Annotated in this window: 55 protein-coding genes and 2 riboswitches (1 of these 57 running past the window's edge); of the genes, 34 read left to right on the forward strand and 21 right to left on the reverse strand. The window is 67.4% G+C overall.

The window, feature by feature from the left end:
* Positions 1-294 precede the first annotated feature (294 nt).
* The 8 genes from AC3RCC_RS21795 to AC3RCC_RS21830 all read left to right on the forward strand — a co-directional run bounded on the left by AC3RCC_RS21795 (position 295) and on the right by AC3RCC_RS21830 (position 7824).
* Complete coding sequence (locus AC3RCC_RS21795) at positions 295-792, forward strand: DUF721 domain-containing protein (RefSeq protein WP_492256569.1); 498 nt, start codon at positions 295-297, stop codon at positions 790-792.
* An 88-nt stretch (positions 793-880) separates the two neighbouring features.
* Positions 881-1498 carry a DsbA family protein gene (locus AC3RCC_RS21800; protein WP_291638320.1) on the forward strand — a complete coding sequence of 206 codons (618 nt, stop codon included), beginning with the start codon at positions 881-883 and terminating at the stop codon, positions 1496-1498.
* 27 nt (positions 1499-1525) lie between these two features.
* Positions 1526-4981: a chromosome segregation SMC family protein gene (locus AC3RCC_RS21805; protein ID WP_492256570.1), complete on the forward strand. Its 3456-nt coding sequence runs from the start codon at positions 1526-1528 to the stop codon at positions 4979-4981.
* Between the two features lie 220 nt (positions 4982-5201).
* Positions 5202-5552, forward strand: coding sequence for an AtpZ/AtpI family protein (locus tag AC3RCC_RS21810; protein ID WP_291644979.1), 351 nt, complete (start codon positions 5202-5204; stop codon positions 5550-5552).
* 40 nt (positions 5553-5592) lie between these two features.
* On the forward strand, positions 5593-6354 hold the full coding sequence (locus tag AC3RCC_RS21815; protein WP_291638323.1) for a F0F1 ATP synthase subunit A: 762 nt from the start codon (positions 5593-5595) through the stop codon (positions 6352-6354).
* Positions 6355-6418: 64 nt separating this feature from the next.
* Positions 6419-6646 carry a F0F1 ATP synthase subunit C gene (locus tag AC3RCC_RS21820; protein WP_066468155.1) on the forward strand — a complete coding sequence of 76 codons (228 nt, stop codon included), beginning with the start codon at positions 6419-6421 and terminating at the stop codon, positions 6644-6646.
* 61 nt (positions 6647-6707) lie between these two features.
* Positions 6708-7337 carry a F0F1 ATP synthase subunit B family protein gene (locus AC3RCC_RS21825; RefSeq protein WP_291638324.1) on the forward strand — a complete coding sequence of 210 codons (630 nt, stop codon included), beginning with the start codon at positions 6708-6710 and terminating at the stop codon, positions 7335-7337.
* 10 nt (positions 7338-7347) lie between these two features.
* The gene (locus AC3RCC_RS21830; protein ID WP_291638325.1) at positions 7348-7824 is read left to right on the forward strand and encodes a F0F1 ATP synthase subunit B family protein; all 477 of its coding nucleotides are present in this window, start codon (positions 7348-7350) and stop codon (positions 7822-7824) included.
* Between the two features lie 395 nt (positions 7825-8219).
* Here AC3RCC_RS21830 and AC3RCC_RS21835 read toward each other — a convergent pair whose 3' ends face one another.
* A complete protein-coding gene (locus AC3RCC_RS21835) occupies positions 8220-9455 on the reverse strand; it encodes a L,D-transpeptidase family protein (RefSeq protein WP_492256571.1) in 1236 nt (411 codons plus the stop codon).
* 166 nt (positions 9456-9621) lie between these two features.
* Here AC3RCC_RS21835 and AC3RCC_RS21840 point away from each other — a divergent pair, with 166 nt between their 5' ends.
* Positions 9622-9885 (forward strand): type II toxin-antitoxin system Phd/YefM family antitoxin, encoded by a 264-nt coding sequence (locus tag AC3RCC_RS21840; RefSeq protein ID WP_492256572.1) that lies wholly within the window; start codon positions 9622-9624, stop codon positions 9883-9885.
* The gene (locus tag AC3RCC_RS21845; RefSeq protein WP_492256573.1) at positions 9882-10307 is read left to right on the forward strand and encodes a type II toxin-antitoxin system VapC family toxin; all 426 of its coding nucleotides are present in this window, start codon (positions 9882-9884) and stop codon (positions 10305-10307) included. The genes AC3RCC_RS21840 and AC3RCC_RS21845 overlap by 4 nt, the downstream gene beginning before the upstream one ends.
* A gap of 58 nt (positions 10308-10365) precedes the next feature.
* On the opposite strand, the gene gcvPB is transcribed toward AC3RCC_RS21845, so the two are convergent.
* From gcvPB to AC3RCC_RS21875, 6 genes are all read right to left on the reverse strand, one after another.
* Positions 10366-11940, reverse strand: coding sequence for an aminomethyl-transferring glycine dehydrogenase subunit GcvPB (gene gcvPB / locus AC3RCC_RS21850; protein ID WP_291638329.1), 1575 nt, complete (start codon positions 11938-11940; stop codon positions 10366-10368).
* Positions 11940-13280: an aminomethyl-transferring glycine dehydrogenase subunit GcvPA gene (gene gcvPA / locus AC3RCC_RS21855; RefSeq protein ID WP_492256574.1), complete on the reverse strand. Its 1341-nt coding sequence runs from the start codon at positions 13278-13280 to the stop codon at positions 11940-11942. Before gcvPA ends, gcvPB begins: the two co-directional genes overlap by 1 nt.
* A 160-nt stretch (positions 13281-13440) precedes the next feature.
* Complete coding sequence (gene gcvH, locus AC3RCC_RS21860) at positions 13441-13815, reverse strand: glycine cleavage system protein GcvH (protein ID WP_492256575.1); 375 nt, start codon at positions 13813-13815, stop codon at positions 13441-13443.
* A 28-nt stretch (positions 13816-13843) separates the two neighbouring features.
* Positions 13844-15007, reverse strand: a complete 1164-nt coding sequence (gene gcvT / locus AC3RCC_RS21865; protein WP_492256576.1) for a glycine cleavage system aminomethyltransferase GcvT — start codon at positions 15005-15007, stop codon at positions 13844-13846.
* Positions 15008-15064: 57 nt separating this feature from the next.
* Positions 15065-15160, reverse strand: a riboswitch (glycine riboswitch).
* Between the two features lie 4 nt (positions 15161-15164).
* A riboswitch (glycine riboswitch) is annotated at positions 15165-15264 on the reverse strand.
* A gap of 196 nt (positions 15265-15460) precedes the next feature.
* Positions 15461-16069 (reverse strand): hypothetical protein, encoded by a 609-nt coding sequence (locus tag AC3RCC_RS21870; protein WP_291638333.1) that lies wholly within the window; start codon positions 16067-16069, stop codon positions 15461-15463.
* Positions 16066-16575 (reverse strand): invasion associated locus B family protein, encoded by a 510-nt coding sequence (locus AC3RCC_RS21875; RefSeq protein ID WP_365877702.1) that lies wholly within the window; start codon positions 16573-16575, stop codon positions 16066-16068. Before AC3RCC_RS21875 ends, AC3RCC_RS21870 begins: the two co-directional genes overlap by 4 nt.
* Positions 16576-16936: 361 nt before the next feature.
* On the opposite strand from AC3RCC_RS21875, the gene coxB reads away from it, so the two are divergent.
* The 12 genes from coxB (at position 16937) to AC3RCC_RS21935 (ending at position 29952) form a co-directional block, all read left to right on the forward strand.
* A complete protein-coding gene (gene coxB / locus AC3RCC_RS21880; protein ID WP_465247144.1) occupies positions 16937-17818 on the forward strand; it encodes a cytochrome c oxidase subunit II in 882 nt (293 codons plus the stop codon).
* A 53-nt stretch (positions 17819-17871) separates the two neighbouring features.
* Entirely contained in the window at positions 17872-19506 is a 1635-nt protein-coding gene (gene ctaD, locus AC3RCC_RS21885; RefSeq protein WP_291638335.1) for a cytochrome c oxidase subunit I, read from the forward strand.
* A 154-nt stretch (positions 19507-19660) separates the two neighbouring features.
* Positions 19661-20617 (forward strand): heme o synthase, encoded by a 957-nt coding sequence (locus AC3RCC_RS21890; RefSeq protein WP_291638336.1) that lies wholly within the window; start codon positions 19661-19663, stop codon positions 20615-20617.
* Positions 20614-20805: a cytochrome c oxidase system small membrane protein gene (locus AC3RCC_RS21895; protein ID WP_291638337.1), complete on the forward strand. Its 192-nt coding sequence runs from the start codon at positions 20614-20616 to the stop codon at positions 20803-20805. Before AC3RCC_RS21890 ends, AC3RCC_RS21895 begins: the two co-directional genes overlap by 4 nt.
* Positions 20806-20809: 4 nt before the next feature.
* A complete protein-coding gene (locus tag AC3RCC_RS21900) occupies positions 20810-21391 on the forward strand; it encodes a cytochrome c oxidase assembly protein (RefSeq protein WP_291638338.1) in 582 nt (193 codons plus the stop codon).
* Between the two features lie 48 nt (positions 21392-21439).
* The gene (locus AC3RCC_RS21905; RefSeq protein WP_291638339.1) at positions 21440-22297 is read left to right on the forward strand and encodes a cytochrome c oxidase subunit 3; all 858 of its coding nucleotides are present in this window, start codon (positions 21440-21442) and stop codon (positions 22295-22297) included.
* Positions 22298-22369: 72 nt separating this feature from the next.
* The gene (locus AC3RCC_RS21910; RefSeq protein ID WP_291638340.1) at positions 22370-22744 is read left to right on the forward strand and encodes a DUF983 domain-containing protein; all 375 of its coding nucleotides are present in this window, start codon (positions 22370-22372) and stop codon (positions 22742-22744) included.
* Entirely contained in the window at positions 22741-23508 is a 768-nt protein-coding gene (locus tag AC3RCC_RS21915; RefSeq protein WP_492256577.1) for an SURF1 family protein, read from the forward strand. The genes AC3RCC_RS21910 and AC3RCC_RS21915 overlap by 4 nt, the downstream gene beginning before the upstream one ends.
* Positions 23509-23590: 82 nt before the next feature.
* The gene (thrC, locus tag AC3RCC_RS21920; protein ID WP_492256578.1) at positions 23591-25006 is read left to right on the forward strand and encodes a threonine synthase; all 1416 of its coding nucleotides are present in this window, start codon (positions 23591-23593) and stop codon (positions 25004-25006) included.
* 122 nt (positions 25007-25128) lie between these two features.
* Positions 25129-26349, forward strand: a complete 1221-nt coding sequence (locus AC3RCC_RS21925; RefSeq protein WP_492258814.1) for a M16 family metallopeptidase — start codon at positions 25129-25131, stop codon at positions 26347-26349.
* Between the two features lie 5 nt (positions 26350-26354).
* Positions 26355-26945: a GNAT family N-acetyltransferase gene (locus tag AC3RCC_RS21930; protein WP_291638344.1), complete on the forward strand. Its 591-nt coding sequence runs from the start codon at positions 26355-26357 to the stop codon at positions 26943-26945.
* A gap of 100 nt (positions 26946-27045) precedes the next feature.
* A complete protein-coding gene (locus AC3RCC_RS21935) occupies positions 27046-29952 on the forward strand; it encodes an EAL domain-containing protein (RefSeq protein ID WP_465247509.1) in 2907 nt (968 codons plus the stop codon).
* Between the two features lie 176 nt (positions 29953-30128).
* On the opposite strand, the gene AC3RCC_RS21940 is transcribed toward AC3RCC_RS21935, so the two are convergent.
* Complete coding sequence (locus AC3RCC_RS21940) at positions 30129-30740, reverse strand: YqgE/AlgH family protein (protein WP_291641248.1); 612 nt, start codon at positions 30738-30740, stop codon at positions 30129-30131.
* 162 nt (positions 30741-30902) lie between these two features.
* On the opposite strand from AC3RCC_RS21940, the gene AC3RCC_RS21945 reads away from it, so the two are divergent.
* The 3 genes from AC3RCC_RS21945 to AC3RCC_RS21955 all read left to right on the forward strand — a co-directional run bounded on the left by AC3RCC_RS21945 (position 30903) and on the right by AC3RCC_RS21955 (position 33068).
* Positions 30903-31754: a protein-disulfide reductase DsbD domain-containing protein gene (locus AC3RCC_RS21945; RefSeq protein WP_492256579.1), complete on the forward strand. Its 852-nt coding sequence runs from the start codon at positions 30903-30905 to the stop codon at positions 31752-31754.
* 158 nt (positions 31755-31912) lie between these two features.
* The gene (locus AC3RCC_RS21950; RefSeq protein WP_492258815.1) at positions 31913-32398 is read left to right on the forward strand and encodes a peroxiredoxin; all 486 of its coding nucleotides are present in this window, start codon (positions 31913-31915) and stop codon (positions 32396-32398) included.
* A gap of 220 nt (positions 32399-32618) precedes the next feature.
* Positions 32619-33068: a GNAT family N-acetyltransferase gene (locus AC3RCC_RS21955; protein ID WP_291641244.1), complete on the forward strand. Its 450-nt coding sequence runs from the start codon at positions 32619-32621 to the stop codon at positions 33066-33068.
* A 75-nt stretch (positions 33069-33143) separates the two neighbouring features.
* Here AC3RCC_RS21955 and AC3RCC_RS21960 read toward each other — a convergent pair whose 3' ends face one another.
* The gene (locus AC3RCC_RS21960; protein ID WP_492256580.1) at positions 33144-33590 is read right to left on the reverse strand and encodes a hypothetical protein; all 447 of its coding nucleotides are present in this window, start codon (positions 33588-33590) and stop codon (positions 33144-33146) included.
* Between the two features lie 97 nt (positions 33591-33687).
* Here AC3RCC_RS21960 and AC3RCC_RS21965 point away from each other — a divergent pair, with 97 nt between their 5' ends.
* The 3 genes from AC3RCC_RS21965 (at position 33688) to AC3RCC_RS21975 (ending at position 37442) form a co-directional block, all read left to right on the forward strand.
* Entirely contained in the window at positions 33688-34164 is a 477-nt protein-coding gene (locus AC3RCC_RS21965) for a MarR family winged helix-turn-helix transcriptional regulator (protein WP_492256581.1), read from the forward strand.
* A 294-nt stretch (positions 34165-34458) separates the two neighbouring features.
* Positions 34459-35481 (forward strand): LLM class flavin-dependent oxidoreductase, encoded by a 1023-nt coding sequence (locus tag AC3RCC_RS21970; protein WP_492256582.1) that lies wholly within the window; start codon positions 34459-34461, stop codon positions 35479-35481.
* A 251-nt stretch (positions 35482-35732) separates the two neighbouring features.
* Positions 35733-37442 (forward strand): MFS transporter, encoded by a 1710-nt coding sequence (locus AC3RCC_RS21975; RefSeq protein ID WP_291641234.1) that lies wholly within the window; start codon positions 35733-35735, stop codon positions 37440-37442.
* Positions 37443-37589: 147 nt separating this feature from the next.
* Here the strand turns inward: AC3RCC_RS21975 and rnhA are convergent, their stop codons facing one another.
* From rnhA to ispH, 3 genes are read right to left on the reverse strand one after another with little or no spacing between them, the layout of a single operon-like run.
* Positions 37590-38036, reverse strand: coding sequence for a ribonuclease HI (gene rnhA, locus AC3RCC_RS21980; RefSeq protein ID WP_492256583.1), 447 nt, complete (start codon positions 38034-38036; stop codon positions 37590-37592).
* Entirely contained in the window at positions 38033-38998 is a 966-nt protein-coding gene (locus AC3RCC_RS21985; RefSeq protein WP_492256584.1) for a homoserine kinase, read from the reverse strand. The genes rnhA and AC3RCC_RS21985 overlap by 4 nt, the downstream gene beginning before the upstream one ends.
* Positions 38999-39016: 18 nt before the next feature.
* A complete protein-coding gene (ispH, locus tag AC3RCC_RS21990) occupies positions 39017-39997 on the reverse strand; it encodes a 4-hydroxy-3-methylbut-2-enyl diphosphate reductase (protein ID WP_452116653.1) in 981 nt (326 codons plus the stop codon).
* Positions 39998-40188: 191 nt separating this feature from the next.
* On the opposite strand from ispH, the gene AC3RCC_RS21995 reads away from it, so the two are divergent.
* From AC3RCC_RS21995 to AC3RCC_RS22005, 3 genes are all read left to right on the forward strand, one after another.
* Positions 40189-42051, forward strand: coding sequence for a monovalent cation:proton antiporter-2 (CPA2) family protein (locus AC3RCC_RS21995; RefSeq protein ID WP_492256585.1), 1863 nt, complete (start codon positions 40189-40191; stop codon positions 42049-42051).
* A complete protein-coding gene (locus tag AC3RCC_RS22000) occupies positions 42048-43415 on the forward strand; it encodes an MATE family efflux transporter (RefSeq protein ID WP_291641224.1) in 1368 nt (455 codons plus the stop codon). Before AC3RCC_RS21995 ends, AC3RCC_RS22000 begins: the two co-directional genes overlap by 4 nt.
* Before the next feature lie 116 nt (positions 43416-43531).
* Positions 43532-44431: a DUF937 domain-containing protein gene (locus AC3RCC_RS22005; protein WP_492256586.1), complete on the forward strand. Its 900-nt coding sequence runs from the start codon at positions 43532-43534 to the stop codon at positions 44429-44431.
* A gap of 116 nt (positions 44432-44547) precedes the next feature.
* Here the strand turns inward: AC3RCC_RS22005 and AC3RCC_RS22010 are convergent, their stop codons facing one another.
* Positions 44548-44904 carry a DUF1127 domain-containing protein gene (locus AC3RCC_RS22010; protein WP_492256587.1) on the reverse strand — a complete coding sequence of 119 codons (357 nt, stop codon included), beginning with the start codon at positions 44902-44904 and terminating at the stop codon, positions 44548-44550.
* Positions 44905-45072: 168 nt separating this feature from the next.
* Between AC3RCC_RS22010 and AC3RCC_RS22015 the strand changes: the two genes are divergently transcribed.
* Positions 45073-45954: a LysR substrate-binding domain-containing protein gene (locus AC3RCC_RS22015; protein WP_291641219.1), complete on the forward strand. Its 882-nt coding sequence runs from the start codon at positions 45073-45075 to the stop codon at positions 45952-45954.
* 179 nt (positions 45955-46133) lie between these two features.
* Here the strand turns inward: AC3RCC_RS22015 and AC3RCC_RS22020 are convergent, their stop codons facing one another.
* The 7 genes from AC3RCC_RS22020 to AC3RCC_RS22050 all read right to left on the reverse strand — a co-directional run bounded on the left by AC3RCC_RS22020 (position 46134) and on the right by AC3RCC_RS22050 (position 52343).
* Positions 46134-46670 carry a TadE/TadG family type IV pilus assembly protein gene (locus AC3RCC_RS22020; protein ID WP_291641217.1) on the reverse strand — a complete coding sequence of 179 codons (537 nt, stop codon included), beginning with the start codon at positions 46668-46670 and terminating at the stop codon, positions 46134-46136.
* Positions 46667-47158, reverse strand: coding sequence for a TadE/TadG family type IV pilus assembly protein (locus tag AC3RCC_RS22025; protein WP_291641215.1), 492 nt, complete (start codon positions 47156-47158; stop codon positions 46667-46669). Before AC3RCC_RS22025 ends, AC3RCC_RS22020 begins: the two co-directional genes overlap by 4 nt.
* Before the next feature lie 16 nt (positions 47159-47174).
* Positions 47175-48230 carry a TadE/TadG family type IV pilus assembly protein gene (locus tag AC3RCC_RS22030; RefSeq protein ID WP_291641213.1) on the reverse strand — a complete coding sequence of 352 codons (1056 nt, stop codon included), beginning with the start codon at positions 48228-48230 and terminating at the stop codon, positions 47175-47177.
* Between the two features lie 251 nt (positions 48231-48481).
* Positions 48482-48658, reverse strand: coding sequence for a Flp family type IVb pilin (locus tag AC3RCC_RS22035; RefSeq protein ID WP_291644921.1), 177 nt, complete (start codon positions 48656-48658; stop codon positions 48482-48484).
* Positions 48659-48776: 118 nt separating this feature from the next.
* Positions 48777-50156, reverse strand: coding sequence for a glutamate--cysteine ligase (locus AC3RCC_RS22040; RefSeq protein WP_291641209.1), 1380 nt, complete (start codon positions 50154-50156; stop codon positions 48777-48779).
* Positions 50157-50273: 117 nt separating this feature from the next.
* Positions 50274-51440 carry a carboxylate-amine ligase gene (locus AC3RCC_RS22045; RefSeq protein ID WP_452116663.1) on the reverse strand — a complete coding sequence of 389 codons (1167 nt, stop codon included), beginning with the start codon at positions 51438-51440 and terminating at the stop codon, positions 50274-50276.
* A 162-nt stretch (positions 51441-51602) separates the two neighbouring features.
* Complete coding sequence (locus AC3RCC_RS22050) at positions 51603-52343, reverse strand: 16S rRNA (uracil(1498)-N(3))-methyltransferase (protein WP_291641206.1); 741 nt, start codon at positions 52341-52343, stop codon at positions 51603-51605.
* Positions 52344-52622: 279 nt separating this feature from the next.
* Between AC3RCC_RS22050 and AC3RCC_RS22055 the strand changes: the two genes are divergently transcribed.
* Complete coding sequence (locus AC3RCC_RS22055) at positions 52623-53090, forward strand: hypothetical protein (RefSeq protein ID WP_291641204.1); 468 nt, start codon at positions 52623-52625, stop codon at positions 53088-53090.
* Positions 53091-53108: 18 nt separating this feature from the next.
* Complete coding sequence (ubiA, locus tag AC3RCC_RS22060) at positions 53109-54059, forward strand: 4-hydroxybenzoate octaprenyltransferase (protein WP_492256588.1); 951 nt, start codon at positions 53109-53111, stop codon at positions 54057-54059.
* A 199-nt stretch (positions 54060-54258) separates the two neighbouring features.
* Here the strand turns inward: ubiA and AC3RCC_RS22065 are convergent, their stop codons facing one another.
* Positions 54259-54609: the 3' portion of a DUF6101 family protein gene (locus tag AC3RCC_RS22065; protein WP_452116665.1), read on the reverse strand. The gene runs 180 nt beyond the window's last position; only the last 351 of its 531 coding nucleotides appear in the window; its start codon lies beyond the right edge, outside the window; its stop codon occupies positions 54259-54261.

Here is a 54609-nt window from a genome sequence, read left to right on the forward strand (position 1 = left end):
GGCCATTTCCTAAGGACAACATCTGCAACAACGGTGAATGGCACGGGACGGAGGCGCGAAGGCGTCCGAAAGCACGGAGAAAAAACGAAGGGTCGGTAAATCCACCTTTAATGGCAGACGCTCCGGGGCCGCGGCCCTCTCCCGGCGCGCACCTGCCCGCTTCCGGGCAGCGGCCGTTGACGCATCTACCGGCATGCCCCTGCCCCCGACACTGCCATCCCGACCTGCCCGATGCTTGCGGGTGATCGACCGGATCGGCTTGCCATGCCCCCGGCTGCTCGCGCAAAATGGCGGATGGCCGCAAAACCCCTCGCCGAACTGATCGATGACTGCCTCGCCCCGGCGCTGGCCGCGCAGGGCTTCGCCGGGCGTTCGGTCGTGACCTTCTGGCCGGAGATCGTCGGCGAGCGCCTGGCCGAGCGGACGCGACCGCTCAAGATCGACTGGCCGCGCCGGCGCAACGCGCCCGGCGAGACCGCCGATCCGGCGACGCTGGTGGTGCGCGTCGAGAGCGCCTTCGCACTGGAGATGCAGCAACTCGGGCCGCTGGTGCTGGAGCGGGTCAACACCCATCTCGGCTGGCGCGCCGTCGGCAAGCTCGTGCTCAAGCAGGGCCCGGTCGCGCCGCCGCCCCGCCCCCTGCCTCCGGCCCCGCCGGACGCGGCCACACTCGCCCGGATCGCGGCCCAGGTGGCCCAGGTCGAGGATGCCGGCCTGCGCGATGCTCTGGCCCGGCTGGGACAGGGCATCGCCCAGCGGCGCCGGGACGCCCGCGACGACACGGCTTCGTGAGTGGCGCAGCAGTGACCCGAACCGATCTTGCCACAATCCTCGCGGCCATTATGGTCCGCAACCTGACATCGCCATCAAGGAACTGCCCATGACCAGCCGCCGCCAAGTGATGCTCGGCACCGCCGCCTTGGCCCTTTCTCCCCTTCTGTCCGTCCATAGCGCGCAGGCGCAGGACATCGGTGTCGCTGGCCCCCTCGGCGATGTCTGGCTCGGCAAGCCCGACGCCAAGGTCACGATCATCGAATACGCGTCGCTGACCTGCGGCCATTGCGCCACCTTCCATCGCGACACCTGGCCGGCCCTGAAGTCCAAATATATCGACACCGGCAAAGTGCGCTTCGTCCTGCGCGAATTCCCGCTCGATCCGCTCGCCACCGCCGGCTTCATGCTGGCGCGCTGCAACGGCAACGACAAATATTACCCGATGACCGATCTGCTGTTCGCCCAGCAGCGCAACTGGGCCTTCACCGACAAGCCGGTCGACGCGCTGTCGAACATGGTCAAGCAGGCCGGCTTCACCCAGGAATCGTTCGAGGCCTGCCTGAAGCGCCAGGACATTTACGAAGCCATCAATCAGGTGAAGGATGGCGGTGCCAAGGCCGGCGTCGACTCCACGCCGACCTTCTTCATCAACGGGCAGAAGCGTTCCGGTGCACTCAGCATCGCTGAATTCGAGAAGATCATCGAGCCGCTGCTCGGCAGCTGATCCCGCGGCAATGCCTGAGGCGCGCCGATGCATCTGACGCGCCTCAAGCTCGCCGGCTTCAAGACCTTCGTCGAGCCGACGGAATTCCCGATCGAGCCCGGGCTGACCGGCGTCGTCGGGCCCAATGGTTGCGGCAAGTCCAATCTCGTCGAAGCCCTGCGCTGGGTGATGGGCGAAAGCTCGTTCAAGAACATGCGCGGCTCGGGCATGGACGACGTGATCTTCGCCGGCTCCTCGGAGCGGCCGGCGCGGAACATGGCCGAGGTCGCCCTCACCCTCGACAACAGCGACCGCAAGGCCCCGGCTGCCTTCAACGATGCCGAGGTGCTGGAGGTGACGCGCCGGATCGAGCGCGAGGAAGGCTCGACCTATCGCGTCAACGGCAAGGAGGTCCGCGCCCGCGACGTCCAGCTGCTTTTCGCCGACGCCGCCACCGGCGCGCGCTCGCCGGCGCTGGTGCGCCAGGGCCAGATCAGCGAGATCATCGCCGCCAAGCCGCAATCGCGCCGGCGCATCCTGGAGGATGCCGCCGGCATCGCCGGCCTGCACAGCCGCCGGCACGAGGCTGAGCTGCGCCTGCGCGGCGCCGAGGACAATCTCACCCGGCTGGAGGACGTGCTCGCCGCGATCGACGGCCAAGTCGATGCGCTGCAGCGGCAGGCGCGACAGGCCTCGCGCTATCGCAGCCTCGCCGCCGACATCCGCAGGGCCGAGGCCGTGCTGGCGCTGATCGCCCATGGCGAAGCGCGCGAGCAGGATGCGCTCGCCGAACGCGCGCTGGAAACCGCCATCCGCGAGGTCGCCATGCGCACCGGCGCCCAGGCTGAAGCCTCGCGCCTTCAGGCGATCGCCGCCCATGCCCTGCCGCAACTGCGCGAGAACGAGGCGGCGGCGGCCGCTGCGCTGGTCCGGCTGAAACGCGGGCTCGACGAGCTCGAGGCCGAGAACCGGCGGGCCAGGCAACGCAGCGAGGAACTCGGCAGGCGCCTTACGGAATTGCAGGCCGATCTCGCCCGCCAGGAGAATCTCGGTCGGGATGCGAGCCAGTCGCTCGCCCGGCTGAGCGAAGAGGACGAGGCGCTGCGGCGCGAGACGGAAGCCGCGGCCACGGCCGGTCCGTCGGCAGCATCCGGTTTGGCTGCAGCCGAGATGCGGCTCAACGCGGCCGAGGCCGAGCATGCGGCCGTCCAGCAGCGCCTGTCGGAACTGACGGCCCGGCGCGGCGCCCTCGAACGGACGATCCGCGAAGCCCGCGAGCGCGAGGCCCGCCATGCCGCCGAACGCGACCGGCTGCTGCGCGACCGGGCGGCGCTCGATCAGGACGGCACCGCCGTAACTCTGGAAGGGCTACGCCGCGAGGTCGCCGCCGGCGAGACCGCGATGCGGGCTGCCGATCGCGCCGCCTCCACCGCCCGGGCCGCTTTGGCAGCCGCGCGCGACGAGGAAACCCGGCTGCGCACGCCGCTGGCCGAGGCCGACCGCGCGGCACAACGGCTCGATACCGAAACCCGGACCCTCCAGAAGCTGCTCGCACCGGCGAGCGGCGGCCGATGGCCGGCGATCCTCGACGTGATCACCGTGGCCAAGGGCTACGAGGCAGCCCTCGCCGCCGCGCTGGGCGACGACCTCGACGCCTCGGCCGACCCTACCGCACCGGCGCATTGGGACGATACCGGCGCCGGCGATTCCGATCCGCCCTTGCCCGAAGGGACAGAAAGTCTCGGCCGACATGTGCGCGGTCCCGCCGCCCTGCTGCGCCGGCTGCGCCAGATCGGGCTCGTCAGCCGTGGTGACGGCGCCCGGCTGCGCGCGTCGCTGCTGCCCGGCCAGCGCCTGGTGTCGCGCGAAGGCGATGTCTGGCGCTGGGACGGGCTGACCAGCGCGGCCGAAGCCCCCTCCCCGGCGGCGCGCCGGCTCAGCGAGAAGAATCGGCTCGGCGATCTCGAGATCGCGGCGCAGCGCGCCCGCGAAGCGGTCGAGCAGGCTCGCTCCGGGCTCGACAGGGCGACGGAACGGGCCCGCACAGCCAGCCAGGCGGAAACGAAGGCGCTCGAATCGGTGCGCGAAGCCAGGCGCCGGCTCGACCAGGCGCGCGAACGCGCCGCCGCGGCGGAACGCAAGGCGGGCGAGACGGCTTCGCGTCGCTCGGCCCTGACCGAAGCCATCGACCGGCTCGGCCAGAACATCGGCGATGTCGGTGCCCAGGCTGAAGCCGCCGCAAAGGACCTTGCCGCCCTGGCCCCGGCCGTGGAGCTGGAAAACACCCTGCTGACCGTCCGGGCCGAACTCGCCGAGCGCCGCGGCGCGGCCACCGAAGCGCGAGCCCTTGTACAGACGCAAGGCCGCGAGGCGGAGCTGCGCTCGCGTCGGCGCGAAGCGATCGCGCAGGACATCCGCGCCTGGCGCGAGCGGGCCGGCGCCAGCGAGCAGACGGCCGCCGAGACCAGGAGCCGGATCGCGACGACGACGGCCGAACGCCAGACCCTGCTCGATGCGCCCGACACCTTCCTGGTCGAGCGCCGGCGCCTGCTCGCCGGGATCGAATCGGCGGAGCAGGCGCGCAAAGCGGAGGCCGATGCGCTCGCCACCGGCGAATCGGCATTGGCCGAGGCCGACAGGCAGGCACGCGCGGCGCTGGAGGGCCTCGCTGGCGCGCGCGAGGGCCGGGCCAGCGCCGAGGCCAGGCAGGAAGCCGCCAGGCAACGCCTCGCCGGCCTTGTGCGCCAGATCGTCGAGAGCCTCGACACCGACATTGCCGGCCTCAGGGGGCTCGCCGGTCTCGCGCCCGGAGCGGCACTGCCCGAATCCGAGCCCACCGAGCGGCGACTTTCCGCGCTGAAAGCCGAGCGCGAGCGGCTCGGCGCCGTCAATCTGCGGGCCGAGGACGAGCTCTCGGAGGTCCAGGGCAAGCGCTCGGGCCTGGCGAGCGAACGGGACGACCTGACCGAGGCGATCAGGCGCCTGCGCCAGGCGATCGGCGCGCTGAACCGTGAAGGCCGGGAGCGGCTTCTTGCCGCATTCGAGGTGGTCAACGGCCATTTCCAGCAGCTTTTCGGCGTGCTGTTCGGCGGCGGCAAGGCCGAGCTTTCCCTGGTCGATTCGGAGGATCCGCTCGAAGCCGGGCTCGAGATCATCGCTCGGCCGCCGGGCAAGAAGCCGCAGGTCATGACCCTGCTCTCAGGTGGCGAGCAGGCGCTGACCGCGACCGCCCTGATCTTTGCGGTATTCCTGACGAATCCCTCGCCGATCTGCGTGCTCGACGAGGTCGATGCGCCGCTCGACGACGCCAATGTCGAGCGCTATTGCGACCTGCTCGACGAGATGGCGCGCAATACCGCGACGCGCTTCATTCTGATCACCCACAACCCGATCACCATGGCGCGGATGGACCGTTTGTTCGGCGTCACAATGGCTGAACGCGGCGTCAGCCAGATGGTCTCGGTCGACCTCGACACCGCCGAGCGCATCCGCGAGGCCGTCTGAATCGGGCAGAATCGGCGCGACAATGCAGCAAAAATGCCGCACCTCGGCAAAATATATAATTACTTCAATTAGTTGAATGCCAAACCCCTGCCTTGACAGCTTTATGGGCGGCCAATAAAGGAGGCCGTGCTGACGACGGCTCGGTGAACGGGCCGGGATGGGTGTGCGAAGGTTTTTGGCGTGACCGTGCCAATCTCACGGTCAAACGAAGAGGCCCGGCATGTCCGAACCGGACAAGACACCTAGTGATCCGGAGTTGCGCACGAGACTGGAATCGCTCTCCGCCGCCTTGCGGCAGACCGAAAAGGCCGAAGAGGCCAAGGTCGAGGCGGAGAACAGGGACAAGGTGCTTGCGGGCGCGATGTCCTCCGGCTTTCGTGCGGCGACGGATCTCATTGGCGGCGTCATCGCAGGTGGCCTGATCGGCTATCTGGGCGACCGGTGGCTGGGAACCTCGCCGTTCCTGCTGATTGCCTTCCTGGTGATCGGCACCATCGCCGGTTTCCGGTCAGTCTATCGACTGGGAGCGCGGCCGACCTCCGGACGGGCGCAGAACGCTCCCAAGGATTGAGTTTTTCGCGGCCCAGTGCCGCATTGAGAGGGTTGAGAGAATGGCGGCCGGCGGCGGTATCGATCCGATCCACCAATTCGAGATCAAGCCGATCGTCGGCCTGAAGCTCTTCGGACTCGATCTTTCCTTCACCAATTCGGCGCTGTTCATGGTGCTGACGGTCGCGGTCATCGCGCTGATCACGCTCTTCGGCTCGCGCCAGCGCGCCACGGTGCCCGGCCGGCTGCAATCGCTCGCCGAACTGTCCTATGAATTCGTCGCCTCGACGCTGACGGGCGTGATGGGCAAGGAAGGGATGCGCTTCTTCCCCTTCGTCTTCTCGCTCTTCATGTTCGTGCTGACCGCGAACCTGCTCGGCATGATCCCCGGCTCGTTCACCGTCACCAGCCATATCGTCGTCACCGCCGCCTTCGCCTTCCTGGTGATCGGCGTGGTGCTGGTCTATGGCATCGTCAAGCATGGCAGCCACTTCTTTGGCCTGTTCGTGCCGAAGGGCGCGCCGGGCTGGCTGCTGCCCTTCATGGTGCTGATCGAGGCCGTCTCCTTCGTTTCCCGCCCGATCTCGCTGAGCCTGCGTCTGTTCGGCAACATGCTGGCCGGCCACGTCGCGCTCAAGGTGTTCGGCGGCTTCGTGGTGATGCTGACCGGCACGATCGGCGTCGGCATGGTGCTCGCGCCGCTGCCCATGCTGCTGGCGATCGCGCTCACCGCATTCGAGTTCCTCGTCGCGTTCCTGCAGGCCTATGTCTTCACGATCCTGACCTGCGTCTATCTCAACGATGCGCTGCACCCCGGCCACTGAGGCCCGCAGACGTCGCGAGAGTTAAACACCCCCTACCCGCCCTAAGTTCACTCGGAGAAAGACCATGGATTTCACTGCGGCCAAGTACCTCGCTGCCGGTATCGCCTGTCTCGGCATGGGCCTCGCCGCCATCGGCGTCGGCAACATCTTCGGCCAGTTCCTGTCGGGCGCCCTGCGCAACCCGTCGGCCGCTGACGGCCAGTTCGGCCGCGCCTTCATCGGCGCCGCGCTCGCCGAAGGTCTGGGCATCTTCGCCTTCGTGGTGGCGCTGATCCTGCTCTTCGTGGTCTAAGGACGACGACTTCATCCGCTCCCGCAGGGCCCTCGCGCCCGGCGGGAGCGTGTCTAATCCGATGAGCCTGAAAGGCGTCGTGATGCAAATCGGCATTGCCACGAACCTCGTCCGGACGACGGCTGCGACCGCCCTGGTCGCTGCGGTCTTCATCCTGCCGGAGGTGGCGCTCGCGGCGAGCGATACCGGTGCTGCCAAGGGTGCCTTCCCGCCCTTCGACAGCAAGACCTATCCCGGCCAGCTCTTCTGGCTCGCGGTTTCCTTCGGCGCGCTCTACTGGCTGATGTCCAGGGTGGCGCTGCCGCGCATCGGCGGGATTCTCGCCGACCGTGCCGCGGCATTGTCGCGCGATCTCGACGAGGCCGCCGGCGCCCAGGCGAAGGCGGAAGCCAGCGCGAAGGCCTATGAACAGGCTCTGGCGCAGGCCCAATCGCGTGCGCAGGGCATCGCCCAGACCGCCCGGGAGACCAGCGCCAAGCAGTCGGACGAGCGCCGCAAGACGGTCGAAGCCGAGCTCTCGGCCAAGGCCAGCCAGGCGGAAGCTTCGATCGCCGCCGCCAAGGCGAAGGCGATGGAAAGCGTTCGCGATCTCGGCGCCGAGACGGCCGCCGCGATCGTCGAGAAGCTGACCGGCAAGGCACCGAGTGCCGCCGAGGCCGCCAAGGCCATCGACAGCGCTCTGGCGCGCTGAGGAGGAACAGATGGATACTTTCTGGGTAGGCATCGCGTTCTTCGTCTTCGTCGGCATCGTCGTCTATGTCGGCGGCCATAAGAAGATCCTCGCCGGGCTCGATGCGCGCGGCGAACTGGTCGCCAAGGAACTGGCCGAAGCGCGCCGGCTGCGGCACGAGGCCGAGCAGCTGCTCGCCGAGTACGAGGCCAAGCGCAAGGCCGCCGAGGCAGAGGCCGAGACCATCGTCGCCAACGCCAAGGAAGAGGCCGAGCGCCTCGCCCAGGACGCCGAGGCGAAGCTGGCGGAGTTCGTGACCCGGCGGACCAAATCGGCCGAGGACAAGATCGCCCAGGCCGAAAGCCAGGCGACCGCGGAAGTCCGCGCCGCCGCCGCCGAGGCCGCGACCCTGGCTGCCGAAGTCATCCTGCGCGGCCAGGTCGCCGGCAAGGCCGGCGCCGATCTGGTCGCCGCCGGCCTCAAGGACGTCAAGGCCAAGCTCAACTGAGCCGCCACGCGCAAGCGACTGAAACGAACGAAGACGCCGCGGTCCAACGACCGCGGCGTTTTCGTTTGGGGCAACCGCTTCTACTGATCAGGATCTCGCTCGCCATCCGCCGGCGAGCCCGCGAACCACTGCAAAGTCTTCAGCGAACGCCCGACCCCGCCTGTTCTCTTGCCGCGCTGGAGACGGAGCTTGGTTCGGACCGAGCCGCCGTTCCGGACAAACCGCAAAGCGGCGCAGCTCCAAAATCCATCCAAGGGCAGCGGAGCCTTACGATGGATTCCGGCATTCCGCTTCGCTCCAGCCGGAATGACGAAGTTCTAAGCTGGATTGGAATGCAGTTGGGCAAAGGAAACCCTGGGGGGCCTTCGCTTCGCGCCAGCCCCCTTCCCCGCCCCTTACTGAACCGCCAAGGCCGTCGGCAGGATCGGCCGCGCCGCCGGGATCGGCATCGCCGCCGGCTTGGGCTTCGGCCGGCGCGGCTGGATCGTCGAAGTGACGATCCCTTGCGGCGTATCGAGCCCGTAAATATCGTCGCGGAACTGCACCAGCCCCGCAGCGTCCTGCCAGCCGGTCATGTAGACCCAGGCGACCGGAACCGGCTTCTTCAGCACGATGTTCTTACGCTCGCCCTTGGCGATCTCGGCCTCGATCGCAGACAGGTTCCACTCGGTGCCCTCGAGCAGCCAGCTCGCGAGATCGCGCACGCCCTCGATGCGCGCGCAGCCCGAGGAGTTGAAGCGGACATCGTTGCGGAACAGAGTCTTCTTCGGCGTGTCGTGCATGTAGACCGCCTCGCCATTCGGCATGTCGATCTTCATCTGGCCAAGCGAGTTGGTCGGGCCAGGCTCCTGGCGGACGTAGAAATAGGGGTTGGTCAGGCTGGCCCAGTTGACGCTCGCAGGATCGATCTCGCGGTTCTCGGCGCCGAGCAGCTTCATGTTCGACTTGGCGATGAAGTTCGGATCCTTGCGCATATGCGGGATGATGTCGGCCTTCACGATCGACATCGGCACCGTCCAGTATGGGTTGAGGTTGACCGAGGTGATGCTGGTCTGGAGCACCGGCGAGGGCCGGTCCGGCCGCCCGACGATGGCGAGATGGCGGCGCTGGACGAGACCGTTCTCGACCGCCTCGGCGCTGGCGCCGGGAATGTTCACCACGACATAGCGCTCGGTGAAATTGAAGCCGTTGCCCTTCAACCGCTCCAGCGTCGCAGTAAGCTGGTTGAGGCGAACCTCGACCGGGACGTTGAGCGCCTTCAGGGTCAAGCGGCCGACCGTGCCGAGCTCCGAGAGGCCATGCCGCTTCTGGAAGCGCTTAACCGCCGTGACCACCGCCTCGTCATAGATGTCGCCCGGCAGCGAAGCCGGCGGCAAGTCGCCACTCAGCATCAGGCGCTGCTTGAGCAACGCGACATCCGGCCCTTGCACTCCCGGCTTCAGTGCGGTCGCGCCCGCGGGCACCTTGGGCCAGCCGCCGCGATTGGCGATGTCCTCATGCGCCACCAGCGCATCCAGCGTCCGGTCATAAGTCTTCGGGCCATAGCCCGGCTCCTCGGCCCGCGAAGCCGTCAGCATCGCCGCGAAGGCGACGACGGCGGCGAAAGAATGGCGAAGGCGAACGCACTGCATGAGCCGATTCCAGCGTGCGAGAATACGCACGGAACCAAGCATTCCTCGCACATGGTCAAGGAAGCCTTAAGGCAGGCCCAAGCAGGTTACGAAAGGGCAGCGGCGACTTGTCGGCAACCGAGAATGACCCATATAGTCATGATGGTCATCTCAAGCGGAGGCACGCATGACAGCAACATCGAAAACGAGCTGGAGCGTCGCCGATGCCAAGGCGCGCTTCTCGGAGCTCATCGACAAGGCAAAATCCGAAGGACCGCAGACGGTGACACGCAACGGCAAACCAACCGCGGTACTGGTTTCGGTGGAGGAGTGGGAGAAGAAGACGGCGCCGAAGGGCACATTGCTGGAGTTCCTGCAGAACTCGCCGTTGCGCGAGGCCGATCTCGACCTCAGGCGCCTCACCGATCAGCCGCGCGACATCGATCTGTGAAAATCCTGCTCGACACCAATGTCATCTCCGAGCCGCAGAAGCCGCAACCATCGGCGGCAGTCGAGGGCTTCCTCCGGGATGCGTGCGAGGAAAGTCTCTATCTCAGCGTCATCACGATCGCCGAACTCTATCGGGGAGTTGCCTTGATGGCGGAAGGGCGTCGACGCATCCGCCTGAGCGAATGGGTCGCGGCCGAATTGCCGGAGCGTTTCGGTGACCGGCTCCTCCCGATATCAACGCCGATCGGAGCGCTCTGGGGCGACGTGATGGCGCAATCACATCGCAATGGCCTGAACATATCCGTCAGGGACGGATTTCTCGCGGCGACCGCAGCCGGGCACGGCCTCGCCATCGCGACACGCAATGTCCGGCACTTTGCCGGCCTGGGCCTGACAATAATCGATCCCTGGAACGGGATCTAAGACAGCCTGATCCGATCGGGTCGATAGACCCGATCGGATGCACGTGCAAAAGTCGGTCCTACTCCGCCGCTTCCTTCACAGGCGCGGGCTTTTCCCATTTCAGCACCGGCTGGCGCGCGGCTCTGGTCTCGTCGAGACGACGGATCGGGGCGTGATGCGGGGCGGCGGTGAAACGGCTCTTGTCGTTGCCCTTGGTCGCGATGGCGAGATCGCGCAGGGTCGCGACGAAGAGATCGAGCGCCGCCTTCGACTCCGACTCGGTCGGCTCGATCAGCATGGCGCCGTGGACGACGAGCGGGAAATAGACCGTCATCGGATGGTAGCCTTCGTCGATCATCGCCTTGGCGAAATCGAGCGTCGAGACGCCGGTACCCTTCAGCCACTCATCGTCGAACAGCACCTCATGCATCGAGGGGTGGTCCGGGAAGGGCAGCGACATCAGGTCGGACAGGCTAGCGCGGATATAGTTGGCGTTCAGCACCGCATCTTCCGAGGCCTGCTTCATGCCGTCGGCGCCATGGCTCAGCATGTAGGCGAGCGCCCGGACATACATGCCCATCTGGCCGTGGAAGGCGGTCATCCGTCCGAACGGGTCGTTGCCCTCGGGAGCATCGCCCTTGTGCTCGACGAGACGCGACTTGCCGCCCTCGACATGGATGAAGGGCACGGGCGCGAAAGGCGCCAGCCGCTCCGACAGCACGACCGGGCCGGCGCCCGGGCCGCCACCGCCATGCGGGGTCGAGAAGGTCTTGTGCAGGTTGATGTGCATGGCGTCGACACCGAGATCGCCCGGCCGCGCCTTGCCGACGATCGCGTTGAAATTGGCGCCGTCGCAGTAGAAATAGGCGCCCGCCTCGTGCATCGCCGCGGCGATCTCGACGATCTCGGGCTCGAAGATGCCGCAGGTGTTCGGGTTGGTCAGCATGATCGCCGCGACCTCGGGGCCAAGCAGCGCCTTGACGTCCTCGACCGCGACCGTGCCGTCGGGACGGGCCGGGACCGCCTTGACCGAGAAGCCGATCAGGGCCGCCGTCGCCGGATTGGTACCATGCGCCGATTCCGGCACGAGCACGACATTGCGGGTCGCGCCCTCGCCCTTAGCGGCGATCGCGGCCTTGATGGCCATCATGCCGCAGGCCTCGCCATGGGCGCCGGCCTTGGGCGAGAGCGCCACCGCCGGCATGCCGGTCAGCGTCATCAGATAGCGGGCGAGCTCAAGCATCAGCTCGAGCGCGCCGGGCACGGTCGAGGTTGGCTGCAGCGGATGCACGTCCGAGAAGCCTGGCAGACGCGCCACCTTCTCGTTGAGGCGGGCATTGTGCTTCATCGTGCAGGAACCGAGCGGGAAGAGCCCGGTGTCGATGCCGTAATTCTTCTGGCTGAGGCGCACATAATGGCGCATCGCCTCGGGCTCGGAGAGACCGGGCAGGCCGATCTCGCCCTGACGGGCGTGCTTGCCGAGGCGGCTCTTGAACGGCGCCGGCTTCTCGATGTCGACGCCGGTCGATTCGCGATGGCCGATCTCGAAGATCAGCGGCTCGATCTGCTGCAGCGCGCGGTTGCCGGTGAAAGTCTCATGGCTGCGGCTCTCGGCCTCGCCGGCGGCAGTCGGGCGTCCCTGACGGTTCAGCATCACAGCACCTCCGCGAGCGCCGCCACGAAGGCCGCCCGGTCCTCATCCGTATTCACTTCTGTATTGGCGACGATCAGGAGATCGTCGAGCCCGGCGCCGGGCAGCAGGCGCGAGACCGGCACGCCGGCGAGCACGCCCTTCGCAGCCATCGCCTCGACCACCTCGGCGGCCGGCTTGGCGAGCTTCACGGTGAACTCGTTGAAGAAGCTCTCGTTCAGCACCTCGGCGCCCTTCACGCCGGAAAGCGCGTCGGCGAGCTTCACCGCATTGGCGTGGTTGACCTCGGCGAGCCGGGAGAGGCCGGCCTGGCCGAGCAGCGTCATGTGGATGGTGAAGGCCAGCACGCAGAGGCCGGAATTGGTGCAGATGTTCGAGGTCGCCTTGTCGCGGCGGATATGCTGCTCGCGGGTCGAGAGCGTCAGCACGAAGCCGCGGCGGCCATCGGCATCGACGGTCTCGCCGCAGAGCCGGCCCGGCATCTGGCGGATATATTTCGACTTGGCAGCGAAGAGGCCGACATAGGGGCCGCCGAAATTCAGGGCGTTGCCGATCGACTGGCCCTCGCCGACGACGATGTCGGCATCCTGCGCGCCTGGCGGTACCACCGCGCCGAGCGAGACGACCTCGGTGAAGACCGCGATCAGCAGCGCGCCATGGGCATGCGCCTTCTCGGCGATCGGCCTGAGGTCACGCAGATTGCCGAAGACGTCGGGCGACTGGACGACGACGCAAGAGACGCTGTCGTCGATCTGACTGAGAATGTCCTCGGTGGCGCGGACGTCGGCCTCGAGCGCAACGACCTCGTCGCTGGCCATTTCGGAGAGGGTCTCGACGACCTGGGTGTAGTGCGGGTGCAGGCCGCCGGAGAGCACCGCCTTGCGCCGGCGCGTGACGCGGTGCGCCATCAGCACCGCCTCGGCAGTGCCGGTCGAGCCGTCATACATCGAGGCGTTGGCGACCTCCATACCGGTCAGCGCCGCGATCTGGGTCTGGAACTCGAAGAGATATTGCAGCGTGCCCTGGGCGATCTCGGGCTGGTAGGGCGTATAGCTGGTCAGGAATTCCGAGCGCTGGATCAGATGGTCGACCGTCGCGGGGACATGATGCTTGTAGGCCCCCGCCCCGACGAAGAACGGCACTGCGCCGGCCGCCGTGTTCCTGGCCGACATCTTGCCAAGGATGCGCTCGACCTCGAGCTCGCCCTTGGCGCGCGGCAGGTCGAGCGGGTCCTTGAGCAGCTTGCCCTTCGGCACATCGGAGAAGAGCGCATCGACATCGGGCACGCCGATGCGCGCCAGCATGTCCTCACGGTCAGTATCGGTCAGGGGCAGATAGCGCATTCTGGAGCATCCTCGGGTCATTCCGGGGCCGAGCGCAGCGAGGCGCCCGGAACCCATGAACTCAGGTCGTTGAAAGCCAGTTCGACCTGCGCCGCCTCTTTCCGAAGCGTCGTGGTCATGGGTTCCGGGCTCGGCCTGCGGCCGCCCCGGAATGACGGTTTCAGAGCGTCTTGACGTATTCTTGGTATTCGGCCTCGCTGAGCAGGCCTTCGAGCTCGGCCGGGTCCTTGAGCTTGATCTTGACGAACCAGCCCTTGCCGGCCGGGTCCTCGTTGACCGTGCCGGGAGCCGCCTCGAGCTCGCTGTTGACGGCGACGATCTCGCCGGACACCGGGGCGTAGACCTCGGACGCGGCCTTGACGCTCTCGACGACCGCCGCTTCGGCGCCCTTCGCCAGCGCCTTGCCGATAGCCGGCAGCTCGACGAAGACGACGTCGCCGAGCTGGCCCTGGGCGAAGTCGGAGATGCCGACCGTGCCGGTATCGCCCTCGATGCGGATGTATTCGTGGTCCTTGGTGTAGCGGGTCTCAGCCATGGTTTCCTCCGGCGAAATAGGGTGAAGCTCAGCGCTTGTAGTTGTTGGGAACGAAAGGCATGGCGGCGATCGTCGCCGGCAGCGGCTTGCCGCGCACGATCAGGTCGAGCTTCGTACCGGGAGCCGCATGCTCCCTGGCGACATAGCCCATGGCACAGGGGCCGTTCAGGGTCGGGCCGAAACCGCCCGAGGTGACCTTGCCGACGATGGTGCCGTCGGCGAGCGCGATCTCGGCGCCCTCGCGGGCCGGCGCGCGCCCTTCCGGCAGCAGGCCGACACGGACGCGCACCGTGCCCTCGGCAAATTCGCGCTGAATGCGGGCCGCCCCCGGGAAGCCGCCCTCCTCGCGCCGGCGCTTCTGGATCGACCAGTTCAGCCCGGCCTCGACCGGCGAGGTCGCTGTGTCGATGTCATGGCCATAGAGGCACAAGCCGGCCTCGAGCCGCAGGGAATCGCGGGCCCCGAGACCGACCGGCTTGACCCGGCCATCCAGCAGAAGCGCATCCCAGATCTCGCCGATCCGCTCGGCGGCAGCAGAAATCTCGTAGCCGTCCTCGCCGGTATAGCCGCAGCGGGTGACGTTCGCCTTGACGCCGCCGAGCTTGAGCGTGCGCATCGTCATGAAGCCCATCTCGGCGACTTCAGGGTTGAGCGCCGCCAGCGCCTCCTGCGCCTTCGGCCCCTGCAGCGCGATCAGACCGCGATGCTCGGCCCGGACCAGCTTCACATTGGCCGGCAGGCGGGCTTCGATATGAGGATAATCGGTGAGCTTGCAGGCGGCGTTGACGACGAGAAGCAGCGCGCCGTCTTCGTCGGGATCGGCCGAGCGCGTCACCATCAGATCGTCGATGATGCCGCCATCCTCGTTCAGGAGCTGCGTATAGCGCTGCTTGCCGAGCTGGAGATTGACGATATCGGCGGGGACCAGCGCCTCGAGCGCGCGCGCCGTGGTCTCGTGATCGGGCCCGATCAGGAAGGCCTGGCCCATATGGGAGACGTCGAACAGCCCGGCATTCTCGCGCGTCCAGACATGCTCGGTCAGGATGCCGCTGGGATACTGCACCGGCATGTCGTAGCCCGCGAAAGGCACCATCCGGGCACCGAGCGTAACATGGCGGGCATGGAGCGGCGTCTTGAGCAGCGCCTCGGCGCTTGCGGAATTTCCGTCGGCCTCTCGGGCTTCGGCAGCCATGGCGTCCCTTCCAGAATCGAGCGCGAGCCCCGAACGGAATCGTCCGGAGCGCGCCCCCTCTGTCTCGGGACCTGAGAGATTTCCCCACCGGCCTCAGGCCGGAAGGTTACCCCCGTCGGTGGGCGAGCCTTTACGGCCCGCCGCTTTCCAGAGCGCCAATTCCCACGCGGTCCGTTTGCCTGAGCGTTTCCGGGGCGGTTGCGCCTTCGGCGCCGGGCCCGGACAAGTCCGATCCCGGTCTCTCCCGCGGGGATGATGCGGCAGGAGCAGCAATAGCTGAGAGCGGTCTTAAGTCAATCGAGCCGGCGCTCCGATGCCGCCCTGTCCACGGCCGCCTTCGCAGGCACGGCGACGACCACCAACAAATCGGGCCGGAAGTGGCTTTCCACCTCCGGCCCGATGCTTGAAAACTAAGGAAATCGCGATTTCGCGCCCAGCCGGACGCGCGGCGATCTAGCGGCGACGGCGACGCGCGGGATCGGCCCCGCCCGTGCCGAGCGAAACGACGATCTCGGTTTCACCAGAGCCCGCCGGCACGACGATATTGTCCTCGACATGCGTGAAGTCGGCGCCGGTCTGGCTGGAGGAGAGCGTCGCACCGACACGCGAGGCACGCCGGGCCAGGACCTGGCCATTGCGGATCACCTGCGTCGTCAAGGTGGCGCTGTGGCTGCCCGAACCGCCGGCCGGCCCGGCCAGCACACGCCCCTCGACCCCGACCTTGAGGGTGAAGCCGCCACCCGGCCCGGTGGCCTTGCATTCGCGAGCGACCGTCTGGATCGAGATCTGATGGCGCAGGCTCCCGCTGTCGGGCCCCGACTGGGCCCGGATCGCCGCCCCGCCTTCGGCGATGATCACGCTCGGGCAGATCAACTCTTCCTCGGGATCCTTGGGCAACTGGTCGACGGGCGGCGGCGTCGTCGACTGGAAAACGATGATGTTGCCGAATTTCTGCATCGCGCTCGGCCCGCCGGTGGAGCTCGACGAGCCGCAACCGGCGAGCGCGCCGGCGAGCACAGGCATAATGAGCCAGGCCTTGCGGCCGGTAAGCATATCAATCACGGCAAGGCCTCCACGCCGGGGCCGAATCCATTCAGCGAAACCGGAATGCCGACCCCTTCCTCCGGCGTCTGGAACACGATGAATGTCGCGCTCTTGCCGCCCTTGAGCTGGCCGAGCAGCGTATCGTCCATCACCACCTCGGCGACGCAGCCGGTGGTCAGGCACCGCACGAAGCCGGCGCGGCCGATATCCTTGTCATCGATCTTGAGGCCGAGGCCGGAGGGCAGCAGCACGCCGAGCGGCGCCACGACGCGCAGCAGACGGCTCTTCTGATCGGCCGTCTTGAGCACGATCGCCAGCAAGGTCAGATTCGGCCTGTCCTCGGCGGCGACGTTCTGAACCAGCGCGCATTGCTCGGTCTTGGCGCCGGGGGGCACCTCGCAACGCATCTGCCAATCGCCATGCGTGGAGCGCACCGCGCCCTGCGCCTGGGCCGGCTGCGCCGCGGCGCAGAGCCAGCCGGCGACCGCCAGGGCTGCTGCGGCGGGGCCAAAAAGATGGCGCATCCCTGTCATTCCTCTCTGTCGGGCGCCGCGCGCGAGCGGCGGCGGGGGCCGGGAGTTCTCTCCAGTCGAGACCTGCGTTGGGACCATGTGGCCCCTTTTCTGTCAAGACGAAGCATGCCCGCGGCCGACCTGCCGCATGGGCAACCATCGGCCAGGTGCGGCTCATGCCGCTCCTCCTCGCGTGCTTATGCCGCACGGCCCTTGCGCCAGCCTATCATTGCCCCACTGGCGCAAGCGTGATCTTTGATTTATCGCAATGCCGAAGAACGAAAGTCAGCCTGCGAGGGCTGGCTGGACGCGTGCAAGCCGACCCAGGCGGAACCGGGGGCCGGCGCGGCATCACAGGAGCTATGTCGGACCGATGCGATTTGTGACCTCGACCCTCAGGGACGCCGCCGCGGCTGCCGCCGCGACGTTGATCGCGTTCTTCCCGGCCGCCGCATCGGCCCAGAACGGCATGCCGCAGCCCTGGCAGATGAATCTTCAGCCCGCAGCGACCGAAGTCGCGACCTTCATCCACTGGTTCCACGACTGGATTAACATCCTGATCGTCGCCATTTCGGTCTTCGTCCTGGCGCTGATCGTCTATGTCGCCTACCGCTTCAACGAGCGCCGTAACCCGGTGCCGGCGAAGACCACGCACCACGCCCTGCTCGAGGTCGCCTGGACGATCATCCCCGTCCTGATCCTGGTCGTCGTCGCGATTCCCTCCTTCCGCCTGCTCAAGCTGCAGCTCGAAGTGCCGAAGGCCGACATCACCGTGAAGGTGACCGGCAAGCAGTGGTACTGGTCCTATGAGTATCCGCAGGAAGGCGGCGCCTTCGGCTTCGATTCGCTGATGCTCGACGAGAAGCAGCGCGCCGAGGCGATCAGCTCGAAGAAGATCGCCGCGGCCGAGGCTCCGCGCCTGCTCGCCGTCGACAACGAGGCGGTGGTTCCGGTCGGCAAGATCGTGCGCGTGCAGGTCACCGCCGCCGACGTCATCCACAAGTTCACGGTTCCCGCTTTCGGCGTGAAGATCGACGCCATCCCCGGCCGCCTCAACGAAACCTGGTTCCGGGCCGACCGCGAAGGTATCTTCTACGGCCAGTGCTCGTTCATCTGCGGGCAGAACCACGCCTATATGCCGATCGCCTTCCGGGTCGTCAGCGCCGAGCGCTATGCCGCGTGGCTCGCGGAATCGAAGCAGAAATTCGCCAATGCGGCCGATGCCGCCGGCAAGGTCGCTGAAGCGACCCGTTGAACCCGATTGACTTGAACTCACGCGAACCGACTTCGCAGGAGGAGACGAACCTCATGGCCACCTCGGCTCCCCACGCCCAGGGTTACGGGCACGACGACGCCCACGCACACGCCCATCCGACCGGATGGCGGCGCTGGCTGCTCTCGACCAACCACAAGGACATCGGCACGCTCTACCTGATCTTCTCGGTGATCGCGGGCCTGATCGGCGGCTTCCTGTCGATCATGATGCGCATCGAGTTGCAGGAGCCGGGGCTGCAGATCTTCGCCAACGGCCAGAGCTACAACGTCTTCGTCACGGGCCACGGCCTGATCATGATCTTCTTCATGGTCATGCCCGCGGTCATCGGCGGCTTCGGCAACTGGTTCGTGCCGCTGATGATCGGCGCGCCGGACATGGCCTTCCCGCGGATGAACAACATCTCCTTCTGGCTCACCGTCTCCGGCCTGGTGCTGCTGCTGATCTCGCTGTTCACCGAAGGCGCTCCCGGCTCCAAGGGCCCCGGCACGGGCTGGACGGTCTATCCGCCCTTCTCCTCGGCCGGCCATCCGGGCCCGGCCGTCGACTTCGCGATCCTGGCGCTCCACCTCGCCGGCGCGGCCTCGATCCTCGGCGCGATCAACTTCATCACCACGATCCTGAACATGCGCGCGCCCGGCATGACCATGCACAAGATGCCGCTGTTCGCCTGGGGCGTGCTGGTCACCGCCTTCCTGCTGCTGCTCTCGCTCCCGGTCCTCGCCGGCGCGATCACCATGCTGCTCACCGACCGCAATTTCGGCACGACCTTCTATGATCCGGCCGGCGGCGGCGACCCGGTGCTCTACCAGCACCTGTTCTGGTTCTTCGGCCATCCCGAAGTCTACATCATGATCCTGCCGGCCTTCGGCATCATCAGCCACATCATCTCGACCTTCTCGAAGAAGCCGATCTTCGGCTATCTCGGCATGGCCTACGCCATGGTCGCGATCGGCGTCGTCGGCTTCATCGTCTGGGCCCACCACATGTACACGGTCGGCCTGTCGCTCAACACGCAGCGCTATTTCGTCTTCGCGACGATGGTCATCGCGGTGCCGACGGGCGTGAAGATCTTCTCGTGGATCGCGACGATGTGGGGCGGCTCGCTGCGCTTCACCGCGCCGATGATCTGGGCGATCGGCTTCATCTTCCTGTTCACGGTCGGCGGCGTCACCGGCGTCGTGCTGGCCAATGCCGGCCTCGATCGCTCGCTGCACGCCACCTATTACGTCGTCGCGCACTTCCACTACGTGCTGTCGCTCGGCGCCGTGTTCGGCATCTTCGCGGGCTTCTACTACTGGTTCCCGAAGATGAGCGGCTATGTGATCCCCGACTGGATCGGCCGCCTGCACTTCTGGATCGCCTTCATCGGTGCGAACCTGCTGTTCTTCCCGCAGCACTTCCTCGGGATCGCCGGCATGCCGCGCCATTATGTCGACTATCCCGACGCCTTCGCCGGCTGGCATTTCTGGTCGTCGATCGGCTCCTACATCTTCGCCGCCGGCCTGCTGGTCTGGATCTACGGCGTGATCGTCGCCTTCACCAGGAAGGAACTGGCCGGCGACAATCCGTGGGGCGAAGGTGCGACGACGCTGGAGTGGACCCTGTCCTCGCCGCCTCCGTTCCACCAGTTCGAGACCCTGCCGCGCATCGCCGGCTCCGACCACTGAGAATAAAGCGGCGGCGGGGCCAGCCCCGCCGCCGCCCATCTCCCGAGAGCCTGGAAGCGGGCTTTCCGGAGGCGGGCGGCGCCCAGCCACCGGAGTTCATTATAAATCACGGCCCACTTCGGGCCCCTTTAGACGAGACGAAGACCAAGTACCGATGTCTGCTGCGTTCGATCAGATCGCCCCGCACCGTGACGGCGCCGTTCCGACCTCCACCGGGGAGGCCGGCGACTATTTCGCGCTGCTGAAGCCGCGCGTGATGTTCCTCGTCATCGTGACCGCGCTCGGCGGCATGGTGGCCGCTCCCGGCGCGATCAACCCGGTCATCGGCTTTGCCGCCCTGCTCGCGATCTCGGTCGGGGCCGGTGCTTCCGGCGCGCTCAACATGTGGTGGGACGCCGATATCGACGCGGTGATGACGCGCACCGCGCAGCGACCGATTCCGGCCGGGCGGATCCAGGCCAAGGAAGCGCTCGCCTTCGGCCTCGTGCTGTCGATCGGCTCGGTGCTGGTGCTCGGCCTCGTCGCCAACCTGCTCTCGGCGGCGATGCTCGCCTTCACGATCTTCTTTTACGCCGTCGTCTATTCGATGTGGCTGAAGCGGGCGACGCCGCAGAACATCGTCATCGGCGGTGCCGCCGGCGCCTTCCCGCCGATGATCGGCGAAGCCGTGGTGACCGGCGATTTCGGCCTGACCTCGATCGTGCTCTTCGCGATCATCTTCCTGTGGACGCCGCCGCATTTCTGGGCCCTGGCGCTGGTCAAGTCCGGCGACTATGCCCGCGCCGGCATCCCGATGCTGCCCAATGTCGCCGGCCCGGCCGCGACGCGGCGGCAGATCGTCGCCTACACCTTCGTGCTGGCCCCGGTCGCCGTGCTACCGGCGCTGATGGGCTTCGGTGGCGCGATCTATCTCCTGGTCTCGGTCGTGACCGGACTGATGATGATCGCGCTGTCTCTGCGCGTGCTGAAGGTCACCGAGGGCGAGGCGGCCTATAAGGCGGCCTACCAGCTCTTCGGCTTCTCGATCCTCTATCTCTTCCTGCTCTTCGCCGTGCTTCTGGCCGAGAACGGACTCGGCCTGATGTGGGCCCTGCCCAAGGTGCTGGGATGAGCGAGAACCCGCAGCGCCAGGACGCACCGCCCCAGCCCGCACCGCCGGCCGCCTTCTCGCCGGAGGACATGGCCCGGCGCAGGCGCCGTTCGATCGCGCTCGCCCTGGTCCTGGCGGGTCTGGTCCTGTTCTTCTTCGTGGTGACGCTGGCCAAGACCGGGCCGGCGATCCTCAACCGTCCGCTGTGACGCGATGACCGCCGCATCCGCCAAGAATCGCCGCATCGTGCTGATCTGCAGCACCGTCGCGCTCGGCATGACCGGGCTGTCCTTCGCCGCCGTGCCGCTCTACGACATGTTCTGCCGGGCGACGGGCTTCGGCGGCACGCCCCTGGTCGGCACGACCGGCGCCAGCCGCGTCATCGACCGCACGATCGCGGTGCGCTTCGACGCCAATGTCTCGCCGGCTCTGGGCTGGCGCTTCGAGGCCGAGCGGACCGAGATTACCGCCCGCATCGGCGAGACGCAGACGGTGTTCTACAAGATCACCAACACCTCCTCGCGGCCCGTCACCGGGATCGCGACCTATAATGTCCAGCCTTCCCAGGCTGCGGCGCATTTCGTCAAGATCCAGTGCTTCTGCTTCACGGAGAACACGCTGCAGCCCGGCGAGAGCATCGAGGCGCCGGTCGTGTTCTACATCGACCCTGAAATCGAGGGGAACCGCGAGCTCGCGAGCCTGAAATCAATCACCCTGTCGTACACCTACTTCCCGTCGAAATCCGGACAACCGGTCGCGGAAAGCAAGGGTGACGCAGCCAAATCAAGCCTATAAGCAGCAAGCCAGCGCGCTGCACTTCTATCGGACGCGGAGACGACCACGATGGCCGAGGCCCATACCAAGAACCACGACTACCACCTCGTCGATCCGAGCCCGTGGCCGCTGGTCGGCGCCACCTCCGCCACCATCATGGCGATCGGCGCCGTGATGTGGATGAAGCACATGCCGGTCGCCGGCATGCAGCTCGGCCCGCTGGTCTTCGGCGCCGGTGTTCTGGGCGTGCTCTACACCATGCTCGCCTGGTGGATGGACGTGGTCCGCGAGGCCGAGCATGAGGGCCACCATACCCGCGTCGTCCAGATCCATCACCGCTACGGCATGCTGATGTTCATCGCCTCCGAGGTGATGTTCTTCGTCGCCTGGTTCTGGGCCTTCTTCGACGCCAGCCTGTTCACCGGCGAGACCATCCAATACGCCCGCGCCGAGTTCACCGGCGGCCACTGGCCGCCGAAGGGCATCGAGACCTTCGATCCCTGGCATCTGCCGCTGCTCAACACGCTGATCCTCTTGACCTCGGGCACCACCGTGACCTGGGCGCATTATGCGCTGATCAAGAATGATCGCGCCGGGCTGAAGCAGGCGCTGTGGCTGACCCTGATCCTCGGCGGCATGTTCACGATCGTCCAGGCCTATGAGTACTCGCACGCCACCTTCGCGTTCAGCGGCCACATCTATGGCGCGACCTTCTACATGGCGACCGGCTTCCACGGCTTCCATGTGCTGATCGGCACGATCTTCCTGGCGATCTGCCTCTACCGGGTCTATCTCGGCCACTTCAAGCCGAACCAGCATCTCGGCTTCGAGTTCGCCGCCTGGTACTGGCACTTCGTCGACGTGGTCTGGCTGTTCCTGTTCGCCGCGATCTATGTCTGGGGCGCCGGCGCGCCGGCTGCCCACTGAAGCGGGACCGATCGCGGTCGCAGAATCGAGGGGCGGCCGCCAGGCCGCCCCTTTGCATTTGAGGAGAAGCGCATGACAACGCCGCCAGCCAGCCTGCCCTCGCCCTATTCGACCGGCCTCGGCGGCCGTTGCCCGCGCTGCGGCGAAGGCAAGCTCTTCGACGGCTATCTGAAGCTGCGCCCGCGCTGCGCCGCCTGCGGCCTCGATTACGCCTTCGCCGATTCAGCCGACGGGCCGGCCGTATTCATCATGCTGGTCGCCGGCTTCTTCGTGCTCGGCCTCGCGCTCTATGTCGAGATCGCCTACGAGCCGCCGATCTGGCTGCATCTCACGCTCTGGCTGCCGCTGGCGCTCATCACCTGTCTCGGCCTGCTGCGGCCGATGAAGGGGCTGGCGGTCGCACTGCAATATGTGAACCGGGCACAGGAAGGCAGGATAAGGAAGTGAACGCCGCGCCCCCTTCCACTCCAGCCCGCCCGAAACTCCTCCTGCCGGCCTTGCTGACCGTCATCGGTGTCGGGGTGCTCTGCACGCTCGGCACCTGGCAGCTCCAGCGCATGACCGAGAAACACGGCTTCATCGAGCGGCTCGAGACCCAGGCGAAGGGCCCTGCCTCCGCCCTGCCGCCCTCAAGCAAGTGGGCGAGCCTCGACCCAGCGCAGCTCGACCTGCAACGCGTCGAGGCCAGGGGCACCTACCTGGAAGACGGCATCGCCGGCGTGCGCACCACCATCGCAGCCGGCCCGCCGGGCACGCGCCAGCTCTCCGGCTTCGGCCGCTGGGTGTTCCAGGGCTTTCGCCTCGAGGACGGAGCGACCATCCTGGTCAATCGCGGTTTCGTGCCCGAGGCGCTCTACGGCGCCATGAAGCCGGCCAGCGGCCCTGTGACCGTCTCCGGCTTCCTGCGCGCACCGGAGGCCCGCAACAGCTTCACCCCCGCGGACCTGCCCGGCAAGCGCGAGTTCTACACCCGCGATCCCGAGGCGATCGCCGCCTCGCTCGGCCTGCCGGGCGCACCGTTCTATCTCGAGGCGGAACGCAGCGGCGACGGCATGACCCCACCCGCCGGCGTCGACGTCAGGGAACTGATCGCCCGCATACCCGACAACCACCTGCAATATGCGCTCACCTGGTTCGGGCTGGCGCTGACCCTGATCGGCGTGTTCGGCGCCTATGCCCTCCAGGCGAGGCGGATGCGCACCGACGCGTGAACCCAGCCGGACCTGTCCTTTGGTTTTGCCCTCCCCCGCCAACGGGCCTATAGGATCAGGACAAACTCGAAACGGAACCGCCGTGCTGCATATCTCTACCCGGGGCGATGCGCCCTCGCTCTCCTTCGCCGACGCGCTGCTCGCCGGGCTCGCCCGCGATGGCGGCCTGTACCTGCCGCAAGCCCTGCCGCAGCTCTCGACGACCGAGATTGCCGGCCTCGCCGGCAAACCCTATGCGGCGGTAGCCGAGCAGATCGTCGGCGCACTCGCCGATGGCGACATCGAGGGCGGCGCGCTGAAGACGATGATCGGCGAGGCCTATGCCAGCTTCCGGCACCCGGCCGTCTGCCCGCTGGTCCAGCTCGGCGACAACCTGTTCTCGCTCGAGCTCTTCCACGGCCCGACCCTCGCCTTCAAGGACGTGGCGATGCAGTTGCTCGGGCGGCTGATGGACCATGTCCTCGCCCAGCGCGGCGAGCGCGCCACCATTGTCGGCGCCACCTCCGGCGACACCGGCGGCGCCGCGATCGACGCCTTCAAGGGGCTGGAACGGGTCGACATCTTCATTCTCTACCCCGAGGGCCGCGTCTCGGACGTGCAGCGCCGGCAGATGACCACTGTCGAGGCCGGAAACGTCCACGCCATCGCGGTCGAGGGCACCTTCGACGACTGCCAGAACCTGGTGAAGGCGCTGTTCAACCATCACCGTTTCCGCGACGAGCTGCGCCTCTCCGGCGTCAACTCGATCAACTGGGCCCGGATAGCCGCGCAGGTGGTCTACTATTTCACGGCGGCGAGCGCGCTCGGCAGCCCGCACCGGCCGGTCTCCTTCGCAGTGCCGACCGGCAATTTCGGCGACATCCTCGCCGGCTGGATCGCCAAGCGCATGGGCCTGCCGATCGGGCGGCTGGCGATCGGCACCAACAGCAACGACATCCTGGCGCGCACGCTCGAAACCGGCGTCTACGAGATGCGTGGCGTCGCCGCCACGACCTCGCCCTCGATGGACATCCAGATCTCCTCGAATTTCGAGCGGCTGCTGTTCGAGGCGCATGACCGGGACAGCGCCGCCGTGCGCCGGCTGATGCAGTCACTCCAGCAATCCGGGCGCTTCGAGATCGCGGCCGGCCCGCTCGCGCGCATCCGCGCCGATTTCGACGCCGTCGCGATCGACGAGGCTGCCGTCGCGGCCGAGATCGGCACGACCTGGCGCGATGCCGGCTATCTGCTCGACCCGCACAGCGCGATCGGCGTGCGCGCTGCACGCGCAGCGCTGAAGGCCGACCCGGCGACGCCGGTGGTCGCGCTCGGCACCGCCCACCCGGCCAAGTTCCCCGCCGCCGTCGAGGCGGCGTGCGGCGTGCGGCCGGCACTGCCGGCCCATCTCGCCGACCTGATGGAGCGCAAGGAACGCTCGAGCCTGCTGCCCAACGACCAGGGCAAGCTGGAACGCTTCATCGCCGAGCGGGCAAGGGCCGTGCGGAGCGCCGCCGCATGAGCAAACTCAACGCCAGGGCCGGCAAGCCCAAGCCCGCCAAGCGCGAGGAACGGGCGCTCGCGCACGATCCCGCGGTCAGCCTGACGACCCTGCCTTCCGGGCTGCGTATCGTCTCCGAACATATGGCGCATGCCGCGACGGTGTCGCTCGGCATCTGGATCGGCGCCGGCTCGCGCGACGAGCTGCCGCATGAGCACGGCCTCGCTCATCTGCTCGAGCACATGGCGTTCAAGGGCACGGCGCGACGCTCGGCCCGGCAGATCGCCGAGGAGATCGAGAGCGTCGGCGGCGACCTCAATGCGGCGACATCCGTCGAGTACACCTGCTACACGGCGCGCGTCCTCGGCCAGGACCTGGCGCTGGCCGTCGACATCCTCGCCGATATCCTGACCGCCCCGGCCCTGACCGAGGAAGAGTTGGCGCGCGAGAAGGGCGTCATCCTGCAGGAGATCGGCGCCGTTCAGGATACGCCGGACGATCTCGTCTACGACCGTTTCCTCCAGGCCGCCTTCCCCGACCAGCCGCTCGGCCGACCGATCCTCGGCACGGCGCAGACCGTGAACAGCTTCACCCCGGAAGCGATCCGCGCCTATCTCTCGCGGAATTACCATGCCGGCAACATGGTGCTGGCCGCGGCCGGCGCCGTCGACCATGCGGAGCTGGTCGCCCTTGCCGAAAAGGCCCTGGCCCCGCTACCGCTGCGACCGTCAGTCCCGCCGCCGGCACGCGACCTTGCAGTCTATCGTGGCGGCGAAGCTCGCATCGACGGCGACGAGGAGCAGGTCCATGTCGTGCTCGGCTTCCCCGGCAAGCCGTTCGAGGATGGCGCGCACTATCCGCTTCAGATTTTCTCTGCCGTGCTCGGCGGCGGCCTGTCGTCGCGGCTCTTCCAGGAGGTGCGCGAGCGGCGCGGCCTCGCTTATGCGGTCGACTCCTTCCACTGGCCATTCTCCGATTGCGGCGTTTTCGGCATCAGCGCCGGCACGGCGCCTGAGGATGTCGGCGAGCTCGTCGATGTCGCCTTCGACTGCCTCCGACAGGCCGTGCAGGATGTCAGCGAAGTCGAAATGGCGCGGGCGCGGGCGCAGATGAAGGTCGGCCTGCTGGCCTCGCTCGAGAGCCCCGGCGGCAAGCTCGAGCAGATGGCGCGGCAGGTGCTGGTCTTCGGCCGCGCCATCCCGCGCGAGGAGCTGGCGCGCCGGCTCGATGCGGTCAGCCTCGATGATGTGCGCGCCGCCGGCCGCAGCCTGCTCGAGGGCCACGCCACCGTCGCCGCCATCGGCCCGCTCGACGATCTGGCGCCGGCGGAAGCCCTGCGCGCCGCGCTCGCACGCCCGGCCTGACTGCCATGGCCCTGTTCCGTTTCGCGACCGACCCGCCGACGCGGCCGCTGATCCGGACACAAAATCTCGTATTGCGCCCTCCGCACGCCAATGACTTCGCCGCCTGGGCGGCGCTACGGCGGGAGAGCCGCGATTTCCTGACGCCGTGGGAGCCGGTCTGGAGCGAGGACGACCTCACCCGCAACGCCTTCCGGCTGCGGGTGAAGCGGGCCGCCCGCGAAGTCGCCTCCGACGAGGCCTATTGCCTGTTCGTCCTCGATGCCCGCACGGAAACGCTGCTCGGTGGGCTGACGCTCGGCCTGGTCAGACGCGGCGTCGCGCAGGCCTGCACGCTCGGCTACTGGATGGGCGAGCGGCATGCGGGCAAGGGCCATATGACGGAGGCGGTCCGCGGCGCGCTCGCCTTCGCCTTCTCGGAACTCGCGCTGCACCGGGTCGAGGCGGCCTGCCTGCCGCACAATACACCGTCGCGCCGGCTGCTCGAGCGCGTCGGCTTCCAGCCCGAAGGCGAGGCGCGCGGCTATCTGCGGATCAACGGCGTCTGGGCCGACCACCTGCTCTATGGGATGCTTGCCGCCGACCTCCGCAAGGGGTGAGGAAGAGTGGGAAGGCCGCCTTGCCCTCGCCACGCCCGGCCGATACGACTGACCCGACAAATTTTAAACATTCAGACCCGCCCGAAAGACCGAGCCCACCTTGTCATCGACGCACCGTTTCCTCCGGCTCGGCATCGCCATTTCTGGCCTCCTGGTGCTGACCCTGTTCTCGGCGCTGCGCCCGGCGCTGGCGATCGAGGCGCAGCGCGTGCCGGTCGACGTGCCCGTGCTCGACCTCACCGACGTCGTCGAGCGCAACAAATCCGATGGCGACGTCATCCAGATCTCGACCGCGCCTGGGCCGGACGGCATCGTCCGGCGCATCGCGGTCCGGGCACGCGAATCCGGAGCGCGCCCGGACTGGATCGTCTTCGCGCTGACCAATGATTCCGACGAGCAGATCGACCGGCTGCTGGTCGCCCCCTTCCACCGGCTGATCGGCTCCGGCGTGATCTGGCCCGATCTCGGCGACCGCCGCATCGAGGCGATCACGGCCAGTCAAGGTCTGCGGCCGGAGCGCGAGGATTCACCGGACGCCGACGTCTTTCAGATCACGCTCGACCCCGGCACCACCGTGACCTTCGTCGCCGAGCTGAAATCGCCGAACCTGCCGCAGCTCTATCTCTACGAGCCGGAGGCCTATCGTCAGAAGACCAACGGGCTGACGCTCTACAAGGGCATCATCATCGGCATCGCTGGCCTGCTCGCGCTGTTCCTGACCATCATCTTCGTGGTCAAGGGTGCCGTGATCTTCCCGGCGGCGGCCGCGCTGGCCTGGGCGGTCCTGGCCTATGCCGGGCTCGATTTCGGCTTCTTCCAGCGCATCTTTCCGCTGACGCCGGCGATCGAGCGAATATATCGCGCCGGCGCCGAGGTGGTGCTGGCGGCAACGCTGCTCGTCTTCCTGTTCGCCTATCTCAACCTGTCGCGCTGGCATGTGCGCTACAGCCACATCACGCTGGTCTGGATGCTCGGCCTGGCCTGTCTCGTCGGCCTCGCCGTGGTCGATGCGCCGATGGCTTCCGGCGTCGCACGCATCTCGATCGCGGCGGTCGCGGCGGTCGGCTTCGTGCTGATCCTGCACCTTGCCACCCATGGCTATGAGCGGGCGGTGATGCTGATCCCGACCTGGTTCCTGCTCGCGGTCTGGGTCACGGCCGCCGGGTTCACCGTGACCGGCCAGCTGGTGCGCGACCTCGTGCCGCCGGCGCTGATCGGCGGGCTCGTGCTGATCGTGCTGCTGATCGGCTTCACAGTGGTGCAGCACGCCTTCGCCGGCGGCGCCTTGGCCCAGGGCCTGGTCTCCGACACCGAGCGACGGGCGCTCGCGCTCTCGGGCTCCGGCGATCTCGTCTTCGACTGGGACGTGAGCGCCGACAAGATCTTCGTCTCGCCGCAGACCGAGATCCTGCTCGGCCTGCCCAAGGGCGCGCTCGAGGGCTCGGCCGCGCGCTGGCTGGAATACATGCATGTCGCCGACCGCGACCGCTACCGCGTCACGCTCGACGCCGTGCTCGAGCAGCGTCGCGGCAAGCTCCAGCTCGACTTCCGTCTGCGCGCCGGCAATGGCGCCTATCACTGGTTCAGCCTGAAGGCGCGGCCAGTGATCGGCTCCGATGGCGAGGTCATCCGTGTCATCGGCACGCTCGCCGACGTCACCGAGCAGCGCACCGCGCAGGAGCGCATGCTGCACGACGCCGTGCACGACAACCTGACCGGGCTGCCCAATCGCGAGCTCTTCCAGGACCGGCTCGCCGCGGTCTTCGGCTTCTGCCGCGCCGATGAGAGTATCCGGCCGACCGTCATCGTCATCGACATCGACCGCTTCAAGCAGGTCAACGAATCCGTCGGCTTCTCGGCCGGCGATTCGATCCTGCTGACGCTGGCGCGCCGCCTCGGCCGGCTGCTGCGGGCACAAGACACGCTGGCCCGCATCGGCGGCGACATCTTCGCGATGATCCTCGTCTCCGAGCGCGAGCCCGAGCGCATCCTCGCCCTTGCCGAGCTGGTGCGCCGCGCCGTCTCGACGCCCGTAACCTTCGCCGAGCGCGAGATCGTGCTGACGCCCTCGATCGGACTCGCGCTGTTCGACGGCACACCGACGGCCCGCAAGGACGACGCGCTGAAGAACGCCGAGCTCGCCATGGCCCATGCCAAGAACCAGGGCGGCAATCTCGTCGAGGTCTTCGTGCCGGCGATGCGCAACGACCGCAACGACCGGCTGGCGCTGGAAAGCGATCTGCGCCGCGCCATCGAGCGCGGTGAGATCCAGGTGATGTACCAGCCGATCGTGCGACTCGAGGACCGGACCATCGCCGGCTTCGAGGCGCTGATGCGCTGGGACCATCCGCGCGAAGGCCGCCTGCTGCCGCAAGACTTCCTTTCCATCGCCGAGGAAACCGGCCTGATCGTCGATCTCGGCGTCTATGTGATGGACCGCACCGCGCGCGAGCTCGCCGCCTGGCAGGCCGCGCTCGAAGTCGAGCCGCCGATCTTCGCCAGCGTCAACGTCTCCAGCCGCCAGCTGCTGCGCCACGATCTGCTGCGCGACGTCAAATCGGTGCTGGCCCGCCGGCGCGTGTTGCCGGGTACATTGAAGCTCGAGATCACCGAGAGCCTGGTGATGGAGAACCCGGAATATGCCGCGCAGATGCTGTCGCGCATCCGCGATCTCGGCGCCGGCCTCTCGCTCGACGATTTCGGCACCGGCTATTCCTCGCTGTCCTATCTGCAGCGCTTCCCCTTCGACACGATCAAGATCGACCAGAGCTTCGTGCGCCAGATGGGCAATGGCCGCCCGCCGGTGATCCTGCGCTCGATCGTCCAGCTCGCCGCCGATCTGCGCATGGACGTCGTGGCGGAAGGCGCCGAGACCGAGTCGGATGCGATCGAGCTCTACCAACTCGGCTGCCAGTACGCGCAGGGCTACACTTTCGGGCAGCCGATGACGGCGGCGGAAGCGCGGCGACTGGTGGGCGCCTCGAGCGCCTCGACCGAGGCGGCTTAACTACCCGCATTTAAGGTCATTCCGGGGCGCTAAGAAGCAGCGAGCCCGGAACTCACGACCACGACGCTGCCTGATGCCGCGCCGGGAGCCGCCAGTATTCCTCGCAATCACGGTGTTCATGGGTTCCGGGCTCAGGCCTGTCGGCCTGCCCCGGAAAGACGACGCGCTTCGCCCGCTCAGGCGTGGCCGGCCTGGTTCGAGAGGAAGGCCGGATCGATGCCGAGCTTGCTCAGCGCCCGCTCGTATTTGGTGTCGAGCCCGTCGTCGAAGAGCAGGTCGAAATCGGCCTCGCAGTGCAGCCAGCCATTGGACTGGATCTCGGCCTCGAGCTGGCCGGCGCCCCAGCCGGCATAGCCGAGCGCCAGCACCGCATTCTCCGGGCCGCTGCCGAGCGCCATGGCGCGCAGGATGTCGAGCGTCGCCGTCAGGCAGATGCCGTCATCGATCGGCAAGGTCGCCGATTCCAGGAAGAAGTCGGCGCTGTGCAGCACGAAGCCGCGCTTGGTTTCGACCGGGCCGCCGCGCAGCACCTGAACGCGCTCGACCTGGCTCGGCAGGAGGATCGCCTGGTCGGGCGGGATCACGTCGAGCTGGACCAGCAGTTCGGGGAAACGCGTATCGGCAGCCCGCTTGTTGACGATGATGCCCATCGCCCCGTCCTCGGAATGAGCACAGAGATAGACGACGGTACGGGCGAAGCGCGCATCGTTCATGCCCGGCATCGCGATCAGGCACTGCCCGTCGAGATAGCTGCGACCGCTGACGCGCTGGTTCGAACCGATCTTCATGGCGCCATGCTAAGCCTTTGCGAGCCGGGTGGGAACGGGGTAGCGCAACCAAATCGTCGCGACCCGGTTGTGCCGCATTCGCCTGCGAGGATCGTAACGCAAATGTTTGAGGTCGCGACCGCGTGTTTCTCGCCATTCTCTTCGGGATCGCCTAAATCTGCCGTGGTGAAACGCCTCGCCGCCCTCACCCTGACCCTTCTGACGCTCGGCACCGCGGCCTGGGCGCAGGAGGCGGCTGTCTCGCCCTGGTCGAAAAGCACCCATTCCGCGATGCGCCTGATCGCCGGCGCGACCGCCGCTTCGGGCAAGCAGCGTGTCGGCGTCGAGATCGTGATGATGCCCGGCTACAAGACCTATTGGCGCAGCCCCGGCGACTCCGGCGTTCCGCCGGTCTTCGACTGGAGCGGCTCGGCGAATGTCGGCGGGCTCGACGTGCGCTGGCCGGCCCCCGAACGTTTCGAGGAAACGAACGGCTCCGGCATCGGCTATGTCAGCGAGATCGTCGTGCCGGTTTCGGTCCAACCGATCGACCCGACGCGGCCGGTGACCGTGGCGCTGAAGCTCGACTATGCCGTCTGCGACAAGATCTGTGTGCCCGCCAAAGGCGAGGCGCGGCTCTGGCTCGAACCCGGCGTCACCTCGGTGACGTCGCCGAGGCTCGAGGAATTCGAGGCGCGCATTCCGCAGCCGGTCAAGCTCGGACCCGCACGCGACCGCCTCTCGATCCTCGAAGTCACGCGCGGGGAGAAGGAAAGCGAGCCTGCGCTCAAGCTCATCCTCAAGGCACCGGAAGGCGGCGTGATCGAGGACGTCTTCGTCGAGGGGGCCGGGCAATGGTCCTTCGGCCGACCGCAGTTCACGCCCCTGCCCGACGGCAGCATCGCTGCGAAACTCAAGATCGTCGACCGCCCGAAGGGCGCCAGCGGCCTCACCCCCTTCATCGTGACGCTGAGCGGCAAGCCGGCCGCCGTCGAGACGCGGCTGGAACTCGACATCGGCGCCGGCAAGCCGTAACCCTGCCAGCGGGGCGGCCATCGGCCGCGAGCATGTTCCGCGAGAGTGGGCGCCACTTTCGTGATGCGGACATGCTCCACCAATAGTGAGCTAGCGCGAATTCTGGTCGTTCGGCCATGCCCGGCCGAACGGAGAGCGCGAGGATGGAGAACGGCACGATGGCGATCAAGGTCGGTGACAAGCTTCCGCAGGCGACGTTTCGGGTGATGACGGCCGAAGGCCCGGCCGCGAAGACGACAGAAGAGCTGTTCAAGGGCCGCAAGGTCGTGCTGTTCGCCGTGCCCGGCGCCTTCACGCCGACCTGCCACAAGAACCATCTGCCCGGCTTCCTCGCCAAGGCCGACGAGATCAAGGCCAAGGGCATCGAGGAAATCTTCGTCACCGGCGTCAACGACGTCTTCGTGATGGACGCCTGGTCGAAGGCCACCGGCGGCACCGGCGTGATCGGCTTCCTCTCCGACGGCAACGCCGATTTCGCCAAGGCGATCGGCCTGTCGATGGACGGCTCGGGCTTCGGCCTCGGCACGCGTTCGCAGCGCTATTCGATGGTCGTCGAGGACGGCGTGGTCACGGCGCTCAATGTCGAGGACGCCCCCGGCAAGGCCGAAGCCTCCGGCGCCGAGGCCCTGCTCGCCCAGCTCTGAGGCGAGGCCGTCATTGCTCGGGCGACGCGTAGCGTCGACCCGAGAACCTCGCGACGAGAAGGCGCCTGCTGGCGCCTTCTCCGGCTTGGGATGCCCGGATCAAGCCCGAGCATGACGCCTGCGATATTTCAGCAGGGAATCCGATCGGTCCGATCTGCGCTTGTCATGAGACAGACGCGCCCGGCTCGCGCTAGCCTCCCGCCCATTCATGGAGGAGTCCTTGTCCGAGATCACCATCCGCCCGCTCGCAGCAGGCGACCGCACCGCCTGGGAGCCGCTCTGGCAGGGCTACCTGACCTTCTACAAGGCTTCGCTCGCCCCGGAGACATCAGACACCACCTTCGCTCGCCTGACCGGAGGAGCCGAGCCGATGGGCGGCTTCATCGCCGAACGCGACGGCCGGGCGGTCGGCATCGTCAATTATGTGCTGCACCGCACCACCTGGAGCCCGAAGGAAATCTGCTATCTGCAGGACCTGTTCACCAGCGAGGAGGCGCGCGGCGGCGGCGTCGGTCGCAAGCTGATCGAGGCTGTCAGGCAGATGGCCGAGGACAAGGGCTGTTTCCGCGTCTACTGGCAGACGCATGAGAGCAACCTGCAGGCGCAGGAACTCTACGACAAGGTCGCGCAGAAATCGGGCTTCGTCGTCTACCGGCAGCCGCTGGGCTGAGCCGGGCGCTGGGCGTTCCGGCCGATGGCTCCGCGATCGGCCCGGCGCAGTTCTTCCTGAAGGGAAGCACGACGATCAGGCGGGACGGCGTCTCAGCCGGCCCCTCATCTTCAGACCATCGCGCATGTTCAGCCCGAGCAGCGTGATATTGACCGCACCGGCAACCAGTTCCAGCGCCTGAACGCCATAGAAGACGCTGTCGAACTCGGCATGACCAGCCTTGTCCGCAAGGAACAGCGCCGCCGGAATGAGGACCAGGATGCCGTTCGCCGCGATGATCGGCATGCGCCTGGCCTTGGCTCCGACCAGCCCGGTGCGCCGGCCTTTTGCCAATGCGAAGCCCGTTCCACCGGCCGCGGCCAGCATCGGCACGAGGAGCAGGAAACCCCATGGGATCGTGGTCTTGATCGCGACCACGGTCGCTTCGGAAGCGAACAGCTCGGCCAGCGCCGTCGAGAGCCAGAAGCTCGCGATCGTGAGCAGCGCGACCATGCCTGCGACGGGATGGACGGCTTTGATCATGACATCATTACCTCTAAATGACATTATGTTGTCAATTTGACCCGGAGACACTTATGTCATTTGACATCATGATGTCAAATCGTTTTTAAGATGCCTTATGAGCGAGACATCGAACCCGCACGCCCGAGACACCTTGACCGGCCTCATCCTGCTCCTGTTCCGGGTGAACAACCTGACGCTGAGCTGGGGCGACAAGCTCGTGGCGCCGTTCGGCCTGACCAGCGCGCGCTGGCAGATCCTCGGCGCGATCGTCGCCGCGGAGCGGCCGCAGCCGGTATCGTGGCTCGCCCGCGACCTCGGCGCCAACCGCCAGAACGTGCAGCGCATCGTCAACGACCTGCACGGCGAAGGGCTGGTCGCCTTCGCGCCGAACCCGCATCACCGGCGCGCCCAGCTCGTCCTGCTCACGGAGCAGGGGCAGCAGGCCTACGACGCTGCCGTGGAAAGTTACAATCCGAAGGCAGGCTGGCTGGCGCAGGGTCTTTCGGAAGCCGACCTCGAAGCCGCGCACCGCGTCATGGCAGCGCTGCGCGACAAGCTCGAACACGAGAATGATGCCCAGGAGCGCGCCTGAGCACGGCAGAGCGCGAACCCGCTTGCGAGACCGGTGCGCCCGGCAGCGCGGGGCAAGACCCCATCTCCTGGCGCAAGCACCGGGTTGCCCCGAGAAACGAATCCCGGCTGCTGGCCCGCTGCGCCGGTGCCGCCGAGATTGCATCGGTACATTGGCGTCAATGCGCGAACGCCAAAGCGAGGCTGCGGAACGCGCCTATATGAGGGACAAGCACGCCCGACGGCGCCGGCCGGCCGGGCGTTTTCCTTTTCGCGGAACGGCTCCGCGCTCGCGGTCATTCACAGGCGCTGCATCATGAAGAAGATCGGCCTCCTTTCCTTCGGGCAATGGTCCCCCTCGTCGCAATCGCAGACCCGCTCGGCCGGCGACACGCTGCTGCAGTCGATCGAACTCGCCGTCGCGGCCGAGGAACTGGGCGCCGACGGGGCCTATTTCAGTGTGCATCACTTCGCCCGCCAGCTCGCTTCGCCCTTCCCGTTGCTGGCCGCGATCGGTGCCAGGACCAGCCGCATCGAGATCGGCACGGCCGTCATCGACATGCGCTATGAGAACCCGCTCTACATGGCGGAGGACGCCGGCGCCGCCGATTTGATCTCAGGCGGCCGCCTACAGCTCGGCATCAGCCGCGGCTCTCCCGAACAGGTCATCGATGGCTGGCGCCATTTCGGCTACCAGCCAGCCGAGGGACAGAGCGATGCCGACATGGCGCGCCGGCATGCCGAGGTCTTCCTCGACGTCTTGCGCGGCGAAGGCTTCGCGCGTCCCAATCCGCGCCCGATGTTCCCCAACCCGCCCGGCCTGCTGCGGCTCGAGCCGCATTCCGAGGGTCTGCGCGAGCGCATCTGGTGGGGCGCGGCCTCGGATGCCACCGCCGTCTGGGCGGCGCAGGTCGGCATGCACCTGCAGAGCTCGACGCTGAAGACCGATGAGAGCGGCGAACCCTTCCACATCCAGCAGGCGAAGCAGATCCGCGGCTACCGGCAGGCCTGGAAGGAGGCCGGCCATCAGCACGAGCCCCGCGTCTCGGTCAGCCGCAGCATCTTCGCCCTGGTCGACGATCGCGACCGCGCCTATTTCGGCCGCGACGGCCAGGGCAGCGACTCGATCGGCTATATCGACGACAGCACGCGCGCCATTTTCGGCCGCAGCTACGCGGCCGAGCCGGACAGGCTGATCGAGGAACTGAAGAAGGACGAGGCGATCGCCGAGGCCGACACGCTCCTGCTGACGGTGCCGAACCAGCTCGGCGTCGACTACAACGCCCATGTCATCGAGGCGATCCTGAAGTATGTCGCGCCGGGGCTGGGCTGGCGTTGAGGGAGCGGGGCCAGGGCGTGTAGCCTCTGGCCCGCGGCTTCAACGGCACGCAGCGCCTCATGCCGGTGGACCTTGCGCCTACTGGCCGAAGCTCGACCGCCCATAGCGCCCAGCCTGGAACACAGGGGGGGCGCCATCGGCGCGTGGCGCCTCCAAACCTGCTGAAAACCGAAAGTGCTCTCAAATCATCTGACGACGGACAATGACGAAGCCCGGCTTCACATCGTCCACCGGCATGCTCTAACTGTGGTATGCCGCAAGAGCCCGCCACGCAGACCACGGCCGAGACCGCCGAAGCCGACCTCACCGCCGCAGGCCTGAAGCCCCATGACGGGCGCTATTCGGCCTTTGCGCCATTGCGCCAGCCGATCTTTCGTGCGGTCTGGATCGCCAGCCTCGCCTCGAACTTCGGCGGCCTCGTCCAGATGGTCGGCGCCGCCTGGTTGATGACTTCGCTCTCCGATTCGCCGGACATGGTCGCGCTCGTCCAGGCTTCGACGACGCTGCCGGTCATGATCTTCTCGCTCGCCGCCGGCGCGATCGCGGACAATTACGATCGCCGCCGCATCTTGCTGACGGCGCAGAGCTTCATGCTCGCGGTTTCGATCATGCTGGCGGTCTTCGCCTGGTTCGGGCTGCTCTCACCCTGGCTGCTGCTCGCCTTCACCTTCCTGCTCGGTTGCGGCAACGCGCTCAACAATCCTGCCTGGCAGTCCTCGGTCGGCGACATGGTGCCGCGACCCGAGGTGCCGGCGGCGGTGACCTTGAACAGCGTCGCCTTCAACATCGCGCGCAGCGTCGGCCCGGCGATCGGCGGCGCGATCGTCGCCGCCTTCGGCGCGGTCGCGGCCTTCATCGTCAATGCCTTCAGCTATATCGGGCTGCTCGTCGTGCTAGCCCGCTGGCAGCCGCCGCGCGTCGAGCGCCTGCTGCCGCGCGAGACGCTCTGGCTCGCGATGAGCGCCGGCCTCCGCTATGTCGCGATGTCGCCCAATATCCGCGCCGTCATCCTGCGCGCCTTCCTCTTCGGCTTCGGCGGCGTCGTCGGCCTCGCCCTGATGCCGCTGATCGCACGGGATCTCGTGCGCGGCGGTCCGCTGACATTCGGCATCCTGCTGGGAGCCTTCGGCGCCGGCGCGGTCGGCGGGGCCTTCGTCAGCGCCCGGCTGCGCCGGCGGTTCAGCACCGAGACCCTGGCGCGTCTGACGTTTCTGGCCTATGCGGCCGCGGCCCTGGTCGTGGCCGTGAGCCAGACCATGTGGCTCACCATGCCGGCGCTCGCAGTCGGCGGCGCCTGCTGGGTGCTGGCACTCTCGACCTTCAACTCGACGGTGCAGTTCTCGGCGCCGCGCTGGGTGGTGGGGCGCGCGCTTTCACTCTACCAGATGGCGGCCTTCGGCGGCATGGCCGCGGGCAGCTGGGCCTGGGGCTGGGTCACCCTCCATTCCGGCCCGGCCGGCGGCCTCACCGCAGCGGCGGTCGCACTCGTCCTCGGCGCGGCAGCCGGGCTGCGCTACCAGCTTCCCCCGCTCGAGGCGCTCAATCTCGATCCGCTCAGCCGCTGGCGAGAGCCGACGGTCGCGGTCGATATCGAACCGCGCAGCGGCCCGGTCTTCGTCACCATCGAATGGCGAATCCGGCAGGAGGACGTGGTCGAGTTCCTGAAGGCGATGGAGGAGCGTCGGCGCATCCGCCGCCGCGATGGTGCCCGCCATTGGTCGCTGCTGCGCGACCTGACCGATGCCGAGCTCTGGATCGAGCGCTATGACAGCCCGACCTGGGTCGAATATCTCCGCCAGGCCCAGCGCGCTACCCAGGCCGATGCCGAGATCGGCGACCGGGTCAGGGGCCTGCATATCGGGCCTGAGCCGCCGGTCGTGCACCGCATGGTCGAGCGTCAGACCGGCGTGCTGCCGCGCGAGGTCCTGCGCGCGACCCGGCAGGCGCAGGCGTCGCCCTGAGCGGCGGCGCCAACCCTGCTCAACCTCGCGACCACATGCGTGAAAGCCTGCATCCGGCTGGCGCGTACGCGGCGTCGGCAGGTGCGAGGCCTTCTCGGAATCTTGGTGTCGCGTCGCGTGCGACGAGGCTCGGCGTTCCGCCCTCGCCTACCGCCCCGGCTTGAACGGCGCCATCCCTGCCCGGGCGAGCGCGTCGGCGCGCTCGTTCATCTCGTCGCCGGCATGGCCCTTGACCCATTTCCACTCGATCTTGTGCTGCTTGAGGGCAGCGTCGAGGCGCTTCCAGAGCTCCTCGTTCTTGACCGGCTTCTTGTCGGCGGTCTTCCAGCCGTTCTTCTTCCAGCCATGGATCCAGGCGGTGATGCCCTGGCGAAGATACTGGCTGTCGGTGTGGAGCGCGACGGTGCAGGGCCGGGTCAGCGTCTCCAATGCCGAGATCGCGCCCATCAGCTCCATGCGGTTGTTGGTGGTCAGCGCCTCGCCACCCGAAAGCTCGCGCTCCTTGCCCTTGTAGCTGAGGATCGCACCCCAGCCGCCAGGGCCCGGATTGCCCGAGCAGGCGCCGTCGGTCCAGACTTCGACGACCTCGCTCATCGCCGCAGCCCGTATTCGCGCGCATCGGTGACGCGCTGGTGGAAGGCGAGCTTGCGATCGTATTCGAGCGGGTCGAGGGGCTTGACGAAGGCGCCTTCGGGCACGTTCAGCCAGTCGACCAGACGGGTCAGAAGGAAGCGCAGAGCCGAGCCGCGGCAGAGCACCGGCAGGGCCTCGACCTCGGCCGTCTCGAGCGGCCGCACGCTCTCATAGCCGGCTAGCAGAGCCTGGCCCTTGGTCAGATTGAACGAGGCATCGGCCTCGAAGCACCAGGAATTCAGGCAGATCGCGAGGTCGTAGGCGAAGGCGTCGGTGCAGGCGAAATAGAAGTCGATCAGCCCCGAGAGCTGGTCCTTGATGAAGAAGACATTGTTGGGGAAGAGATCGGCATGGATGATGCCGCTCGGCAGCCCCTGCGGCCAATGCCGTTCATGCGTCTCGATCTCGGTGAAGATGCGTTGCGACAGCCCGGGCAGCACCGTGTCGGCCTCGGCCCCCGCCTGCTCGGCGAGCGGGCGCCAGCCAGGCACGGACAGGACATTGGCGCGCTGCATGCGAAAATCCCGGCCGGCCTCGTGCAGCAAGGCGATCCCGCGCCCGACCTCGCCGCAATGCGCGACCGTGGGCCGGCGGACGGAGAGACCGTCGAGGAAGGTGACGATCGCGGCCGGGCGCCCGGCGAGCCGGCCGACGGCGGCGCCGTCGCCGGTCCGTAGCGGCTGCGGACAGATCAGGCCGCGCTGCGCCAGATGCTCCATCAGCCCGATGAAGAAGGGCAGATCGTCGGCGCAGACCCGCTCCTCATAGAGCGTCAGGATGTAGAAGCCCTGCGTGGTATGCAGCAGGAAGTTGGAATTCGAGACGCCTTCGGCGATGCCCTTGGCGGACAACAGGTCGCCAATGCCATAGCGCGCCACGAAGGCGGCCATTTCATCATCGGGTACTTCGGTATAGACGGCCACGCTTGAGAATTCCTGGGCTCACTCGGCCGGGGACGCAGCCGGCTCACCGCGCAATTCGCGCGGCAGGGGGAAGAAGACGCTCTCATCGGCGGTCGAGACGGTCTCGACAGTGACCTCGTAGCGTTCGGCGAAGGCGTCGATGATCTCCTCGACCAGCACTTCCGGCGCGCTGGCGCCGGCCGTCAACCCGAGCCGGCGGATATCGCCGAACAGCGACCAGTCGATCTCGTCGGTGCGCAGCACCAGGCGCGAAACCGGGCAGCCGGCCCGCTCGGCGACCTCGCGCAAGCGCTGCGAATTCGAGGAATTGGGCGAGCCGACAACGATCAGCCCGTCGACCAGCGGGGCGACGCGCTTAACCGCCTCCTGCCGGTTGGTGGTGGCGTAGCAGATGTCTTCCTTGTGCGGCGCGATCAGCGCGGGAAAACGCGTCTGCAGCGCCTCGACGATGCCGCGGGTATCGTCAACCGAGAGCGTCGTCTGCGTGACATAGGCCAGCGGCCTGCCCTCGGGTGGGGTCAGGGTCGCAACGTCCTCGAGCGTCTCGATCAGCGTGATGGCGCCCGGCGGCAATTGCCCCATGGTGCCGATCACCTCGGGATGGCCGGCATGGCCGACGAGAAGGATGTGCCGACCGCGCTTATGGTGGACCTCGGCCTCGCGATGTACCTTGGTGACCAGCGGGCAGGTCGCGTCGATGGCGAAGAAATTGCGAGCCTGGGCCTCGGCCGGCACGGATTTCGGCACGCCATGGGCCGAGAAGATCACCGGCCGGCTGGCATCGGGAACTTCGGACAATTCGGCAACGAAGACCGCGCCCTTCCGCTTCAGCGACTCGACCACGTATTTGTTGTGCACGATCTCGTGGCGGACATAGACCGGCGCGCCATGCAGCGTGAGCGCCTTCTCGACGGCGTCGATCGCCCTGACCACGCCGGCGCAGAAGCCGCGCGGGGCGCAGAGCAGGATATCGAGCGGCGGTTTTGGCGCGGCGGTCACGAGGTCTCAACGGCTCCGGTAAGGGCTGCGCCTTCTTTCGGTCTCACGCGAATGATGTCAAGGAAGCGGCTCGCCGCAGGCCGCAGAAGCCCCCCGCGCCAGCCGCCCTCCCCGGCACGCCGGAGAACGCCTAGATAACCCCGATCGACCCCGCGCTCGCGCCAGGCCGCTCCCGTCAGCACGGATTCCTCATGGCCGATGCCTCGCATGTCAGCTATCTGCCGCCGATCCTGACCTTCTGTGCCGGGGCGGTGGTCGCCGTGCCGCTGTTCCGGCGCTTCGGGCTTTCAGCCGTGCTCGGCTATCTCGCCGCCGGCATCGCCATCGGCCCCTCGCTGCTGGCCGTGATCAAGGACGCGAATGCGATCCGCAGCACCGCCGAGATCGGCGTCGTCTTGCTGCTTTTCCTGGTCGGACTCGAATTGCAGCCGGCGCGGCTCTATTCGATGCGGCGAGACATCTTAGGCACCGGCCTCGCCCAGATGGTGCTCAGCGCGGGCGTGATCGGCGCCATCGCCTGGTGGCTCGGGCTCAGCCTCGGCGGCGCGGTCGCGGTCGGGCTGGCGCTCGCCCTCTCCGCCACCTCGATCGCCCTGCAACTGCTCGAGGAGCGTGGCGACGGCGCCGAGCCCTATGGCCGGCGCTGCTTCTCCGTCCTGCTCTTTCAGGACATCGCGATCGCGCCGATCCTCGCCATGCTGCCGCTGCTGGCGACGACCGGCGCGACCAATGACCAGAGCGCGATGCAGGCGCTGGCCGGGCTCGGCCTGGCCTTGCTCGCGGTCGCAGCCCTGGTGTTCGCCGGCCGCTATGCGCTGAACCCGTTCTTTCGGCTGCTGGCCAAGTCCGGCGCCCGCGAGGTGATGACCGCGGCCGCCCTGCTCGTCGTGCTCGGCGCCGCACTGGTGATGGAGAATGTCGGTCTGTCGATGGCGATGGGCGCCTTCCTCGCCGGCGTGCTGCTGGCGGATTCGCATTTCCGCCATGAGCTGGAAGCCGATATCGAGCCGTTCCGCGGCGTGCTGCTCGGCCTGTTCTTCATGGCGGTCGGCATGTCGATCGACCTCAAGCTGGTGCTCGACAATGCCCTGCTGCTGGCGCTCGCCGCCCCGGCGCTGGTGCTGTTCAAGATCGCCGCCGCCGCCGCGATCCTGCGCGCCTCCTGCTCGACCTGGAGCGAGGCGATCCGGGCCGGCGCCCTGTTGTCACCGGCCGGCGAATTCGCCTTCGTGCTGCTGCCGATGGCCGCCTCGCTCGGCCTGCTGAGCCCGCATCACGGCGCAATCGCGACCGCGCTCGCCGCGCTCAGCATGCTGATCGGCCCGATCCTCGCCAAGCTGATCGACGCCTGGCTGCTGGCGCGCGCGGCACCGCCGGAAGAGATCGAGGAGGATTTCAGCGGCACCGCGCCTTCCGTGCTGGTGATCGGCTTCGGCCGCTTCGGCCAGGTGGTGACGCAGGCGCTGCTGCTGCAGCACATCGACGTCACCGTCATCGATGCCGATGTCGAGCGCATCCGCTCCGCCGCCAAGTTCGGCTTCAAGATCTATTACGGCGACGGCACGCGGCTCGACGTGCTGCGCGCCGCCGGAGCAGGCAAGGCCAAGATCGTCTGCATCTGCATCGACGACCGCGAGGCGGCGCTGCGGATCGTCGAGATGGCCAAGGCGGAATTCCCGACGGTACGCCTGCATGCCCGCGCCTTCGACCGCGTCCACGCCATCGACCTGATGCGCGCCGATGTCGACTACCTGATGCGTGAGACCTTCGAATCGGCGCTCGGCTTCAGCCGCGTGACCCTGGAGGGGCTCGGGCTCGACTATGAGGAGGCCAGCGTAGTGATCGAGAATGTGCGCGAGCGCGACGCCCAGCGCATGGAAATCCAGTTCAACGAAGGCATCGCCGCCGGGCTGCACAAGGTGCCGCGCGTCTCGCCCGAGCCGCTGGTCAGACCCAAGGCCAAGCCGAAAGCCCTATCAGAGGAGACCCGCGAGGTCATCGAGGATGGCGGCGCCCAGGTGGCGGTCGGCGGTGTCGGAGAACCGGCCACGTGAACGCCCCCAGCAAAAGCCCGGCCGTCTTCGTCACCGGCTCGACCCTGCGCCATGTCGCGGTGATGACCGCGACCGCCTCCGTCGGCCTGATGGCGGTGTTCATCGTCGACCTGTTGTCGCTGCTCTATGTCTCGCGGCTGGGCCGGCCGGCGGCGACGGCCGGCGTCGGCTACGCCACCATTGTTCTCTACCTCGTCGTCTCCTTCAATGTCGGGCTGATGATCGCGGTGACCGCCCTGACGGCGCGCGCGCTCGGCGCCGGGGACCGCGCCGGCGCACGCCGGCTGGCGGCGTCATCGCTCGCCCTGATGGGCGCCGCGGCTTTCGTGCTGAGCGGCCTGATCCTGCCGCTGCTGCCCTGGCTGCTGACACGGCTCGGCGCGCAGGGCGAGGCCTATGCCGTCGCCCACTCCTTCCTGTGGATCACCTTGCCGGCGAACGTGCTGATGGCGCTCGGCATGGGCTTTTCCGGCATATTGCGTGCCGTCGGCGACGCCAGGCGGGCGATGTATGTCACGCTTTCCGGCGGCATCGTCATCGCCGGGCTCGACCCGCTGCTGATCTTCGGCCTCGGGCTCGGGCCGGACGGCGCCGCCATGGCGACGGTGATCTCGCGGCTGGTCCTGGTCGCGGTCGGCTATCATGGCGCGGTCAAGGTCCACGGCATCGTAGCGCGCCCGACGCTTGCCGCGGTGCGCGCCGATATCGGCCGCTCCCTCTCGATCGCCGCGCCGGCGATCCTGACCAATCTCTCGGCCCCGATCGCCAACGCCTTCTTCGCCAGCATCATCGCCCGCTTCGGCGACCAGGCGATCGCCGCCACCGCAATCATCGACCGGCTCGTGCCGGTGGCGTTCGGTGCCTTGTTCGCCCTGTCCGGCGCGATCGGGCCGATCCTCGGCCAGAACTGGGGGGCGCTGCGCTTCGACCGGATGCGCCGGGCGCTGACCGACTCGGTCTGCTTCGCCGCCGGCTGCGTCGCCCTCGCCTGGCTGCTGCTGGTGCTGCTGCGCCATCCGCTCACCACCCTGTTCGATGCGAGCGGCGAGACGGCGGAGATCGTCGTGTTCTTCTGCCTGATCTCCGGCCCGATGTGGCTCTTCGTCGGCGCGCTCTTCGTCGCCAACGCCGCCTTCAACAATCTCGGCATGCCGCTCTATTCGACGGTGTTCAGCTGGGGCCGGGCGACGCTCGGCACCGTACCGATGGCGTTCATCGGCGCCCATTATGCCGGGCCGAAGGGCGCGCTCGCAGGGGTCGCGCTCGGTGCGGTGCTGTTCGGCGTGCTGGCGCTGGTCTTCGCCTATCGCGCGATCGGCAAGCTGGAGCGGCGAGCGGCGGCACAAACGGCCTCGCTTGCCTGATGCCACCCGGCTGATATCGTCCGGGCGATGGCTGGCGCGAACTCCGACGGTTCGACCGATCCCGGTCGAACGGAAAGCGCGCCGGTGGCGGGACCGAACCCGCAAGGGAGCATGCCATGATGAACCTGTTCGAGATGATGCAGTCGGCTCAGAACGGCCAGGCCATGCAGAACCTGGCGCGGCAATACGGCCTCTCCCAGCAACAGACCCAGGCCGCGCTCGACGCCTTGCTGCCGGCCTTCTCGATGGGGCTGCAGCGCCAGACGCAGAACCCCTACGCCTTCGGCAATCTCGCGCAGATGATGACGGCGACGCCCTTCGGCCAGATGTACGACACCGATGGCGACGGCATTCCCGATTCCGCGGCGCCGATGGGCAATGACGTGCTGAGCCAGCTCTTCGGCTCCAAGGAGGTCAGCAATGCCATCACCGCCCAGGCGGCCGCCACCAGCGGCGTCGGCCAGGCGATTCTGAAGCAGATGCTGCCGGTGATCGCCGCGATGGTGATGGGCGGGCTGTCCAGATCGGCCGGCAATCAGGGGCTCGGCGGCATTCTCGGCCAGTTCGCCGAGATGATGCGCGGGCAGGCGCCGAGCCAGCCGAAGCCGGGCATGCAGGCCAGCCCCGGCAACCCGCTCGAAGCGATTCTCGGCGGTCTGTTCGGCGGTCAGACGCCGGCGGCCGGGCAGGCGCAAGGAGGCGGCCCGTTCGGCGGCGCGCCGATGCCGGGCAACCCGGCCGATATGGGCAATATCTTCGGCCAGATTCTGACCGGCATGTTCGGCGGCGGCCAGCCGTCGCAGGAGGGGGCCAAGCCCGCACCGCAGCGGCGCCAGCCGGAACCAGAGCCGGAGCCCGAGCAGCCGGCACCCTCCGGCGAGACGGGGCCGGGCTCGATCGGCCTCGATGCGCTCAACCAGATGTTCGAGCATGGCCGCAAGGTGCAGGACAGCCACCAGGATGCGCTGAAGTCGATCTTCGATGCGATGCTGGGCGGCGGGCAGCGCCGCGCCTGACATTGGCAGAGGCCGGCCGTGTCGATACCGGCCGCGGCTCCGTCATTCCGGGCATCGCCCATAAAAAAGGGCGGTAGCCGAAGCCACCGCCCGCAGGAACGCGTCACGCCAAGGGGTCAGGCGTTGCACGCGATCTCGATGGCCCGCGCTGCCCGCGCCGGCTGGGTTACGGCCTGTCGAAGCCCGACTTCTCGCCGGCGCGCAGCGGCCGATTGCTGCTGCGCCGAGCGGGCGGAGAGAACGACAGAGGGATCGCGCAGCCAGGAGGTCGCGAGCGCGCCTTCGACATCGGAGCGAACGAGACCGATATCCTTGAGGCCGCGCTCGTCGAGTTCGCCGAGCTGCATGACCTCGCGGCGGTGAACCCAGGCGCGGATCAGGTTTTTGACGCCGATGACCGTCCGGGTGGCTGCACGCGTCACGCTACCGCCAAGGGCAGACAGGGACTTCGCGGCATAGGTCATGATCAGCATGACGGCCTCCTGGGGTTGATCGGCGGATCGGATCATCCGGACCGGCTGGACGCGCCATGACAGGAGCCGGAGAATGACCCAAAGGTAAGTCCCCGCTGGCCATCAGCCAAACGAATGATTATGATGTTTGGCACAATTAATTTTGATATTCCTCCGGGGGATGCCGGCATGGCCCATGTGCTCGACGCCGACCAGCTCAAGACCTTCGTCGCCATCGCCGATACAGGCTCCTTCACCCGCGCGGCCGAGATCGTCTTCAAGACGCAATCGGCGGTCTCGATGCAGATGAAGCGGCTCGAGGAACGCGTCGGACGGCCGCTCTTCGGCCGTGACGGGCGCCATGCCAAGCTGACCGAAGATGGCGAGCGCCTGCTCGACTATGCCCGCCGGATCGTCCGGCTGAACCTGGAATGCGTCGCCAGCTTCACCGAGGCCGATCTCAAGGGCCGTATCAGACTCGGCGTGCCCGACGATTATGCCGACCGCTACCTGCCGGAGATCCTGGCCCGCTTCGCCCGCTCGAACCCGCGCACCGAAGTCACCGTCGTCTGCGAGCCGACGCCGATGTTGGCCGAGCGGATCGCGACCGGCGATATCGACCTTGCGATCATCACCCATGTCGAGGGACGCGGCCAGGGCGAGATCATCCGCATCGAGCCGCTGCTCTGGGTGACCTCGGCCCGCCACTGCGTGCATGAGGAGGACCCGCTGCCATTGGCCCTGGGGCGTCCGACCTGCAATTGGCGGCAGGCGGCGGTCGAGGCGTTGGAGCACAAGGGACGGCGCTTCCGCGTGCTCTATGCCAGCTGGAACTCGACCGCGGTCGGCGCGGCGGTGGTCGCGGGGCTCGCCGTCTCGGTGCTGCCGGAGAGCGCCGTCAGGCCCGGCATGCGCATCCTCGGCGCCTCGGAAGGCTATGCCAGCCTGCCCTCCTGCAAGATCGGCCTGCTGCGGACCCGGCACGACCCGTCGATCCTCTCGAACGCGCTCGCCGAGCACATCATTCAGAGCCTCGACAATCTGCAGAGCTTCAAGACCGCGGCGGAGTAGGCTTGGCGCGCGGACAAGCGCCTTGGCGACCGCGAGCATTTTGAGCGGAGCGGCTAGATCGCCGCGCGTCCATTCGGACGCGGTTACGTGATCTATCATTTTGTTATCGCATCGGAATTTTCCGAAAAGTGGATTCCACTTTTCGGTCCGATGCTATAGTCGATTCGCTCGAAAATGCTCTAGTAGCGCGCCTCACGCAGCCTGAGCGCCACCGTGGCAGCAGTGAAGGTCTTGGTGCGGAGTCCGAACTGCTCTGCAAAGCCGAGGATGAGCGGCTCGTGGCGATAGGACGCGCGGACGACGACGCCATGGTCTTCGTTCTGGAGCGTCGCCAATGCCGAGGCATTCGCTTCGGCGGTCAGATAGGTCATCGTGCCGACACCGACCAGGATCGTGTTGTTCTTGCGCGTGATCGCCGCCGAACCCACCTCGATTCCGGTCTTGCCGGGCAGGACGTTGGCGATCTTGGCATTGATCTGCTGGCCGGTCACGGCGGCGAGCGTCTCGTCGGTCTGCGAGGCCAGCACCAGCGCCGCTTCCGCGGTGAAGCGCGTGATGTCGCGCTGGATGGTGAAGGCCTGCGAAAGGTCGACGGCAGCGGCCAGCGTCATGAACAACAGGGTGCCGATCAGACCGAACTCGACGGCGGCCATGCCCTGCTCGTCCCGCAGCATGCGGCGCGGGCTGCGCCAACGAAACCTTGCCGAGATCATCATGACGGCCTCGCATAGAGTGCGGAGCCCGACACGCTCAGATCAGGCAGCCCGGGCACGAAGGTCACGACCGGAACACGCGCCCGGATCAGCATCGGCGTGCCAGCGGTCGCGCTGGAGAAAGTGGCGCCGATCGCCTGGACCGCTCCGCCATAAGCAGAGAGAGGCTGCGTCTCGAGGCGGATGTTCGCAACGCAGTTGTCCGCGATCACGAGTCGCCCGCAGATCTGGGTGATGACGGCGCTACGGTTTCCGGCCAGGGTCTGAGCGTTGTTGCCGGTCGCGGCATCGGAAACCGCGTCATGCAGGTTCATCTGCGTCAGGAAGACCAGAGCGAACTGCAGCACCGCCAGCAGCCCGGTGATGAAGACCACGCCGACAAAGGCGAATTCGACCGCTGCGGAGCCACGCGCATCGCCCGCGAAGGCGCGCAACCGGCTCGCCAGCCGCAAGATGAGGCCCGGCAGAGTGATCGATCGGGGATAGCGCATCACCGTCGCCACTCCGTCACGGACAGGTCTTGGTGCAGAAGCGGATGTAGTCGATCAGCCCGCCATAGGTATCCTCGCGCCCGGCTGCCTGGAACTGCAGCCTGTACTTATCGCCGGCTTTTAGGTTCCGGAAGATGATCTTCCGCTCAGTCCATTGGTCAGTGTGGACGCAGGTGTCGACGGCGTTCGAGGCCGCCGAGGAAAAGCCACTCGACTTCGCGAAGAAGACCTCGATCCGGTTGGTCTGCCCCTCCCAGGTCGCATTATTGAGCGCATTCCAGACCGCAGTCGACGAGTCCTTGTAAGCGCAGTAGACCTTGCCGGCATAGGCTGGATTGCGAACGCGCGAGATGTACCAGTAGCGCAGCTCGTAATCGCCATTGGCTGGGAGAGTTATCTCCCGCCACATTGACGAATTGGTCCGGCAGTTCGACGTGTAGCAATGCGAGTCGAGCTCGGCGAAGAAATTGCCGAAACGGATCTCGTTGCCGGAGAGCTGCGGAATGCCGTTGATCTCGATGCCGCCCTTGCCGCTCTGCGTAGACCATCCATTCCAGTTGTTCAGGACCGTCCAGCTGTTCGACGCGACGTTGTGGTTGGTCTCGAAGGACTCCACCAGAAGCACCGTTCCCGGCGTCGTCGTGGACACCGGCAGCATGTCGCAATTGCGGACGATCCCGAGCGGGACGTTCTCGAAGCCGAGCACCCCACCGAAAACGTTGGCGCTGTTGCCCGACGCCCGGATGGTGATGATGTTGTTGGCGATGCTGGCGCTGACCGTCACACCGGACAGCCCGCTGCCCGTCACCTTGCTGTTCGTGATGTCGGTCACTACCGGCACGTAGTTCGCGTTCGGATCAGCGTTGGCCTGGCTCTGCCGGTACCTGATCTCGTGCGTCGACTGCTGGCAGCCGAGTTCGACCGCGCTGGCGATGCGCTGCCGCTGGGCGGCGGCGCGGGTCAGGTCGATGCCGCCACCGACAGCGAGCATCAGTGCCGGCAGACCGAGCCCGAAGATCAGCGCGGTCGAGCCGCGGGTGTCCTTCAGGAAGCTGCGAAACAGGGGCATCATTCCAAAGCCTCGCGGAAAGCGTCGAAAACACAGCGCGACGATGCGAAAACCGTAGCCGGCCGCAAATTGACAAAATCTTGCGCGGGCTCGTGAAAACCGGGGCTATCAGCGCATAAGTGGGCCTGTTCGGCCGCTGCAGCCTGAATATGGTAAAGTTTAGCGAAACTTCGTTGCGTAATTTCCGGCCCAATCGGCCAGCCGCTTTCGGCCGCATGACGAGGACGCGTCGTGCAGCGCGCAGCTCGTTGCCCTCAGGGCGCCAGACCGGCCGCGGCCGCGAAGAAATATCGGGAAAGGGTCGTGCCGATCGTCGTCGCGCCGGCAATGCAGGCGAGCGAGATCATGCCGGCGATCAGGCAATACTCGATCGCCGTGGCGCCACGGTCGTCGTGCAGAAAGTCGCGAGCAAGGGCGAAAATCGGCTTCATGCCGCCATTTCTAGCGGCAAGCTGCGGAGAATTCGTTAATCGGAAGCGCAAAATTCGGAGGTAAGCGCAGTTTTCCGCCGAAGTCGCGACGCGGGAGGCGTTACATTGTCCCGCCGCCTCACAGCACCAGCTCGGAGAAGACAGGATCGATCCGGCCGCCCCAGGCGCCCTGCTGGCGCACGGCGAGCCGCTCGGCGAGGCTGCGGCCGCTCTCGGCGATGGCCATGACCGGCTCGAGGTAAGAGGTCTCGTCGCGCCCCTGTGCATCGAGACGGGCGCGCCGCGCCAGCCCAGCCCGCACCAGCTCGACGACCTCGCGCGCGATGTCGCGCAGCGGCCGGCCAGCGATCCTGGCATTGAGCCCGGCCTTGGGCACATCGTCGCGCAGGCGCTGGCGCTCCTCGGCGTTCCAGCCCCGGACGAGGTCCCAGGCCGCGGCGAGCGAAGCCTCGTCATAGAGCAGCCCGACCCAGAAGGCCGGGAGCGCGTTCAGCATCTCGACCGGGCCCGCATCGGCGCCGCGCATCTCGATATAGCGCTTCAGCCGCACCTCCGGGAACAAGGTGGAGAGGTGATTGGCCCAGTCCGACATGGTCGCGCATTCGCCCGGCAACTGCGCAAGGCGGCCGGCGAGCAGGTCGCGGAAGGAAGCGCCGGTGACGTCGTGATAGACGTCGCCGCGCTTGACGAAATACATGGGAACGTCGAGCGCCCAGTCGACATAGGCCTCGTAGGACATCGCCTCGTCGAAGGCGAAGGGCAGCATGCCGGCGCGGGCATTGTCGGTGTCACGCCAGATCTCGGACCGCATCGACTGCAGGCCGTTGAGCTTACCCTCGCTGAAGGGCGAGGCGGCGAAGAGCGCGGTCGCGAGCGGCTGCAAGGCAAGCGAGACGCGCAGCTTCGCCACCATGTCGGCCTCGCTGGCGAAGTCGAGATTCACCTGCACGGTCGAGGTGCGGAACATCATGTCGAGGCCGCGCGTGCCGACCTTCGGCATGTAGTTCGCCATGATCTTGTAGCGCCGCTTCGGCATCACCGGCGTCTGCTCGCGGGTCCAGAGCGGCGAATGCCCGAGCCCGAGGAAGCGGATGCCATGCGGCTCAGCGACCGCGTGGAGGTCGGCGAGATGCGCCGCGAGTTCCGCGGCAGTTTCGTGGATGCTGTCGACCGGCGCGCCCGAGAGCTCGAACTGGCCACCCGGCTCGAGCGAGATCGCTCCGCCGCCATCGGGCCCGGCGAGGCCGATGACATGGCCATCATCGAGGATCGGCTCCCAGCCGAGCCGCTCCTGCATGCCGTCGAGCAGGGCACGGATTCCGCCGCGCCCGGCTTTGCCCTCATAGGGCACCGGGCTCAGATCGTCGGCATAGAACGGGAATTTCTCATGCTCAGTCCCCAGCCTGAACCGGGAAGCGGGCTTCTCGCCTTCGGCGATCCAGCCGATCAGTTCGGCCTTCGAGCTGATCGGAGTGGAATCGGAGACGTCGCGGGCCATCAGGCACTCCGGCAGGGAAGGCTTCGGAGCGCCAGACATAGGCGAGCGTCACGGCAACCACAACGACCACGGATGCGGGGTCGGGGTCACAATCTTGCCAAAATGCATGATCGCCGATCAGGCGGCTCCGCGCATGCTGATCCCGGCATCGCCATTGCCGCCGGCGCGCGTCTGCGCCGCGAGCCAATCGACCACGGCGCGCATCCCTGCCTCCTGGCCGCCACTGCCAGCGCGCGCCTCCTCGAAAATGGCGAGCTGCATATCGGCGCTGGTGCCGCCGGCGACGATGCCGCGGCAAGCCGCAAGGTCGGCGCCGCAACCCAGCGCGGCGGCGTCCTCGCCCAGCATCGCCAGCACTTCCTCGAGGACTTCGCCGACCGGGCGCATGGCGCGCCGGGCTTCGCAGACGAAGCCTCCATGCAGACCATAGCGCTGCGCCCGCCAGATATTCTCGGCCGCTATGGCACGCGAGGCCGCGGTCAGCCTGCCATTGAGATCCGGCTTGCGGGCGAGATGGCGCACCAGGCAGCGATAGAGCGCGGCAATGGCGAGGGTATCGTCGAGCCTGGTGCAGCTGTCGGCAACGCGCAGCTCCAGCGTCGGATGCTTTTCCGAGGGGCGGATCGACCACCAGACGAAGCTCGTATCGCGAATCGTCCCGGAGGCGACCATGGTGTCGATATAGGCGCGGTAATCGGCTGCGCTGGTGAACAGTTCCGGCAGGCCGGTGCGCGGCAATTCTGCATAGGCGCACAGGCGATAGCCCATCAGCCCGGTACGCCGCCCCTGCCAGAAGGGCGAGGAGGTCGACAGCGCCAGCAGCAGCGGCAGAAAGGGCAGCATCCGCACCATGATACCGATGCGCAGGTCCTCGTCCGGCACTTCGACATGGACATGCAGGCCGCAGAGCTGATTGCGGCTGCCGAGCATCTGCAAATCGCGCATGATGCCGTCATAGCGTTTGGCCTCGGTCGCACGCTGGCGCGACCAGGCGGCGGTTGGGTGCGTTCCGCAGGCGAGCAGCAGCATGTCGTGGTCGCGCGCGATCGCCGCGAGCCCGGCCCGCAGCCGCGACAGCGACAGCCGCGCCTGGGCCATGTTCTCGCAGACCGGCGTCATGACCTCGATCTGGGATTGCAGCATCTCGCTCTGCAATTCGTTCGGAAAAGCGGCCTGGGCCGCCTCGATGAAACGCGGCGAGATCTTGCGCGCGATGCCGCGGCTCTCGGCCTCGGAAAGAAAATACTCTTCCTCGATGCCGAAACGATAGGCGCTGGTCGCCATGGTCCGCTCCCCCTTCCCGGTGCCCCATTCGTTCGGGTGCGCCAGACTGCCCGTCATTGAGTCGGAACTGCGACCATGGTCGCAGTTCCTGTGCTCAACGTACAACGCGTGCGCCGCGTTCCACGGCTCGGGCCGCAGACCGCTTCGCGCAAATGCCCGGCGCTATTGGCTTATCCAGTCGCCGAGCGTCGCCTGGACGAGCGCCAGCGCGGCGACCGCGGCCGTGTCGGCGCGCAGGATGCGCGGGCCGAGCGAGAGCCGCAGCGTGCGCTCGCGAGCGAGCACCAGAGCGCGCTCCGATTCGTCGAAACCACCTTCCGGACCGATCAGCAGCGCAAGCTTGCCACGCGGGGCGGACTGGAGCGCTGCGACCGGCCCTTCGGGCGCGGATGCCTCGTCGCAGAACACCAGCAGGCGCTCGGGCTCGAGCCCTGCCAGCGCGTCAGCCAGCGGCAGTTCGGGACGAATCTGCGGCAAGCAGAGAATGCCGCACTGCTCCGCCGCCTCAACGGTATTGGCTGCGAGACGCTCGAGATTGAGGCGCGAGACCTGGGTGTGGCGGGTCAGGACCGGCTGGAGCACGCCCGCCCCCATCTCGACCGCCTTCTGCGCCATGTAGTCCAGCCGAGCATGCTTCAGCGGCGCGAACATATAGACCAGATCGGCGGCCGGCGGCTGGACGCGGACCTGGCGCTGCGCCTCCAGCCGGGCCTGCTTGCGGCCTTCCACCCGGATCGCGCAGAGCCATTCGCCGTCGCGCCCGTTGAAGGCCAGGATCGCGTCATCGCTGCGCAGGCGCAGGACGTTGAGCAGATAATTCGCCTGGTCGCGGGCGAGTTCGATGGTCCCACCCGGCACGAGCGCCGCTTCGCAAAAAAGCCTGTGCTTGGAAAAATCGCGCATCCGTCGTCGGTCCGTCCTGGTGGCGCGCCGTGCGCCAGCCGGGATCGGCCGGTGCGGGCGGGCGCGCCTGACCAGATAGGACAGGCGATCGGCGATCACAAAGCGAAGCTGCCGCCAAGGTCGATTTTGTAGCTCCGGACGCGAAAGTCGCCACAATCGGCGGCTATCGGCAAGCGCGTCGTCACCAAATGCGAGCCGGCACTTTGCGGTGCGCGGGCGTGGCTGTTATGGAGACCACGGCGCCGGGACGGCGCGGGTGGAAGAATTCGGAGCGGGATGATGCGGCGATACGCAACCCTGAAGCTGGCTGTGGCGCTGGCGGGCGCTGGCCTGGCCCAGCCGGTGCTGGCACAGGCGCCCTCCGGTTGCGAGAACATGCAGAAGCTGCTGCAGGAGCGCCAGTCGATCGTGCAGGGGCTCAACGCCTCCAGCAAATCGAAGCGCAAACTTACTCCCCAGCAGGCCTGCAGCACGCTCGGCCGCCTCGTCAACAACGGCAACGCCACGCTCAAATTCGCGACCGCCAACCAGGACTGGTGCCAGATTCCGCCGAGCTTCATCGACGGGATGAAGGCGGACAACGAGAAGGCCGCGACAATCCGCAACCAGGCCTGCAATGCCGTCAAGCAGCATGCCGCGATGCAGCGCCGGGCCCAGCAGCAGGCGCAGCAGCAGAGCGCCAACCCGTTCGGCGGCTCGGACACGCTGACCGGCGGCCCGATGCGGGTGCCGCAAGGAGCGCTCTGACCCGAAGGCCCGCTTGCCATGGCGTCTTCGCCCGAAATCGCCGATGCGCCACTGCCCGACGCGCTGAGCGGCCACTGGGTCGACACGCGCGCGCCGCGCCGGTTGCGGCCCTATCTGAAGCTTGCCCGGATCGAGCGCCCGATCGGCTGGTGGCTGCTGTTGCTGCCGTGCTGGTGGGCGGCCGGACTGGCCGCGATCGCCGCGGGCATGCCCTTCCCGAAACTCTGGCACGTCCTGCTCTTCCTGATCGGCGCGATCGTGATGCGGGCGGCCGGCTCGACATTCAACGACATCGTCGACCGCAAGCTTGATGCCCAGGTGGCACGCACCCGCGGCCGTCCCCTGCCCTCGGGGCAAGTCAGCGCGCGCGCCGCAGCCCTGTTCATGCTCGGCCTGTCGCTGGCGGGCCTGCTGGTCCTGCTGCAGTTCAACGCCTTTACGATCGCGGCCGGCATCGCCTCGCTCGGCATCGTCGCGATCTACCCGTTCATGAAGCGCATCACCAACCTGCCGCAATTCGTGCTCGGCCTCGCCTTCTCCTGGGGCGGGCTGGTCGGTTGGAGCGCCGTCTTCGGCCGGCTCGACGCGCCTGCCTACCTGATCTATTTCGCCGCGGTGTTCTGGACCATCGGCTACGACACGGTCTACGCGATGCAGGACATCGAGGACGACGTCATCGCCGGCATCAAGTCGAGCGCACGCTATTTCGGCCACTACACGCAGCAGGCGGTCGGGGGCTGCTATGCGGCGGCCGCCCTGCTGGCGGGCCTCGCAACCTGGCTGGCCGGCGGGGGCATCGTCGCCTTCACCGGGCTTTTCCTGTTCGCGGCCCATCTCGCCTGGCAGGTCCGCCTGATCGGCGGCGCCGACGGACCGACCGCGCTGATGCTGTTCCGATCCAATCGCAATGCCGGCCTTATCCTCGCCGCCGGCTTCGCGCTCGATGCAGCCGCCAAGGCAGTGTTCTAGGACCAGCAACTCCTCGCGGACCGATGCGCATCTCAGCCACGACGTCCCATAGGCCCGTGTCCGAATTTCCAGCGCGCTCCGACGTAGCGGAGCGGCTTGCGAGTGACAGCACTCTCAACACCCCAAATGGATCAGGCCGAGGCTCGCCATGCGAGCCCCGGCCTGTCGATCTGGTCCGTTGTAACCGACGCAGTCGGTGTCAACCCGACAGGATTTCGCCCTGGATGACCACCGGCCGCTCTGCGAAACAGCCGGTCTTGCGGCGCGTCAGGAAGCGCGGTCGCCGGCCGGCCAGCAACGCATAGCGGCGCCGGATGCGGACCGGCCCGAGCGCGACCCGGCCGAGCTGCGGAAACGGCTCGGTGACGACGCCGTCACTGGTCTCGAGCAGCAGCGGCAACCCGCTGGAGCGGCCAAAGCTGCGCCAGGTGGCCACGGCCTCGTCCTCATCGAGCACGGCGATCGTGACCGAGCGGCCATCGCCGGCGGTCAGAGCGAGCTGGAAGCGCGCTTCCTCACCCTCGGCGCCGGCCAGGCGCAAGGCGATGCC

Source organism: Allobosea sp. GW823-FHT01F03, assembly GCF_058798075.1.

Bases quoted from the DNA above. Each gene is read 5' to 3' on its own strand.
- AC3RCC_RS21815 (WP_291638323.1), top strand. From the start codon at position 5,593: ATGGCGGCCGGCGGCGGTATCGATCCGATCCACCAATTCGAGATCAAG.
- AC3RCC_RS22050 (WP_291641206.1), bottom strand. From the start codon at position 52,343: ATGCGCGATTTTTCCAAGCACAGGCTTTTTTGCGAAGCGGCGCTCGTG.
- AC3RCC_RS22055 (WP_291641204.1), top strand. From the start codon at position 52,623: ATGCGGCGATACGCAACCCTGAAGCTGGCTGTGGCGCTGGCGGGCGCT.
- gcvT (WP_492256576.1), bottom strand. From the start codon at position 15,007: ATGGCTGCCGAAGCCCGAGAGGCCGACGGAAATTCCGCAAGCGCCGAG.
- AC3RCC_RS21820 (WP_066468155.1), top strand. From the start codon at position 6,419: ATGGATTTCACTGCGGCCAAGTACCTCGCTGCCGGTATCGCCTGTCTC.
- AC3RCC_RS22020 (WP_291641217.1), bottom strand. From the start codon at position 46,670: ATGATGATCTCGGCAAGGTTTCGTTGGCGCAGCCCGCGCCGCATGCTG.
- AC3RCC_RS21910 (WP_291638340.1), top strand. From the start codon at position 22,370: ATGACAACGCCGCCAGCCAGCCTGCCCTCGCCCTATTCGACCGGCCTC.
- AC3RCC_RS21825 (WP_291638324.1), top strand. From the start codon at position 6,708: ATGAGCCTGAAAGGCGTCGTGATGCAAATCGGCATTGCCACGAACCTC.
- AC3RCC_RS21965 (WP_492256581.1), top strand. From the start codon at position 33,688: ATGAGCGAGACATCGAACCCGCACGCCCGAGACACCTTGACCGGCCTC.
- AC3RCC_RS21835 (WP_492256571.1), bottom strand. From the start codon at position 9,455: ATGCAGTGCGTTCGCCTTCGCCATTCTTTCGCCGCCGTCGTCGCCTTC.
- gcvPA (WP_492256574.1), bottom strand. From the start codon at position 13,280: ATGCGCTATCTGCCCCTGACCGATACTGACCGTGAGGACATGCTGGCG.
- AC3RCC_RS22045 (WP_452116663.1), bottom strand. From the start codon at position 51,440: ATGGCGACCAGCGCCTATCGTTTCGGCATCGAGGAAGAGTATTTTCTT.
- AC3RCC_RS21895 (WP_291638337.1), top strand. From the start codon at position 20,614: ATGAGCGAGAACCCGCAGCGCCAGGACGCACCGCCCCAGCCCGCACCG.
- AC3RCC_RS22040 (WP_291641209.1), bottom strand. From the start codon at position 50,156: ATGGCCCGCGACGTCTCCGATTCCACTCCGATCAGCTCGAAGGCCGAA.
- AC3RCC_RS22005 (WP_492256586.1), top strand. From the start codon at position 43,532: ATGATGAACCTGTTCGAGATGATGCAGTCGGCTCAGAACGGCCAGGCC.
- gcvPB (WP_291638329.1), bottom strand. From the start codon at position 11,940: ATGCTGAACCGTCAGGGACGCCCGACTGCCGCCGGCGAGGCCGAGAGC.
- AC3RCC_RS21905 (WP_291638339.1), top strand. From the start codon at position 21,440: ATGGCCGAGGCCCATACCAAGAACCACGACTACCACCTCGTCGATCCG.
- AC3RCC_RS21950 (WP_492258815.1), top strand. From the start codon at position 31,913: ATGGCGATCAAGGTCGGTGACAAGCTTCCGCAGGCGACGTTTCGGGTG.
- AC3RCC_RS21890 (WP_291638336.1), top strand. From the start codon at position 19,661: ATGTCTGCTGCGTTCGATCAGATCGCCCCGCACCGTGACGGCGCCGTT.
- ubiA (WP_492256588.1), top strand. From the start codon at position 53,109: ATGGCGTCTTCGCCCGAAATCGCCGATGCGCCACTGCCCGACGCGCTG.
- AC3RCC_RS22030 (WP_291641213.1), bottom strand. From the start codon at position 48,230: ATGATGCCCCTGTTTCGCAGCTTCCTGAAGGACACCCGCGGCTCGACC.
- AC3RCC_RS21830 (WP_291638325.1), top strand. From the start codon at position 7,348: ATGGATACTTTCTGGGTAGGCATCGCGTTCTTCGTCTTCGTCGGCATC.
- rnhA (WP_492256583.1), bottom strand. From the start codon at position 38,036: ATGAGCGAGGTCGTCGAAGTCTGGACCGACGGCGCCTGCTCGGGCAAT.
- AC3RCC_RS21995 (WP_492256585.1), top strand. From the start codon at position 40,189: ATGGCCGATGCCTCGCATGTCAGCTATCTGCCGCCGATCCTGACCTTC.
- AC3RCC_RS22010 (WP_492256587.1), bottom strand. From the start codon at position 44,904: ATGCTGATCATGACCTATGCCGCGAAGTCCCTGTCTGCCCTTGGCGGT.
- AC3RCC_RS21975 (WP_291641234.1), top strand. From the start codon at position 35,733: ATGCCGCAAGAGCCCGCCACGCAGACCACGGCCGAGACCGCCGAAGCC.
- ctaD (WP_291638335.1), top strand. From the start codon at position 17,872: ATGGCCACCTCGGCTCCCCACGCCCAGGGTTACGGGCACGACGACGCC.
- AC3RCC_RS21800 (WP_291638320.1), top strand. From the start codon at position 881: ATGACCAGCCGCCGCCAAGTGATGCTCGGCACCGCCGCCTTGGCCCTT.
- AC3RCC_RS22015 (WP_291641219.1), top strand. From the start codon at position 45,073: ATGGCCCATGTGCTCGACGCCGACCAGCTCAAGACCTTCGTCGCCATC.
- AC3RCC_RS21940 (WP_291641248.1), bottom strand. From the start codon at position 30,740: ATGAAGATCGGTTCGAACCAGCGCGTCAGCGGTCGCAGCTATCTCGAC.
- AC3RCC_RS22025 (WP_291641215.1), bottom strand. From the start codon at position 47,158: ATGCGCTATCCCCGATCGATCACTCTGCCGGGCCTCATCTTGCGGCTG.
- AC3RCC_RS21930 (WP_291638344.1), top strand. From the start codon at position 26,355: ATGGCCCTGTTCCGTTTCGCGACCGACCCGCCGACGCGGCCGCTGATC.
- AC3RCC_RS21925 (WP_492258814.1), top strand. From the start codon at position 25,129: ATGGCGCATGCCGCGACGGTGTCGCTCGGCATCTGGATCGGCGCCGGC.
- coxB (WP_465247144.1), top strand. From the start codon at position 16,937: ATGCGATTTGTGACCTCGACCCTCAGGGACGCCGCCGCGGCTGCCGCC.
- AC3RCC_RS21900 (WP_291638338.1), top strand. From the start codon at position 20,810: ATGACCGCCGCATCCGCCAAGAATCGCCGCATCGTGCTGATCTGCAGC.
- AC3RCC_RS21970 (WP_492256582.1), top strand. From the start codon at position 34,459: ATGAAGAAGATCGGCCTCCTTTCCTTCGGGCAATGGTCCCCCTCGTCG.
- AC3RCC_RS21875 (WP_365877702.1), bottom strand. From the start codon at position 16,575: ATGCGCCATCTTTTTGGCCCCGCCGCAGCAGCCCTGGCGGTCGCCGGC.
- AC3RCC_RS21840 (WP_492256572.1), top strand. From the start codon at position 9,622: ATGACAGCAACATCGAAAACGAGCTGGAGCGTCGCCGATGCCAAGGCG.
- AC3RCC_RS21810 (WP_291644979.1), top strand. From the start codon at position 5,202: ATGTCCGAACCGGACAAGACACCTAGTGATCCGGAGTTGCGCACGAGA.
- AC3RCC_RS21960 (WP_492256580.1), bottom strand. From the start codon at position 33,590: ATGATCAAAGCCGTCCATCCCGTCGCAGGCATGGTCGCGCTGCTCACG.
- AC3RCC_RS22035 (WP_291644921.1), bottom strand. From the start codon at position 48,658: ATGAAGCCGATTTTCGCCCTTGCTCGCGACTTTCTGCACGACGACCGT.
- AC3RCC_RS21805 (WP_492256570.1), top strand. From the start codon at position 1,526: ATGCATCTGACGCGCCTCAAGCTCGCCGGCTTCAAGACCTTCGTCGAG.
- AC3RCC_RS21795 (WP_492256569.1), top strand. From the start codon at position 295: ATGGCCGCAAAACCCCTCGCCGAACTGATCGATGACTGCCTCGCCCCG.
- gcvH (WP_492256575.1), bottom strand. From the start codon at position 13,815: ATGGCTGAGACCCGCTACACCAAGGACCACGAATACATCCGCATCGAG.